The sequence below is a fragment of the Nostoc sp. ChiQUE01b genome (assembly GCF_034531255.1).
GTDB lineage: Bacteria > Cyanobacteriota > Cyanobacteriia > Cyanobacteriales > Nostocaceae > Nostoc.
The window spans coordinates 1-57,671 of sequence record NZ_JAVRBM010000031.1; the positions used below are offsets into that span (position 1 = coordinate 1).

Annotated in this window: 51 protein-coding genes (1 of these 51 running past the window's edge); 22 read left to right on the plus strand and 29 right to left on the minus strand. The window is 41.6% G+C overall.

Annotated elements, in window-relative coordinates:
* Positions 1 to 395: 395 nt before the first annotated feature.
* Both RMY63_RS20205 and RMY63_RS20210 read right to left on the minus strand, forming a co-directional pair.
* Positions 396 to 1,511, minus strand: coding sequence for an ABC transporter permease (locus RMY63_RS20205; RefSeq protein ID WP_322730417.1), 1,116 nt, complete (start codon positions 1,509 to 1,511; stop codon positions 396 to 398).
* Between the two features lie 144 nt (positions 1,512 to 1,655).
* Positions 1,656 to 2,537: an Npun_R2479 family HD domain-containing metalloprotein gene (locus RMY63_RS20210; RefSeq protein WP_322730418.1), complete on the minus strand. Its 882-nt coding sequence runs from the start codon at positions 2,535 to 2,537 to the stop codon at positions 1,656 to 1,658.
* 564 nt (positions 2,538 to 3,101) lie between these two features.
* Between RMY63_RS20210 and RMY63_RS20215 the strand changes: the two genes are divergently transcribed.
* Together RMY63_RS20215 and RMY63_RS20220 are read left to right on the plus strand one after the other, a co-directional pair.
* A complete protein-coding gene (locus tag RMY63_RS20215) occupies positions 3,102 to 4,559 on the plus strand; it encodes an efflux RND transporter periplasmic adaptor subunit (protein ID WP_322730419.1) in 1,458 nt (485 codons plus the stop codon).
* 132 nt (positions 4,560 to 4,691) lie between these two features.
* A complete protein-coding gene (locus RMY63_RS20220; RefSeq protein WP_322730420.1) occupies positions 4,692 to 7,838 on the plus strand; it encodes an efflux RND transporter permease subunit in 3,147 nt (1,048 codons plus the stop codon).
* Between the two features lie 203 nt (positions 7,839 to 8,041).
* On the opposite strand, the gene RMY63_RS20225 is transcribed toward RMY63_RS20220, so the two are convergent.
* From RMY63_RS20225 to RMY63_RS20235, 3 genes are all read right to left on the minus strand, one after another.
* The gene (locus RMY63_RS20225) at positions 8,042 to 9,538 is read right to left on the minus strand and encodes an aldehyde dehydrogenase family protein (protein WP_322730421.1); all 1,497 of its coding nucleotides are present in this window, start codon (positions 9,536 to 9,538) and stop codon (positions 8,042 to 8,044) included.
* 109 nt (positions 9,539 to 9,647) lie between these two features.
* Positions 9,648 to 10,370 carry a cyclase family protein gene (locus RMY63_RS20230; RefSeq protein ID WP_322730422.1) on the minus strand — a complete coding sequence of 241 codons (723 nt, stop codon included), beginning with the start codon at positions 10,368 to 10,370 and terminating at the stop codon, positions 9,648 to 9,650.
* 375 nt (positions 10,371 to 10,745) lie between these two features.
* Positions 10,746 to 13,583 carry a PAS domain-containing protein gene (locus RMY63_RS20235; protein ID WP_322730423.1) on the minus strand — a complete coding sequence of 946 codons (2,838 nt, stop codon included), beginning with the start codon at positions 13,581 to 13,583 and terminating at the stop codon, positions 10,746 to 10,748.
* A gap of 935 nt (positions 13,584 to 14,518) precedes the next feature.
* Between RMY63_RS20235 and RMY63_RS20240 the strand changes: the two genes are divergently transcribed.
* The 5 genes from RMY63_RS20240 to RMY63_RS20260 all read left to right on the plus strand — a co-directional run bounded on the left by RMY63_RS20240 (position 14,519) and on the right by RMY63_RS20260 (position 22,748).
* Positions 14,519 to 17,059, plus strand: coding sequence for a proteasome protein (locus tag RMY63_RS20240; RefSeq protein ID WP_322730424.1), 2,541 nt, complete (start codon positions 14,519 to 14,521; stop codon positions 17,057 to 17,059).
* Between the two features lie 52 nt (positions 17,060 to 17,111).
* Positions 17,112 to 17,924, plus strand: a complete 813-nt coding sequence (locus tag RMY63_RS20245) for an Rpn family recombination-promoting nuclease/putative transposase (protein ID WP_322730425.1) — start codon at positions 17,112 to 17,114, stop codon at positions 17,922 to 17,924.
* Between the two features lie 56 nt (positions 17,925 to 17,980).
* Positions 17,981 to 18,274 (plus strand): hypothetical protein, encoded by a 294-nt coding sequence (locus tag RMY63_RS20250; protein WP_322730426.1) that lies wholly within the window; start codon positions 17,981 to 17,983, stop codon positions 18,272 to 18,274.
* A 219-nt stretch (positions 18,275 to 18,493) separates the two neighbouring features.
* Positions 18,494 to 21,484, plus strand: coding sequence for a molecular chaperone (locus tag RMY63_RS20255; RefSeq protein WP_322730427.1), 2,991 nt, complete (start codon positions 18,494 to 18,496; stop codon positions 21,482 to 21,484).
* Between the two features lie 172 nt (positions 21,485 to 21,656).
* On the plus strand, positions 21,657 to 22,748 hold the full coding sequence (locus RMY63_RS20260) for a hypothetical protein (protein WP_322730428.1): 1,092 nt from the start codon (positions 21,657 to 21,659) through the stop codon (positions 22,746 to 22,748).
* Positions 22,749 to 22,851: 103 nt separating this feature from the next.
* Here the strand turns inward: RMY63_RS20260 and RMY63_RS20265 are convergent, their stop codons facing one another.
* Positions 22,852 to 23,346, minus strand: a complete 495-nt coding sequence (locus RMY63_RS20265) for a hypothetical protein (RefSeq protein WP_322730429.1) — start codon at positions 23,344 to 23,346, stop codon at positions 22,852 to 22,854.
* Positions 23,347 to 23,439: 93 nt separating this feature from the next.
* On the opposite strand from RMY63_RS20265, the gene RMY63_RS20270 reads away from it, so the two are divergent.
* Both RMY63_RS20270 and RMY63_RS20275 read left to right on the plus strand, forming a co-directional pair.
* Positions 23,440 to 23,571 carry a hypothetical protein gene (locus tag RMY63_RS20270; protein WP_322730430.1) on the plus strand — a complete coding sequence of 44 codons (132 nt, stop codon included), beginning with the start codon at positions 23,440 to 23,442 and terminating at the stop codon, positions 23,569 to 23,571.
* Positions 23,572 to 23,999: 428 nt separating this feature from the next.
* Positions 24,000 to 24,845, plus strand: a complete 846-nt coding sequence (locus tag RMY63_RS20275) for a DNA adenine methylase (protein ID WP_322730431.1) — start codon at positions 24,000 to 24,002, stop codon at positions 24,843 to 24,845.
* Here RMY63_RS20275 and RMY63_RS20280 read toward each other — a convergent pair.
* The 5 genes from RMY63_RS20280 to RMY63_RS20300 form a co-directional block, all read right to left on the minus strand.
* A complete protein-coding gene (locus RMY63_RS20280) occupies positions 24,806 to 25,057 on the minus strand; it encodes a hypothetical protein (protein WP_322730432.1) in 252 nt (83 codons plus the stop codon). The genes RMY63_RS20275 and RMY63_RS20280 overlap by 40 nt on opposite strands.
* A 162-nt stretch (positions 25,058 to 25,219) precedes the next feature.
* Positions 25,220 to 25,828: an ATP-dependent Clp endopeptidase proteolytic subunit ClpP gene (clpP, locus tag RMY63_RS20285; RefSeq protein WP_322730433.1), complete on the minus strand. Its 609-nt coding sequence runs from the start codon at positions 25,826 to 25,828 to the stop codon at positions 25,220 to 25,222.
* An 87-nt stretch (positions 25,829 to 25,915) separates the two neighbouring features.
* Positions 25,916 to 26,254, minus strand: coding sequence for a cupin domain-containing protein (locus RMY63_RS20290; protein ID WP_322730434.1), 339 nt, complete (start codon positions 26,252 to 26,254; stop codon positions 25,916 to 25,918).
* Between the two features lie 124 nt (positions 26,255 to 26,378).
* On the minus strand, positions 26,379 to 26,951 hold the full coding sequence (locus tag RMY63_RS20295; protein ID WP_322730435.1) for an SRPBCC domain-containing protein: 573 nt from the start codon (positions 26,949 to 26,951) through the stop codon (positions 26,379 to 26,381).
* Entirely contained in the window at positions 26,951 to 27,271 is a 321-nt protein-coding gene (locus RMY63_RS20300; RefSeq protein WP_229492935.1) for an ArsR/SmtB family transcription factor, read from the minus strand. Before RMY63_RS20300 ends, RMY63_RS20295 begins: the two co-directional genes overlap by 1 nt.
* A gap of 173 nt (positions 27,272 to 27,444) precedes the next feature.
* On the opposite strand from RMY63_RS20300, the gene trpD reads away from it, so the two are divergent.
* The gene (gene trpD / locus RMY63_RS20305) at positions 27,445 to 28,536 is read left to right on the plus strand and encodes an anthranilate phosphoribosyltransferase (RefSeq protein WP_322730436.1); all 1,092 of its coding nucleotides are present in this window, start codon (positions 27,445 to 27,447) and stop codon (positions 28,534 to 28,536) included.
* Here trpD and RMY63_RS20310 read toward each other — a convergent pair.
* On the minus strand, positions 28,466 to 29,509 hold the full coding sequence (locus tag RMY63_RS20310; RefSeq protein ID WP_322730437.1) for a retropepsin-like aspartic protease: 1,044 nt from the start codon (positions 29,507 to 29,509) through the stop codon (positions 28,466 to 28,468). The genes trpD and RMY63_RS20310 overlap by 71 nt on opposite strands.
* A 328-nt stretch (positions 29,510 to 29,837) precedes the next feature.
* Here RMY63_RS20310 and carA point away from each other — a divergent pair, with 328 nt between their 5' ends.
* The 5 genes from carA (at position 29,838) to RMY63_RS20335 (ending at position 34,487) form a co-directional block, all read left to right on the plus strand.
* Positions 29,838 to 31,001, plus strand: a complete 1,164-nt coding sequence (gene carA, locus RMY63_RS20315) for a glutamine-hydrolyzing carbamoyl-phosphate synthase small subunit (RefSeq protein ID WP_322730438.1) — start codon at positions 29,838 to 29,840, stop codon at positions 30,999 to 31,001.
* 202 nt (positions 31,002 to 31,203) lie between these two features.
* Positions 31,204 to 31,569 carry an STAS domain-containing protein gene (locus RMY63_RS20320; protein ID WP_084227153.1) on the plus strand — a complete coding sequence of 122 codons (366 nt, stop codon included), beginning with the start codon at positions 31,204 to 31,206 and terminating at the stop codon, positions 31,567 to 31,569.
* A gap of 791 nt (positions 31,570 to 32,360) precedes the next feature.
* Positions 32,361 to 32,840 carry a Mini-ribonuclease 3 gene (locus tag RMY63_RS20325; RefSeq protein WP_322730439.1) on the plus strand — a complete coding sequence of 160 codons (480 nt, stop codon included), beginning with the start codon at positions 32,361 to 32,363 and terminating at the stop codon, positions 32,838 to 32,840.
* Positions 32,841 to 32,931: 91 nt separating this feature from the next.
* Positions 32,932 to 34,098 (plus strand): 23S rRNA (guanosine(2251)-2'-O)-methyltransferase RlmB, encoded by a 1,167-nt coding sequence (gene rlmB / locus RMY63_RS20330; RefSeq protein ID WP_322730440.1) that lies wholly within the window; start codon positions 32,932 to 32,934, stop codon positions 34,096 to 34,098.
* Between the two features lie 86 nt (positions 34,099 to 34,184).
* Positions 34,185 to 34,487 (plus strand): DUF1816 domain-containing protein, encoded by a 303-nt coding sequence (locus RMY63_RS20335; RefSeq protein ID WP_322730441.1) that lies wholly within the window; start codon positions 34,185 to 34,187, stop codon positions 34,485 to 34,487.
* A gap of 267 nt (positions 34,488 to 34,754) precedes the next feature.
* On the opposite strand, the gene RMY63_RS20340 is transcribed toward RMY63_RS20335, so the two are convergent.
* From RMY63_RS20340 to RMY63_RS20350, 3 genes are all read right to left on the minus strand, one after another.
* The gene (locus RMY63_RS20340; protein ID WP_322730442.1) at positions 34,755 to 35,603 is read right to left on the minus strand and encodes an alpha/beta hydrolase; all 849 of its coding nucleotides are present in this window, start codon (positions 35,601 to 35,603) and stop codon (positions 34,755 to 34,757) included.
* On the minus strand, positions 35,603 to 35,794 hold the full coding sequence (locus RMY63_RS20345; protein WP_322730443.1) for a hypothetical protein: 192 nt from the start codon (positions 35,792 to 35,794) through the stop codon (positions 35,603 to 35,605). Before RMY63_RS20345 ends, RMY63_RS20340 begins: the two co-directional genes overlap by 1 nt.
* A 79-nt stretch (positions 35,795 to 35,873) precedes the next feature.
* The gene (locus RMY63_RS20350; protein WP_322730444.1) at positions 35,874 to 37,106 is read right to left on the minus strand and encodes a methionine gamma-lyase family protein; all 1,233 of its coding nucleotides are present in this window, start codon (positions 37,104 to 37,106) and stop codon (positions 35,874 to 35,876) included.
* An 87-nt stretch (positions 37,107 to 37,193) separates the two neighbouring features.
* On the opposite strand from RMY63_RS20350, the gene RMY63_RS20355 reads away from it, so the two are divergent.
* Together RMY63_RS20355 and RMY63_RS20360 are read left to right on the plus strand one after the other, a co-directional pair.
* The gene (locus RMY63_RS20355) at positions 37,194 to 38,015 is read left to right on the plus strand and encodes an acyl-CoA desaturase (RefSeq protein WP_322730445.1); all 822 of its coding nucleotides are present in this window, start codon (positions 37,194 to 37,196) and stop codon (positions 38,013 to 38,015) included.
* Positions 38,016 to 38,336: 321 nt separating this feature from the next.
* Positions 38,337 to 39,389, plus strand: a complete 1,053-nt coding sequence (locus RMY63_RS20360; protein WP_322730446.1) for a fatty acid desaturase — start codon at positions 38,337 to 38,339, stop codon at positions 39,387 to 39,389.
* Between the two features lie 97 nt (positions 39,390 to 39,486).
* On the opposite strand, the gene RMY63_RS20365 is transcribed toward RMY63_RS20360, so the two are convergent.
* A complete protein-coding gene (locus RMY63_RS20365) occupies positions 39,487 to 39,618 on the minus strand; it encodes a hypothetical protein (protein ID WP_322730447.1) in 132 nt (43 codons plus the stop codon).
* On the opposite strand from RMY63_RS20365, the gene RMY63_RS20370 reads away from it, so the two are divergent.
* Complete coding sequence (locus RMY63_RS20370; RefSeq protein ID WP_322730448.1) at positions 39,609 to 40,709, plus strand: fatty acid desaturase; 1,101 nt, start codon at positions 39,609 to 39,611, stop codon at positions 40,707 to 40,709. The genes RMY63_RS20365 and RMY63_RS20370 overlap by 10 nt on opposite strands.
* A 106-nt stretch (positions 40,710 to 40,815) precedes the next feature.
* Here the strand turns inward: RMY63_RS20370 and RMY63_RS20375 are convergent, their stop codons facing one another.
* Both RMY63_RS20375 and RMY63_RS20380 read right to left on the minus strand, forming a co-directional pair.
* Positions 40,816 to 41,343 carry an ArsC/Spx/MgsR family protein gene (locus RMY63_RS20375; RefSeq protein ID WP_322730449.1) on the minus strand — a complete coding sequence of 176 codons (528 nt, stop codon included), beginning with the start codon at positions 41,341 to 41,343 and terminating at the stop codon, positions 40,816 to 40,818.
* A 96-nt stretch (positions 41,344 to 41,439) separates the two neighbouring features.
* Positions 41,440 to 42,051: a cupin gene (locus RMY63_RS20380; protein ID WP_322730450.1), complete on the minus strand. Its 612-nt coding sequence runs from the start codon at positions 42,049 to 42,051 to the stop codon at positions 41,440 to 41,442.
* A gap of 156 nt (positions 42,052 to 42,207) precedes the next feature.
* Between RMY63_RS20380 and RMY63_RS20385 the strand changes: the two genes are divergently transcribed.
* A complete protein-coding gene (locus RMY63_RS20385) occupies positions 42,208 to 42,408 on the plus strand; it encodes a hypothetical protein (RefSeq protein WP_322730451.1) in 201 nt (66 codons plus the stop codon).
* A 32-nt stretch (positions 42,409 to 42,440) separates the two neighbouring features.
* Here RMY63_RS20385 and RMY63_RS20390 read toward each other — a convergent pair whose 3' ends face one another.
* The 5 genes from RMY63_RS20390 to fdxB form a co-directional block, all read right to left on the minus strand.
* Positions 42,441 to 42,926, minus strand: a complete 486-nt coding sequence (locus RMY63_RS20390) for a hypothetical protein (protein ID WP_322730452.1) — start codon at positions 42,924 to 42,926, stop codon at positions 42,441 to 42,443.
* 100 nt (positions 42,927 to 43,026) lie between these two features.
* Entirely contained in the window at positions 43,027 to 43,626 is a 600-nt protein-coding gene (locus tag RMY63_RS20395) for a heme-copper oxidase subunit III (protein WP_322730491.1), read from the minus strand.
* A 533-nt stretch (positions 43,627 to 44,159) separates the two neighbouring features.
* Complete coding sequence (gene ctaD / locus RMY63_RS20400; protein WP_322730492.1) at positions 44,160 to 45,848, minus strand: cytochrome c oxidase subunit I; 1,689 nt, start codon at positions 45,846 to 45,848, stop codon at positions 44,160 to 44,162.
* A 129-nt stretch (positions 45,849 to 45,977) separates the two neighbouring features.
* Positions 45,978 to 46,967, minus strand: coding sequence for a cytochrome c oxidase subunit II (locus RMY63_RS20405; RefSeq protein ID WP_322730453.1), 990 nt, complete (start codon positions 46,965 to 46,967; stop codon positions 45,978 to 45,980).
* 531 nt (positions 46,968 to 47,498) lie between these two features.
* Positions 47,499 to 47,792, minus strand: coding sequence for a ferredoxin III, nif-specific (gene fdxB, locus RMY63_RS20410; RefSeq protein ID WP_322730454.1), 294 nt, complete (start codon positions 47,790 to 47,792; stop codon positions 47,499 to 47,501).
* Between the two features lie 1,072 nt (positions 47,793 to 48,864).
* Here fdxB and RMY63_RS20415 point away from each other — a divergent pair.
* Entirely contained in the window at positions 48,865 to 50,460 is a 1,596-nt protein-coding gene (locus RMY63_RS20415; RefSeq protein ID WP_322730493.1) for a helix-turn-helix domain-containing protein, read from the plus strand.
* Between the two features lie 216 nt (positions 50,461 to 50,676).
* Here the strand turns inward: RMY63_RS20415 and RMY63_RS20420 are convergent, their stop codons facing one another.
* Positions 50,677 to 51,654 (minus strand): sucrase ferredoxin, encoded by a 978-nt coding sequence (locus RMY63_RS20420; protein WP_322730455.1) that lies wholly within the window; start codon positions 51,652 to 51,654, stop codon positions 50,677 to 50,679.
* A gap of 1,092 nt (positions 51,655 to 52,746) precedes the next feature.
* Between RMY63_RS20420 and RMY63_RS20425 the strand changes: the two genes are divergently transcribed.
* A complete protein-coding gene (locus RMY63_RS20425) occupies positions 52,747 to 53,499 on the plus strand; it encodes a Mut7-C RNAse domain-containing protein (RefSeq protein WP_322730456.1) in 753 nt (250 codons plus the stop codon).
* Positions 53,500 to 53,517: 18 nt separating this feature from the next.
* On the opposite strand, the gene RMY63_RS20430 is transcribed toward RMY63_RS20425, so the two are convergent.
* Positions 53,518 to 53,739 (minus strand): hypothetical protein, encoded by a 222-nt coding sequence (locus RMY63_RS20430; RefSeq protein ID WP_322730457.1) that lies wholly within the window; start codon positions 53,737 to 53,739, stop codon positions 53,518 to 53,520.
* A 98-nt stretch (positions 53,740 to 53,837) separates the two neighbouring features.
* Here RMY63_RS20430 and RMY63_RS20435 point away from each other — a divergent pair, with 98 nt between their 5' ends.
* Positions 53,838 to 54,806 (plus strand): ROK family protein, encoded by a 969-nt coding sequence (locus tag RMY63_RS20435; RefSeq protein ID WP_322730458.1) that lies wholly within the window; start codon positions 53,838 to 53,840, stop codon positions 54,804 to 54,806.
* 112 nt (positions 54,807 to 54,918) lie between these two features.
* Here RMY63_RS20435 and RMY63_RS20440 read toward each other — a convergent pair whose 3' ends face one another.
* The 4 genes from RMY63_RS20440 to proB all read right to left on the minus strand — a co-directional run.
* The gene (locus RMY63_RS20440) at positions 54,919 to 55,638 is read right to left on the minus strand and encodes a hypothetical protein (protein ID WP_322730459.1); all 720 of its coding nucleotides are present in this window, start codon (positions 55,636 to 55,638) and stop codon (positions 54,919 to 54,921) included.
* Between the two features lie 18 nt (positions 55,639 to 55,656).
* Complete coding sequence (locus tag RMY63_RS20445) at positions 55,657 to 56,091, minus strand: hypothetical protein (protein WP_322730460.1); 435 nt, start codon at positions 56,089 to 56,091, stop codon at positions 55,657 to 55,659.
* Between the two features lie 170 nt (positions 56,092 to 56,261).
* On the minus strand, positions 56,262 to 56,849 hold the full coding sequence (locus RMY63_RS20450; RefSeq protein ID WP_322730461.1) for a Uma2 family endonuclease: 588 nt from the start codon (positions 56,847 to 56,849) through the stop codon (positions 56,262 to 56,264).
* A 52-nt stretch (positions 56,850 to 56,901) separates the two neighbouring features.
* Positions 56,902 to 57,671, minus strand: the 3' portion of a protein-coding gene (gene proB / locus RMY63_RS20455) for a glutamate 5-kinase (RefSeq protein ID WP_322730462.1). 340 nt of this gene lie beyond the right edge of the window; the window shows 770 of its 1,110 coding nt (coding positions 341–1,110); its start codon lies off the right edge, out of view; the stop codon is at positions 56,902 to 56,904.

Consider the following 57,671-nt stretch of genomic DNA (forward strand, 5'->3'; position numbering starts at 1 on the left):
GTGGAATGTTGAAAGTGTCAATCACATCCTCTCGGTTCGTTGTGCTTATCTCAATGGTTTATTAGCTATTTGAGTATTTCTGCCAAAAGTGGATGCTCCCGGCAAAGTCCGCCTTCGCGGACTAATTTTAGCGATCGCATTTGCTATTTCGGCGATCGCATTTACTATTTCGGGGTTCGCATTTGCTATTTCGGGGTTCGCATTTGCTATTTCGGAGTAAGCATTTGTTATTTCGGAGTAAGCATTTGTTATTTCGGAGTAAGCATTTGTTATTTCGGAGTTCGCATTTGCTATTTCAGAGTTCGCATTTGTTACTTCGACGACAGCATTTGTTATTTCAGCGATCGCATTTGTTATATGTTATATCGGCGACACCATTTACTATTATTGAGGGCTTATCTTCTTAAACTACGAGGATCAAGTGCATCTCTTAACCCATCACCAAGTAAGTTGAATGCCAATACTGTGAGGATAATCAGTACAGCCGGCGGCCAGATTAACCAAGGTTGCAGTACCAAAATTGAAGCATTGCTAGCCAGAGATAACATATTCCCCCAAGAGGGGTCTGGTTGTTGAATTCCCAAGCCGATGAGACTTAGTATTGCCTCTGCGCCAATAAAGCTTGGAATTGCAAGGGTAGCAGAGATAACTACATAACTAGCCGTTTGTGGCAAAACGTGACGGATAATTATATAAATTGGGTTCCCGCCCATCGCACGCGCTGCTTGGACAAATTCTCGCTCTTTAATTGATAGTACCTGTCCCCGAATCACCCGTGCTAAACCAGCCCAGCTAATAACTGAAGTAATCACCACAATTAGCAAAAACCGCTGGGTACTACTTAAACCCGCTGGTAAGACTGCGCCCAAAGTCACCAAAAGATAAATACTAGGGAAAGTCATTAGCACTTCTGCCAAGCGCATAATGATGCTATCAGTTACACCGCCGAAATAGCCGGAAATTCCCCCGATGAGCAAACCAAGGGGATAGGTAATAATAACGCCAAAAATCCCGATAAACATACTGATGCGACCGCCATGCAGCAAGCGACTAAATTGGTCGCGGCCTTGGTCATCAGTGCCGAAAATATTGACTTTTGCGCCACTTGTTGTGCCAAATAAATGCCAATTTAAGGGGATACCAGAAAAGATTGTGACTTCATCCCACGTCGGCGGTAGTGGCAAACTCATCTGCAATAATCGGTATTCTGGCCCAGAGACAAATAGACGCAAGGGTGAAGGCTTTTTCGAGTCTACAATGAGTTCGCGATCGCCTGTATCTAAATTGGTATCTCCCTGAGTCGTCGGATAAACATAAGGCCCGGTAAACTGCCCTGATTGAGAAACCCAGTGTATCTTAGTTGGTGGCAGCAGTGAACCATTAGGCTGTGAAGCATAGGGGTCATAAGGAGCTACGAAATCAGCTGCAATTACTCCTATATAGAAAATTAACAGCAAAATTGCCCCAAAGCGTGCCAAAGGATTTTTCTTAAGTCGTCGCCACCAATCCATAATAGTTAGGAGTTATGAGTTAGGAGTTATGAGTTATTAAGTTTTTATCTTAATTCATAACTCATGATTAATAATTTTCAACTCCCACCTCCCAACTTTTGTACAGACGCGATTAATCGCGTCTCTACTCCCAACTCCCAACTCCTAACTCTTAACTGCTAACTTCTCTAAATACCGCTGCTGTTCTTCCTGTTGTTTTTCATGTTCCACAACAAACACGTTTGAGTAGAGATTAGCGAGAATTTGTTTTCCCTGTTGTGTCAATGATAGGTAATGCAGTCCTTCTTGGATATAAGGATAGACGCCATTCCAGTAAAACTTAGCGTAGTTGTTACGCAAATCGGCAGGGGTTTGATAGCCCAAAACTTTATTTACACCAGTTTCTTCAAATTCGTAAAATAAAGAAGTAATTTTCTTCAGGTAACGCGGGTCGCTTAGTTGACCAATCAAATCAGCAGCACGCACTAATCCGGCAAAGCACTTCGTATCTTGATGATCCTCTGCCGCAGGTACGGGAAATCGAGTCAATTCAATATTGCTCTTAATTGCCTCAGCATCTATTAACTTGTGACCTCCAAAACGCTCATCAATAAACAGCTTGGCTCTATCAACATGATACGGTGTCAGACTGGCATCAGAAGCGCCAGCAGCCACAGAAATCATTTTGCCATTTTTACCTGTGGCATATAAGTTTGCTGTTTCTCGGTCTTGTCGGCAAACTCCCTTAACATAACCAATATCATGACTGACTAAAGAAATAATACAATGCAACCAGTCTTCACTAGAAACACCGCCTTCCCTGATGTGTTTGCCACGTAAAATTTCTTGTCCCACCAGGGTGACTAAGACTGTGTGTTCAACATTGTGATAAAGAGCATCACTATTGGCAATGTTTTCCAAAGCCATGTTACCTGCCCAGGCGATAATGTCCTGATAATCATTTTTAAAGCAGCCATAAGTGCGGCGGTAGCCGTCTCGAATTTCATTTACGAAGGCATCAATTAAAATTTCAGTGGCATTGAACATATCTGTTTACTCTGGTAAATACTAATTATTTATTGGTTTGATTTCAAAATTCCATAATCAAGGCCACCCTTGCTGGAATTTAAGGCAATGGAGTTTGCTCCTTTGTAACTCACGTGTAGCTGTAGACGCTAGCTTTATCCATGTCTGAATACACGGCTTCCTGACAACACAAAGGCTTTAGAGAAATGATTTATTACGTATAAAAAATAATTTCCTGGTGTACCAAGGTACATAAATACTTTCGATTCTAATTAGATAAATCTAGATGAACTATATCAGTTTTTCATATCTAAGTATTGGTTGACAGTGATCTAAATACAGATGGTGTGTGACATAGAGTACCTTTATAAGATGAGAGAATTTTTTTATCATAATCTACATAAAATTTATTATTATTTAATACTAGTAATTTCTCTGGTAGAGAATGTTGTATTATATACTATTAAAGAGCAAAGACATTTACGATGAAATGCGTCATAGTTGATATCAAAGTAAATAAACTTCAAGTTTTCTTAAGAAAATACCAAGATTTGGTATGCATAGACAGAAAGTAGAGGTGAAACTGTGAGCGATGAAAGTCTTTCAGAAGTTGAGGTGGAAGAAGCTATAACCTCTGAAGATAGGAGTTTTTTGAGCAAATCAAATCAAAAACAAACCAGGGGGTGGTTGAAGCCATTATTCTTGGGTACTGGTTTAGGAATTGCGATCGCCTTACTTGCAATGAGTGTATTAAATCGTTTTCCATCCCGTCAACAAAGCGCAGTAGCAGATAAAAAAGTTAACTCAGCGATGACAGTTACCATCGCCACAGTAGAAACCGCCCGTGTTGTCCGTACCCTCAAAACTACCGGGACTGTAGCCGCGAGTGATTTAATTCCAGTGTTACCGCAAACAAACGGTTTACAAATTAAAAGCATCCCGGAAAATGTCAAAGAAGGAGCTTTTGTCAAACAAGGTCAAGTGTTGGCAGTATTAGATGATTCCATACTGCAAAGCCAAATTAGCCAAGCAAAAGCAGATGTGGAATCGAAACAAGCAGATGTGGCATCCAAACAAGCAGATGTGGCATCCAAACAAGCCGATTTGGCATCAAATAGAGCAATAGTCCAGCAAAAACAAGCCGATTTAGCTCAAGCTAAGGCGAGGTTAGAGGAAGCAGCCAAAAATTATCAACGCTATCAACAACTTGCTGACTCTGGGACGATTAGCAAACAAGAACTTGATACTCGTTCTTACGCTGTAAAAACTGCCATAGAAGTTGTGAACCTGTCCCAAGAAAATATACGTAGTGCCCAGGCTAATATCGGCAGTGCTCAAGCCAATATTAATAACGCCCAAGCGATCGTCAACAAAGCCAAAGCCGATGTCAAGAGCAGTGCTGCCAAAGTACAACAACTGCAAACTCAGTTGGGACAAACTGTGGTACGTGCGCCGGTTTCGGGAGTAATCGCCGAGAAGCTGGCTAGAGTCGGTGATGTCACTGGTGTACCGCCGCAAACTCAGGTGGGAACGGTGATTGGTGGCACACAAAAGCTATTTTCGATTATCCGAGATGAAAAGTTAGAACTTCAGGCAAAAGTGCCCGAAACTCAACTAACTCAGGTGAAAATTGGCGCATCGGTGCAAGTTACTTCTGATGCCGATCGGCGGGTGCGATCGCAGGGACGAGTCAGGGATATACAACTCCAGCTCAACGATCAAAGACGGGAAGCGACAGTGAAAATTGACTTGCCACCAACAACTTTACTAAAACCAGGAATGTTTGCTAGTGCTGCAATTACTACTGACTCAGGGATGAGAATGGTAGTGCCACAAAAAGCAGTGCAGTCCCAAGCTGACGCAAGTGTAATTGTATTCCTCTTATCGGGTGAAAATACAGTCAGTAGCCAGAAAGTCGAGTTAGGAGATCCTGGTAATAACGATACAGTGGAAATCAAGAGGGGGTTACAGTTAGGCGATCGCGTTGTACTTGATGGTGCAGGCTATCTCAAAGATGGTGATCTGGTTCGAGTTGCAAATTGAAGGGAATGGGGAGTGGGGGAGATGAGGGAGATGAGGGAGATGAGGGAGATGGGGGAGATGGGGACAATAATAACTCCTAACTCTTGACTAATGACTAATGACCAATGACCAATGACAAATGACCAATGACAAATGACCTTTAATATCTCAGCCTGGTCGATTAAAAAACCTGTTCCGACGATAGTTTTATTTTTAATTTTGACAGTAGTGGGTTGGTTCTCCTTCATATCCTTGGGGATTGATACTAACCCAAATATTGATGTGCCAACAGTTTCGATCAAAGTCACCCAACCAGGTGCAGGCCCAACAGAACTAGAATCCCAAGTGACGAAAAAAATTGAAGATGCCGTCGCGGGGTTGGGCAATATCGATTACATGATTTCCACCGTTAGCGATGGGAATTCTAAGACGACAATCAATTTTGTTTTGGGTACAGATAGCGATCGCGCCACCAATGATGTCCGCAATGCGATCGCTCAAATTCGCCAAGATTTACCCCAAGATATTAACGATCCAATTGTGGAACGCCTAGAATTTTCCGGCGGCCCGGTGATTACCTATGCAGTTAAATCAGATCGGCGTTCTGTAGAAGAGTTAAGCAATCTCGTAGACCAAACTATTAGCCGTGCCTTGTTGGGAGTTCGTGGTGTAGCACAAATTCAGCGTGTAGGTGGCGTTGACCGAGAAATTCGGATTAATCTTAATCCAGACCGCTTACAAGCTTTAGCGATCACCGCCACTCAGGTAAACGACCAAATCCGCGCTTTGAACATTAACTTACCTGGCGGACGTGCCGAAGTTGGTGGTAGCGAACAAAGTATCCGTACTTTAGGAAGTGCCACCAGTGTCGATATTTTGAAAACTTACGAAATCGTCTTGCCACAAGGAGGTTCCGTACCTTTATCTAGCCTGGGAACTGTAGAAGATAAATTTGGTGACGTGCGCCAAGCCGCCCGCTTGAATAATCAACCTGTGGTAGCTTTTCAAGTCTTGCGTAGTACTGGCAGCGTTCTGGTGACTGTGGAAGAAGGAGTGAAAGCAGCAGTCAAACAACTAGAAAAAACCCTTCCCCCAGATGTCAAGCTGGATTTAATTTTTACTAGAGCCGATATTGTCCGCCAATCTTACCAAAGCACCATTGATGAATTGATTCAAGCTTCGGTGCTAGCGGTCATCGTTATTTTAGTGTTTTTGCGGGACTGGCGGGCAACATTAATTACGGCTGTTGCCTTACCCTTGTCAATAATTCCCACCTTCGCAGTGCAGCAAGCTCTTGGTTACACCCTCAACAACATGACTTTGTTGGCATTAGCCCTAGCAGTGGGCAATTTGGTCGATGATGCCGTTGTCGAAATTGAAAACATGGAACGCCACATGGCTATGGGCAAGTCAGCTTGGGAAGCTGCTTTTGACTCTGCCGACGAAGTAGGATTAGCGGTAATCGCAAGTTCAGCGACGATTATTGCAGTATTTCTGCCTGTTGCCTTTATGGGTGGGATTCCAGGGCAATTTTTTCAACCATTTGGCGTTACCGTTGCCGTTTCCACAATTTTCTCAACTCTTGTAGCACGGATGGTTACGCCGATGATGGGGGCGTATCTTTTGAGGCAAGAGGGGAGTAGGGAGTGGGGAGTGGGGAGTGGGGGAAGAGGGAGAGCAATAAAATTGTTTAATTTTAAATTTACACTTCCAGGTAGCGGGAAGGGAAGTAGAAAACTTGGAGATGAAAAGCGTCCGGGTTTTCAACCTTATAGATCGCTTTTACAGTGGGCGTTACGCCATAGATTGACAACAATGGCGATCGCTTTAGCTTTCTTTGTTGCCAGTTTGATGCTGGTTCCTTTAATTCCCAAGGGTTTCGTTGATGAAGGCGACTTTGGGATTTCTAACGTATCTATAGAATTACCTCCTGGTTCGACTTTAGAAGACGTTAACAAGGTAGTCACACAAGCGACTGACATCATCCGACAAAACCCAGTAGTTGAACGTGTACTAGCAACCGAAGAAATCAATTCTGCAACCCTTACGATTAATCTCAAATCCAGAGAGGAACGGAATATTTCCCAAAAACAGTTTGAGGAACAAGTACGCCCTGACTTTGAGCAAATACCAGGAGCAAGAATTAGTTTCCAAAGTCAGTCACCAGCTGGCGGTAACAAAGGTTTATCAATTGTCCTCAGAAGTGAAAACCCCCAAGCATTGAATCAAGCTGCTGATGCTTTAGAAAAGCAGATGCGATCCATAGCTGGATTGGTAGAAGTAGCTTCTACTGCAAGTTTGGTAAAACCAGAGATTTTGGTAATTCCTAAACCACAGCGGGCAGCAGATTTGGGGGTGACAGTGCAAGCGATCGCTCGGACTGCTTCCCTTGCAACCATCGGCGATAATGAGGCCAACTTAGCGAAATTTAATTTAAGCGATCGCCAAATCCCGATTCGTGTGCAAATCGATCCGCAAGCGCGGGCTGATATCAACACAATCACAAATCTCCAAGTCCCCAGTCAAAATGGTAGATTGATTCCCCTCATAGCAGTAGCAGATATCCGCTTTGGTAGCGGCCCTGCTACCATCAACCGTTACGATCGCGCCCGTCAAGTTGCTGTAGAAGCCAACTTACAAGGGATTTCTTTAGGAGAGGCAGTCCAGATAATCAACAAACTACCTGTAATGCAAAACTTACCACCCGGAGTAGTACAGCAACCATCAGGAAGCGCCAAAATTATGCAAGACATTTTCGGTCGCTTCGGCGCTGCATTGGGGCTGGCATTAATGTGTATCTATGCAATTCTGGTGCTGCTGTATAACAACTTCCTCCATCCATTATCGATTATGGCAGCCTTACCCTTTTGTTTAGGCGGGGCATTGGTAGCGTTGATGGTTGCTCAAAAACCCTTGGGAATATATGCCCTGATTGGGATTGTGTTGCTGTTGGGGATTGTCACCAAAAACTCGATTCTGTTAGTTGACTATACAATCATCAACATGCAAGAAGGCAAAACCCAACGTCAGGCACTCATTGAATCAGGCATATCACGTCTGCGCCCAATTTTAATGACCTCTTTTGCAACGATCGCCGGTATTTTGCCCTTAGCATTGGGAATTGGCGCGGGTTCTGAAATTCGCCAACCGATGGGAATTGCTATTATGGGCGGTTTTACAACTTCCACTCTGTTGACACTGGTAGTAGTGCCAGTGATATTTAGCTACATTGACAACTTCCAAACTTGGATTATGGATACATTGCGCTATGGCTTTGGTAAGAAACCATCGCGCCCATAATGCCCAATTAATTTTGGATTTTATAATGCTAGGACTTACGCACTGAAGCCTGAAACCTAGATCCCCCCTAGCCCCCCTTAAAAAGCAGGGCTGTTTCATTCCCTAAAAGGCTCTGATTTACAAGCGTTTCAGCAGCAAAGCGGATTGAAATTTAAGGAGGGTTAGGGAGAATCAAACCTTAACCCAAGCATATTTACATAAAACTAACTACGATTATCTATCTGAGCGCGTTGCAAACTTCCAGAGAAGTCAACATAGACACTTTTCCATTCTGTGAAAACATCCAAAGCAGTAGTTCCAGCTTCGCGGTGTCCGTTACCGGTTTGTTTCACACCACCAAAGGGCAAGTGTACCTCTGCTCCAATAGTCGGGCCGTTAATATAAGTGATACCTGCTTCGATGTCGCGCATAGCAGTAAAAGCCCGATTGATATCGCGGGTGTAAACTGAAGAAGAAAGACCATAATTGCTATCGTTGAGAATTGCGATCGCTTCCTCAAAGCAGCTAACCTCAATTAATGCCACCACTGGCCCAAATATCTCTTCACGGGCAACTCGCATATCAGGAGTTACATTATCCAAAATAGTTGGTTGAAAAAAGTAACCGTTTTTTAATGAGCCTTCACTAGCAATTTCCCCACCAATTAAAACCTTTGCTCCTTCCTCACGAGCGATATCCAAATACTTGCTCACTTGTTGGAGTTGCTTTTCATTGACTATCGGGCCAATATCTGTATAAGAGTCAGTGCCAGCACCCAAGCGTAACTTACTGGTACGCTCATAAAGCATAGCGGTAAATTTTTCTTTGATATCACGATGCAAAATCAGCCGACTAGTAGCCGTACACCGTTGCCCAGTTGTCCCAAATGCTCCCCACACTGCACCATCGAGAGCAAGTTCTAAATCGGCATCTTCCATCACCACTTGAGCATTTTTCCCACCCATTTCCAAACAGACACGTTTGTGAGTGCGTCCGCAAGTAGCGCCGACAAAAGCACCCGTTTCTGAAGAACCAGTAAACGATACTAAATCAACATCAGGATGCTCAACTAAAGCTTTCCCCGCCTCTTCTCCCACACCATGCACCAAGTTAATTACTCCTGGTGGTAAACCTGCTTGTTGAAAAATTTCAATCAATTTAGTTGCACAGGCGGAAGTATCTTCAGCAGGTTTGAGAATAACTGTATTGCCACACACCAAGGCTGGCATAGCTTTCCAGCAAGGAATTGCCACCGGGAAATTCCAGGGAGTAATTAAGGCACAAACTCCGATGGGCATCCGCACAGTCATGGCGAATTTATTGGACATTTCCGAGGGTGTGGTTTGCCCAAATAGTCGCCTTCCTTCGCCAGCACTGTAAAAGGCGCAGTCAATACCTTCTTGGACATCTCCCCTAGCTTCCGTCAAGGGTTTACCCATTTCCCGACTGATTAACTGGGCAAGTTCTTCTTTATACTGGAGTAATATTTCCCCAACGCGAAAGATGTATTCTGCCCTCGCAGGGGCCGGGACTTTGCGCCAACTGCGGTAGGCTTTACGGGCGGCAGCTACTGCTGTATCTACATCCTGAACTTGGGAACGGGGAAATGTGGCAACGACTTCGGTTTTGTCAGCAGGGTTGCGACTTTCTAGGGTTTCTTCCTCTCCAGCCCTCAACCATTGACCGTCAATGTAATTGCGGCAAGATAGCGGAGTTGTCATTTTGAAAATCTCCGATGATCCACTGAAACTTGTGTATTAAGTTTGCTTGCTTTCTAGGTTATCCTCAAGTTTAGGAAATTGACGCGATAACCAAATATCGATATAAAAATTAAGGCACTAACGCCAATACCCCCACAGGAGAACCAGAACCACCACGTAATCTCAGAACTGCGATCGCTAGAGTAGTACCTTTAGGTGGCAATTGATCCAAATTTGTCAGATTTTCTAACACAATGCGCGGTTGTTCTAAAACTAAGCGGTTAATCGTAAAACTGTTATCCTGTCCGGGGTCTACACCATGAGTATCAATTCCTACCCCAGCTATTTGCCGTTCATCCAATAAAAATTGAGTCGCATCGCTACCAAATCCTGGAAAGTGGGGAATCCCTTGAGCATCATGATTGAGGAATGCGCTTTTATCCAACCACTTTTTCTGCCAACCAGTATTCAGTATAACTACGCAGCCACCAGAAATTTTACCGTATTCTGCTTCCCAAGCCAAAACATCAGCAACACTCAGGGCATAATCAGGATTAACTGCTGTAGCTTGGCAAACATTTATAACCACCGCAGGTACAACCAAAGACTGGGCTGCGTATTGGTCAATTCCCACAGCAGAACTATGAAAACTGTTAGGGGCGTTGATATGAGTAGCACTATGTTCCCCCAAAGAGAAACGCCGCAGGTAATAGCCATCATTATTTAGTTCAGCCACAGTTTCAAATTCTACTGTGGGATCTCCAGACCATTGGGGAATATCTATGTCAATTACATGACTTAGGTGGATAACGCGTGTGTAGGTGATACTATTTTGACTTTGGGGTTGTATCATCCCAGCCTTTTATTTTATTTGTACTCAGGGATTTTTTTTGTCAGGTGCGTAGGTGCAGTTGATTGTGTACCTTATCTAGGTTGGCTACGCCTACGCAAAGATAGTACTACCATTACAACTTTTTTCAAACTTAATTTCTTATACTTGAAGAAATAATCCCCCCAATTCCTGTAAATTTTAGGTTATTGAGGGGGTTCAAATGTTGCAGCAAAAAGTGAGTTGATCTTAGTTAACAACTATTAGGTTAACTTTTGATTAAGCTGAGATTAAAATTACACATCTCCAGAAATTAAATATGCGTTATCCAGAACCCTTCTAGAGACGTAGCAGTGCTACGTTTCTACGTTTTTTTACTCTATCTCTATTGTGTGATATCTACGTTGAGGGTTCTTGCTTTAGTGGAATTATCACAACAAACTCGGCACCTTCTCCGGGTGCTGAAATACACTGGATCTTTCCACCGTGTTTTTGGACTACAATTTGGTAGCTAATTGATAATCCCATACCTGTACCTTTACCCACAGGTTTTGTAGTGAAGAAGGGGTCAAATAGGCGTTTGCGTACTTCCTCGCTCATGCCGGGACCATTGTCAGCAATTCTAATAATTACATAATCTTCTTGAATGAGGCTGCGAATGTGAATTTGTGGAAAAGTCATTTGTCGTTGGTCATCTGTCTTTTGTTCAGTGTTGTTTACTAATGACATCGGCGCTTCTCTACGCGAACGCCTTCTTGCAGGGTATGACTCTTCCAAAACATCGATCGCATTTGTCAACAGATTCATGAACACCTGATTCATGTGTCCAGCGTGACACATTACTGCTGGTAGGTTGCCGTAGTCTCGGATTACTTGGATTTCGGGATGTCCTGATTTGGCTTTCAGGCGATTTTGCAACAGCAGCAAGGTGCTATCAATACCTTCATGAATATCTACTGGCTTTGTGCCGTCCTCATCAAGGCGAGAGAAATTGCGTAAAGATAGGACAATCTGCCGGATACGTTCGGCTCCCATGTCCATAGAATCCAGGATTTTGGGCAAATCTTGCTTGAGAAAGTCTAAATCAATGGCGTAGATTTGTTGGTCAATCTCTGGTTTTGGTGGGCAATCGTTCTGTTGATAAAGGTCTACCAAGTGCAGCAAATCCTTGGTATATTCACGGGCGTGGCTAATATTGCCGTAAATAAAATTGACGGGATTATTGATTTCGTGGGCAATACCTGCAACCAATTGTCCCAAACTGGACATTTTTTCAGCTTGAATCAGTTGTGCTTGGGTTTGTTGAAGTTCTAGCAGCGCTGCTCCTAGTTGCTGGGCTTTGTCTTGGGCTGTTTGGGCAGCGATACGACTTTGGGTGTAAAGTTTAGCTTGGTCAATAGCGATCGCTAGTTGAACTGTAACTGCTTGTAATAATTCTACTTCGCTGTCCAGCCAAGGGCGAAGGCCACTACAAGAACTACAGCTAAATGTGCCAATTTCCCCAGACTGGGTGTGTACGGGGAGTGACATAAAAGCAGTGAAACCGAAATCTTGCAAAAATTGTTGTGCAGTGCAATCGCTCACAGCCTCAACATCATTAATGCGGATGATTTCTCTGTTCAAAGTTTTGGCTGCGATTAGTTCTATTTCTGCATTAGTTGCTTCTTGCTGGTTAAGCAAACTGGGGAAAAAGGAACTTTTCGCCTCATATACTCTCTCCCAGTAAGGTAAATCAGTGTCTTGCCGATACCAAAAAAAGGCGCAGCGATCGATTTGGAATAAGTTGCGGATCTCCTGCACTGCGGTTTCCACAATGTAATTGAGATCCAAGGAAGCTCGAATCTGGTTAGAAAGACGATTGAGTAGGGCTTCCCGTTGGGCACTTTCTCTTAATGCAACTTCTGCTTGTTTGCGCTCAGTGGTGTCATGGCAAATACCAACAAAGTTTAAAACATTACCATTAGCATCTTTAATAACAGATGAGTTGCTTGTATGCCATCGCCAACTACCATTTTTGTGTTTTACCCGATATTCTATTGCGTCTTGTTTCTCGCTTGTTGTCAAAATTCTTTGAAAATAATTGGCACAAATATGCACATCGTCAGGATGTACAAAGGGAACAAAGGATTTGCCTTCAACTTCTGCAACCTCATGCCCAAAAATCTCAGTCCAGTTAGGAGAAACGTAAGAAAATATCCCTTCAAGTGTCAGGGCGAAAATAATGTTATTGGCGTTTTCGACAATGCTGCGAAACTTGTTATCGCCTTCTATGAATGCTGCTTGGATGTTGTCGCTGGTTTGGCGGACAAGAATTATGATTTGCTGGTCTGGTAATGGTAATAACCTAGCTTCAAAATTATTTTTACCTTCTGGTAGCGCTAAGGTATATTCAAAACTGACTTCATATTGAGTTTCAAGTACTTGATTTATTGCTTGATGGAAGCGATCGCTTACAGCAGTCGGTAAGCATTCTCGCAAACTCTTGCCCTGACACTCCCCTAGTGGAATATCCAGACTCTCCATCAATCCTTGCTTGTAATCCAGAATACTTCCATCAGCATCAAGACGAAAGTACAAATCAGGAAGCACTTGCAAAATTGCTGCAAATTCTGATGTTTTTTGGCGTAACTGTGCTTCAACTGCTTGGCGTTTAGTAATTTCAGCTTGCAGTTGCTCTAATGCTTTTGTTAATTCTGTTGCCCGTTTTTTTTCTGCAATTTTACGTAAGTCACTAGAAAAATTTGTAGATGGTGAACAGATATCTGTTAGGGAAGGTTCACTTATCCCTATCGGCACTTCTGTTAGATCGATACAATAACCTATGTAACCGACAAAGCTACCATCTGCCGCAAATCGTGGCGCGGCTGTATCTAAAATCCAGCGATATTCGCCGTCAGTTCCACGCAGGCGATATTGTCTCTGGAAAGAATCATGCATCGCAAATGCTTTCAGATAGATATCTTCACATCGCTGTCTATCTTCTGGATGGACGCTGCCAGTCCAAATATTGCCTATTTCCTCTTCTCGCGCAGATGCAGACGCGGCTGTTGTTAGATGTGTTCGAGTAAATTTCAGCCAATTAGAATTGAAGTAACAGTACAGTGCATTGCATCCAGACATCCAAATCATCAGAGGAGCAATATCCGCCTGCTGACAAAATACTTTTTCATCCTGTTGTATTTCTTCCTCTTCAACTATGATTTGTTTAACGTAGCTCTGCACCTTTTTAGAAAACACTTTTGCCTGCCTGCTCTGCCTAAATTATTAAGGTAATATGCTGAAAATACAATTTCTTAATACATGGATATAATCTTGTTTATGCCAACCTGTTAACGATTTTAATACGTTATTTATTTTTATATATGCAGCAATTCCTCTTTTGCTGTAAATAAATTGAAAAAAAGCTGAAGTTATCATTAAGATTAATTTCAGCATTTTGTGTGAAATTTAAACTATCTATATATCAGGGAGCTTGTTTAATTTTGTTTATTTTTGAAGTCAATGAGAAATTCATCTTCGCTATGTAATTGCATTGCTCAAAAACCTGATTTAGCTTTACGGAAACTATATGATTCTCTGCAAGGCATTTACATCTTTATCATAAATTCACAATAATCAAGAATTTCATCCAAAATAAATATTGATTTTTTATCAAGAAGAATTCAGCATGAATTAAAATCTGGCTGATGGATCTATCTTGCTTAAAATAATGGAGTATAAAAGAGTTTGAGAGCCACATCTGTATTCAGCAGCTTTTATCGAGTTAGGAGTATAAAAACCAACCCTATTTATTTGTAATTTTGGATAATGATGAATGTATAGTTTTTTATTTTTCCCAACAAACCCAATTTTTCAAAATTGTCTTGACTAGTCAAAATGCCTTATATAGCAATCCTATTTGAGTGATGATAAATCTAGGTGATGACGAGCTGTCTCTCTACGAAACACTACATGTAGCTTGCTTCCTCGTAGGGTACGCGCAGCATCTTGTAGAAAAGTACGCCAATAAAAAGAGAACAAATCTCACGAATGATTTAGGATTGCTATAGCAAAATCGCAAATTAAATGAGAGAAATGCTAAATGTGATATCAACTGGTTGCAACAATTGCTGGTAATTGCATTTTATATGTTATAAAGCTCACAGAAATTAATGTTAGGCGGAAACTACTTTATGGAACCAGATAAACTGGGCCGTTTTAAGGAGTACGGCGAATTCATCCTCCGAAAGATAGATTCTGTGCCCCAGTACCCTTCTAAACAAGAAGATTGGGTTCCAGCTAGTCTTGATGACTGTCTTCTTCGTTTGCGATCGGCTGCCCAGAAAACTGTAGACCTGGCAACTTCGCCTGTCAAAATTGGGGTGATGGGAGAATTTAGTAGTGGAAAAACCTTACTTTTAGGCAGTCTAATTGGATATGCAGATGGTTTGCCAGTCAGTGAAAACCCTACTACAGGTAATGTTACTGCCATACACATTATCCCACAAGATGACTTTGCCACTACACAATTAAGTAACTTTACGGTAGAGTATCTTTCTCATGAAGGAGTACATGAGTGTCTACGTTTCATGCTAGGGGAAGCCAATAAACGAACAACAGCAGCAGGGCTTCCTCCAATACCAGTATCGAAACTCAACTCTGGCACAGATATTATTAGCTGGTGTGAAGAAGCATGGAATAGCAGTAACAATTTAGATCTGCGTTATTTACTTCGGGAGTTGGTACTATTCCTACGGGCTTATCAAGCTTATGGGGAAGTTATGTGTGGTGGACACTACCAAATTGATGCTACCACCGCTCGTGAGGGGCTACAGCTGGTCGAGCAGCCAATGGCAATCCAAACTCTGAAATTTGAGGATCTACCCCCAGCGCACATCCGATTACCGAGTCCACCCCAGAGGCTACCAACAAAGTTATTGCAAAACAGTTTCCCACTCATCCGCCGCGTAGATATCGATGTGAAAATCTCACGGGAAATTTGGGATTTTGCAGATGCAGCTAAATTTATTCTCATCGACTTTCCGGGATTAGGGGCTGCTAATTCGGGGGCTAGGGATACCTTTTTGTCACTGCGGGAATTGGCAGAAGTACAGACAATTTTGGTATTGCTAAATGGTAAATCTCCTGGGAGCGATCGCGCCAATAAAATCTTCACGATGATGCAACAGCAGCGACCGGGACAAGACCTGAAAGACTTAATTCTCGTTGGTGTGGGTCGCTTCGATCAACTACCTCTAGATAGCGAGGGTGGCGAAAGAGAACTTGACCAACTGATTGAAGATAGGGATTTACAAGAGGAAACCGTTTTCCAAAAACTCAAAGTTCTGCAAACTACCATTGACGGTGCAGAAGCGTTTACAACCCAAAAAGACCGCATCGTTTTACTATCGCCACTGTTGGGATTAGCTGAATTGGCAAAACGTTCTACTACAGTGAAAGCAGGCTCATCAGAGTTTTTGGCTAACTTAGACTATCCTGATTATCTAGATCGGTCTAAACGGCTACAAGATAAATGGGAGCGCTTAAGTAAACATCTCTTAGAATCTGACACCCGTAGCTATTTGGGCAGACAGTTGGGTTACTTTAGTCAAGATGGGGGACTTAATAAGCTGCGGGAATTGATTCAAACCCACGTAGCGACTCATGGTCTGAAGCAACTCTATGAAGATACTAAAAGAGCTGCTGATGTGGTGAGTCAGCAACAAGATCATTTAAAGGACATCATAGATGAAATTCACGAGCAAGGTATCCCTACAGGCGATAGTCCTGCTTTTATCGAATTGCGTTTTTTGGTCGAAAGCTTAGATAAAATCTACAGAAATTTTCAAAAAGATATCGGCAAAGAACCACTTAAAGATCGGCGCGGTGTTGTTGTCAGCGATGTAGTTAAAGACGAACTCACCTTTAGAATCCTCAATTGGAACCAGTGGACTTTACTCTTCAACAAAGCCAATAATGGAGCGATCGCTCTGGCAGAATCTAAAGGTGCAGCTGGAAAATTATTTGATCGGGGAAATCGTCTAAATAGTTCCCTTCCAACTAAAAGCGATGATTTTTATCCAGTCTTTGAGAAAACCGTTAAAGAAGTAGAAGATTTTGCCCGCGATCGCATTCATCAAGCCGTGGTAGATTTATTAAATCAATTATCGAATTATATCGCCCCAGAACGCGAACAATTGCAGGCATTTTTTCACCCAGAAATGGAACAAGAAATCGAAGATAAATTTGGTTTTGAAGATGCCGATCTCTTTTATAAATTATTACTAGGATGCGAGCCTAATGAGTGGAAAGAAGCAATCATCTCTGAAATCAGTAGTAAAGACAAAACCGTTGCACCCGAAATTATCTTTCCTTTAGCACGTCAAGACGATAAACACAATGTTGGTCAAATCTTTGACTGGGCACCAGAGAAAAGCCAAGGCTTACCCAGATCGAGCAATCACCAACTTTTAGTACTACGACTGCGAGATGAAATTACTGCTAGTGCCAGCCTCCATCTTGTGCAGTATGTTAGCGAAGTTAATCAGCAAATTAATTCCGAATTTGAAGGTATTTTGGATCAAATTATTCCTAGTTTACAAAACCTTTCAAAAAAAGAAACTTTGCTGAGATATCTAGCGGCTGGGGAATTGCCATCTGAAATCCAAATTCCTACTTGGTTGCAGATTATTTCAGAACTTGCTGCTGTTTCTTACTTAGATGATTTGAGATAAGCTAACTCAGAAACTGACTGATTGCGATCGCTACAGTTATGAGGATATATTTGTGAGACGTGATGCGATTTTTTATGCAATTTTTAAGCGTGTCCCAGGATTGTTTTTCGAGTTAGTAGAACAGCCACCAGCCGAAGCTAGTAGCTATCGCTTTGAATCAGTTGAAGTTAAAGAACCAACATTTCGGATTGATGGGGTATTTTTACCTCCAGCTGATGCAACATCTCAGATGATATTTTTTGCTGAGTTACAATTCCAAAAGGATGAGTTACTGTACCATCGCTTTTTCTCAGAGTCGATGCTGTATATGTATCGCAACCCGTCGCTTTATAATGACTGGTACGGAGTAATTATTTTACAGTCTCGCAGCTTGGAACCGGAAAAAACCACTATTCACAGATCGCTACTGAACAGTTCCCAAGTACAACGGATTTATTTAGATGAGTTAGGTAGTCCTGATGAGCAAAGAATAGGTATCAGTTTGATACAGTTAACTATTGCCTCAGATACTCAAATGGTGCAAGAAGCGAAACGTTTAATTGAGCGGGTGCAACAAGAACAGATAACTGTTTTAGCTAAGGAGGAGATAATAGATGTAATCACAACAATTGCTGTTTATAAATTTGCCAACTTAAGTCGTGAAGAGGTAGAAGCAATGTTAGGAGTTAAGTTAGAAGAAACTAGGGTTTATCAAGAAGCCAAACAAGAGGGACGAGAAGAAGGATTAGAAGAAGGAATACAACTAGGACGAGAACAAGCAAAACTTGAAGTTGTACCTCAGTTCTTAGCTCTTGGTATGTCGATGGAAGACGTTGCCAAATTACTTAATTTAACCATCGAACAAGTAAGACTCGCAGCTGAGTAATCACAACAATTACTGGTTATAAATTTGTAAACTTAAGCCGTGAAGAGGTAGAGGCAATGTTTGAAATTAAGTTACAAGAAACTAGGATTTATCGAGAAGCTAAAGAAGAAGGACTAAAACAAGCACTAGAAGAAATACGAGAACTAGGAATACAGCAAGGACTACAACTAGGACGAGAACTAGGACTACAACTAGGAATACAACAAGGACGAGAACTAGCAAAACTTGAACTTATACCTCGGTGTTTAGCTTATGGTATTTCGATAGAAGAGGTTGCGAGGTTACTTCATTTAACTATCGAAGAAATCGAACAAGTAAGACTTGCAACTGAGCAAGAATCTTCAACATAAACTTAGTAACGGCTGCAATTTTCATAGCGATCGCCTAGTTCGGGCTACGCCTACATCCTTTCATATAAAAGCGTAGGCGTAGATATCCCACTAAATAAAAAAGCCGGTGCTAAAGAGAATCAGTGGTACAAGACCAAAGATTCTCTAAATTTGTAATTTTATGGTAAAACATTACAGTTTTTAGCTAGCGATAAAAAAACAACAGAAAGTGATACTCTAATGAACCCTTTCCAACTCAACAAATATAGCGATCAAGAACCAAGCGAAAAACAACAAAGCGAAAAACAACAAAAAAGATTTCCGGGATGGTTTGCTTTAGATTTTGGTACATCGAACTCTACAGTTACACTTTTCGATCCAATTGAAGTACCGATCGCAGAAATTCTACCCAAAGAACAAGAAATGCGGTTGCGTGATCGCTTATCGCAATGGCTAAATTCTCCCGCCTCAGTGGCTTTACCGGATGTCAGTGCTGATGATTGGGAAAAGTTTATCTCAGAAATTAGCAGAAACCTAGAGATAGAACCCAGCCAATTGAGTGAAGTCTTTGAAAGTGACAATAAAGAGCGATTTTTGGAAGCAATTCGCCAAATTGAACTTTCTTTAGGAAATAGCGAGAGATTCCGCCGTGCTGTCAGCAAAAAACTTTACCAAATCTATCATGAGGTGTTCCGCGTCCCTACCCTAGAGTCGCAAAATCTGATCCCAGTTGTGCTGGATATTGATCGCCGCGATACGGAAATTCCCAGCGAGTCGGAAATTTCGTACTTAGGGAACTTAAAACTACGGATGGGAAGGGAAGCTAGAGATAACCGAAAAAAAGCGATCGCTCAAGGTACAAGCAGTTCTTTAAAGGAAATTATCAGCAGGTTTCACCATTCACCCAAACGCTATTTTGGTCAGGAGCGATCGTTTTCAGTTATTTTAGATGGTGAAGAAGAAACAATTACCGCTAACCAGTTAATCCAATCTGCTTGGGCGCATTTAATCGAGTTAACTGAAGACTACCGCCAACACGCACGACGCAGATTTTCTGAAGGAGATTTTTTAACAGCAGTTGTCACCTACCCAACAGTCGCCCCACCAGTTGTTCGTAAGGAAGTTAGGGAATTAGTTGAGCAGTTAGGAATCGATGATGTACAAACTGCTTATGATGAAGCCGTTTCTGTGGCAATATTCTTTTTATGGCGAGAATTTGGTGGTAATCTCAACATTGGGATTGAGTCATTCAAAACCCGTTGTCGCCAAGTAGGAAACAAATGGTCACAAAATGTCCTCGTCTTGGATATTGGTGGCGGAACTACAGACTTAGCTTTAATTGAACTGACTTTAGAAGATAAAACCCCAGCTTTTGCTGATTATGAAGACCGGGGTTTAGGAGGACGTTACTATAAACTTACTCCTAAACTATTAGGTTCATCTGGTCATTTACAGTTAGGTGGTGAGTTAATTACACTGCGAATTTTTAGATTATTAAAAGTTGCGATCGCAGATTTTTTGTTGACATCAGTAACAATAGGTGATATCGAAAACGAAAAGTTAGAAGATTTAATTAACTCTGAATTAAACGAGCGTTTCTTAGAACAAGGCAAATTTAAAACTGGCAGTCTTTTAAAATGTCTAGACAGAGAGAATCCAGAAGGTGATATTGCTTACAAAGATGCCCTAGATACTGCCGAGAAAGTATTGCCCACCCGTTGGCAACAAGCACCCCAACGTTTACAATCTTTTTATATTCTTTGGGATTATGCAGAAGCCGCTAAACTTAAACTTGGACAAAAGCCATCAGTAGAGAATTCTCTATTAACCTTCACACTTTCTGAGCAGCAAATTTCTGAATTGCTCACCCAAAGCACCGTTAAATTACAAGTTAAAGATCCAAATAATATCTGCATCACCCTAGACAACCAGCAATTTGAACGAGCCGCCGCTTCGGGAATTAAAGAAGCGATCGGAATTGCCCAAGGATTAATGGAAAGTCGTTTGCGTCCCGATGATCTCACCAAAGATTCTTGGAATTCCCAAAAAGTTGATTGGTTAATTTTGTCTGGTAAAACTTGTAATTTAGACATAGTGCAGCGCCAAATTTACCAAGAATTTAGCAAGTCTCCATATTTTGTCTGGAATCCAGAACGGATTACCTTTGTACTGGAATTTACCAAGCTAGCCACTTCCGCCGGTGCTTGCTATGCCGAAAAGCTACGAAGATTGAGATTCGATCCAGAAGAGTCCAAAAGCTTGCTGCGTAAGGGAGCCAACCAGCTAGAAATTGATGTCAAAAACCTGTTTTATTATTTACCCTGCAACTTCAAACGCAAAACCCAAAGCAACGATTTACTAACTATATTCAAAGCTGGACAAGAACTCTATCAACTTGCACCTTGGGAAACTGTTGCTAAAGTTCGTACTCATTGGCAAGGCATACAATTGACTAATATTATCTACCGTCAGGATTACGAAGAAGGAGATTTACGACTTTGGGGAAGCTTTGACGGCAAAAACCTCATGAATCAATTGGAAATGCCAGAAGCAGAGTTTCTGAAAAAAATCAAAATCCAGTTTGAAATTGACCAAACCCTCGAATTTAACGTATTGCTTTGTCAAGGAAATCCTCATTATTTAATTGATATTTCTGGCATTGATTTAGAATCGGTAGTTTCAGAAACTTCAGCGCTATTTGCTGATGGTAAATTAAACTGGAATATTGCTGTTGAGGGCTTCAATAAAGACTTAAATGATGGTGATATTGCCGTCAATGTTATTGAGTCAGCAACTGTCGATCAACCAGATGCCTATCATCTTGTATTTGAAGTTGGAAATGATGGTAGCAAAACGTTTCACAAATTTCATTATTTGCGCGATGGGATGACGCAACCAGGAATTGGGTTAATTAGTAATCCCTTACCTCCATTCCCACAAACTGGCCAGCACACCTTCTATGTTTATCAAACAGATGCCCAAACCAACTGCAAAAAATGGATAAGAATTGGCGCACTCAGCAAACCAGATGTAACCACAGATTACCCTTGCCAATATCGTGTAACTATAGATGATCAAGGCATTTTGCGGATGCACGCTGGTGAAGTACCTTACTGGACATCACAAAATCAAGAATGCCTCAAACAAGAAGGATGTGTTTACCGTGCTGAATTAGAATTACAACCTAATGAAGTTGATAAAGAACGCGATCCCTTTTGCGGCATACATTAACTCTTGCATTAAACCTCTGCATTCCTCTGCGCTAACCTTCTCTACGAGACGCTTTGCGAATGCGTTCCTTTGCGTTGAAAAAATTAATATTTTTAAACGAAAAGGCGTGCAGAGGTTTGCCAAATTTAATTTGCTACGAATCACATACAGGTAATATTTGGAGGTGATATTCATGCAGCACTTGCGTCAATTATTAGAGATAGAAAACTCAGAGTTAGCCCAATTACTGCGGTTTAGTTTGTATGGACTAGAGGCTACATTGAATCAGGCTCGTACAGAATTACCACTAGATCCAGGATCTAAAATATGTGATGAGGTGCTGCAAGAACTTCATAACCTCTTACAACCTGCACTCGCACAGCAAAATACTGGTTGGGAAGATGCGCCAGATGAGTTAAAACTAAGTCACCTGCGGGAAGTTTTCGATTCTGACTCAGAACTTAATTATTATTTGGGTAATTCCCAACTGCAAAGTCAAACAGATTCAGATCTATGGAATGAGATTCAACGCAAACTGCTGCGAGTCCCAGAGGATTTAGCTGCATCTTGGCAACAGCGCACCTTAGATTTGGCTCAACAAGTTGGTGCGATCGCAGATAATTCTAACCTCTACCAACTTCCCTTTATCCGCGATGAAATTATCTACCCCGGTCTTAGTGGTACTGTTCAAACCCAAGGATTAAATTTGTATCAACAAGCACTTTCAAATTCTCAAATTCCCCAAGGTAATGTATCCGATTTACCAGCGGCATTCCTATTTTTATATATGAATTTTATCGAAATAGACCCAGATTTACATCATGCTTTAAAGAGCGTTTTTAGCTTCGATGTCATTTCCTTACACTCCAAACCAGAACAGCGCGATCAATATATTGATGCTTTAAGCGATCGCTTCCAACGCACCCAAAAAGCTGAGAAAAACACTGATCCCCTGTCAATTCTCCGTGCTTGGATTGACATGGATGAGGCTATACATTCTTTAGTATTCGTACCACCGGCTGAACGTTATTCTTGGTGGGGAAAGCTACAACATGAATCACGGCGCATTCTGAAGAAAGTCGCTGATGAAGCTATTAATGCAGGTAATGAAGTGCGAATTCGCCAATTATCGGGACTTTATGCAGATATCTGTGCTGTATCCAAAGATGACTTACAACTAGACTGTGGTGGTATTCCTGGCGAAGTCTTAACTTGTCTTCGGGTATATGCGCGAATTAATCAGGAAGAATCTCCAGGTCGTGTAATATTTCGCTCATCACGCTAATACCGCAAGGCGGAAGTCAAAAGTTAACACTGAGCGCAAAAACCGTTAGAGTGGACAAGGCTTCAGTCTTGCCTACTCTACTCGGCTATGCTTGCTCCAATCCTTAGTCTGATATTCGATTCCATGTAGGAGCGATTAACTGCCCGGCCAATCCTCCTTTTTGACCAATCGCAAAAACCTGGGTTGCTAGGAGTATTCTTCCTTTTTTCTCAGTCTCGGAGATTATAAAATTATATGTAACCGTGCCGGTAGAAAAAGGGATCGTAGCAACACCTGTACCATTTGTTGCCACCGAATAAGTTCCATTCGCCACCGGGGGAAGATCATTAATGTTTCTAGAACAATTAGGAATAGGATTGCCACACGGTAAGTTCGCTATCAAGTCCACAGTTAGTCCACCTTTTCCATCGAAGGTTATCGGCCCTAAGCTGGCAACATTAGCACTGTTGTTGACATAGGCGTAATTTCCCTGAATACTGGACTTTGTGAAAGTCTGATCGCTGGCCATAGCAGACTGAGCAGTGTAGATACCCAGTATCACCAGAATTACCGCCAGTACCTTGAAAATATTCCTCATTTGAGTAGATTTATTTTGCATTTTTCTTGCTTCGCTCTAACAACTAAAAATTGAGATTCCCCCGCTTGGGGCATGACACAAAAGCTTAAAGACTAGCTCAAGCGCAACTGCTACATGAAACGGTTAGCTCTTTTGGCTGCTGTCAGATGTCAGTTGCAACAAAGTGTTGTTCTGGCTGGGATAAATATTAGGATTTCCCACGAGTCAGATTTTGTAGCAGCCAGCCAAACTATATTATTAGACTAGTTTTATCGGTCTAATACTCCTAATTCGGATGATTAGACAGAAAAATCGCACCTTAACATTTCAAAATAGGCAATTACACTGGATTAGTGAAAACACTACCACCATTAAATGGATTAGACTGCAAAATTCCGTATTTCTTCCAATTGATATGACTGACTGGATATTACACATCAAGTAATCAGGTGTAAAGGTATGTTGAACTGTCCGCTCACTCAATAATGAAGTAGAAAATCATGATTATGAGCATTGAGTGCTACTAGTAAGTTCAGTAGAAATGAAAATCGATAAATATGTAGTGTAGGTGTATCAACAATGTCAGTTCATAAGATTAAAAAGATAGATTCAGACTATTTTACAGATAGTTGAATTGTCTTTCTTTCTAAATCTTTGAATAATTAAATATATTTTAAGCCATAAAAATTACTTTTATGCTCAAAAGTCCTCTCCGATATCCTGGTGGTAAGTCAAAAGCAATAAATCAAATAGTTGAATATTTACCAGAAAGCTTTTCGGAATTTCGAGAACCTTTTGTGGGTGGTGGTTCTGTATTCATTTATTTACGACAAAAGTTTCCTAATCTCAAAATTTGGATTAACGATTTAAACTGCGAACTCTTCTTATTTTGGAAAGTTGCTCAATCCAATCTAGCTCAGTTAGTTAAAGAAATTCGCCATGTTAAAGTAAAGTATACAGATGGCAAATTATTGTTTGTAGAATTGACCAGTGTAGATGTCAATAAATTATCTGATTTAGAAAGAGCCGTTCGTTTTTTCGTTCTTAATAGAATTACTTTTAGTGGAACTGTAAAATCAGGTGGTTTTTCCCAAGAAGCTTTTCATAAGCGCTTTACTGATTCTTCAATAGAACGATTAGAAAAGTTGGAAGATATTCTATCAAACAATGTTCAAATTACTAATTTGGATTACAGCCATTTATTAAAAACATCAGGAGAAGATATATTTCTATTTTTAGATCCACCATATTTTAGTGCTACAAAATCAAAGCTATATGGTAAAGATGGTAACTTACACACTTCTTTTGAACATCAGAGATTTGCTGAAATTTTACAACAATGTCATCATCACTGGCTAATTACCTACGACAACTCAACGCAAATTATAGAAAACTTTCAATGGGCTAATATTTTAGAGTGGGAATTACAGTACGGTATGAATAACTATAAACAAAATGGTGCAGCTAAAGGAAAAGAGCTATTCATTACTAACTATAAAGTTCAACGGAATTTAGACAAAATCGCATCTTCTATTGCATAGTCCAGCAACCACGGTACTGCAAACTGCTGCGGTTCTTCAGGTGAATGAGTTCGCTGCCAATCTATGGTTTGCCGCAATGCTTCATTTAAGGGCACAATTTCTTTGTATCCCAATTCTTGACGGATACGAGTTGAGTCTACAAACCAATCTTGATCTGTATTGAGAGACAACTTCCACTCTGATGGGAACTGGCTTTTCGGTACGGTAATCACTTTACCCTGCCATCCTGCTATTTTCCCGACTCTGGTGATGCGTTGAGCTTCGGTAAGTGCTTCTACATCAGCGACATGATAAATGCGATTAGTTGCACGTTCGTTTGTTGCTGCTAGTGCGATCGCATACGCTACATTTTCTACATATAGGTTGTTTGCAGATTAAATAGAGGTAGATGTTTTCAAGATAATATTGTCAATTAAACTGTAAGCTTTTGCTTCTTCGGCACTCATGAAAAAGTCCCGTTCAGAGTCCAGTTCAATCTGCCGTGACGATTTACCAGTATTGGCAGCGAGTATTTTGTTCATTAATTGGCGAAAATACAAAATTTCTTTAGCTGCAATTTCAATATCAGATGCTTTTCCCTGAACCCCTCCTAATGGTTGATGAATCATAATTCGAGCATTTGGTAGAGCATATCTTTTGCCCTTAGTTCCAGCAGCAAGTAAGAACGATCCCATTGAGGCAGCAATACCGATGCAGACAGTACATACTTCTGAACGAATTTGATTCATGGCATCGTAAATAGCCATTCCTGCTGTCACAGAACCTCCAGGACTGTTAATATACAATGTGATATCTTGCTCTGGATCTTCAGCATCAAGAAATAGCATTTGGGCAACGATGAGATTAGCTGTCTCGTCTGTAACTTCATTTCGCAAAAAGATAATTCGCTCTGCAAGTAAGCGTGAATAAATGTCTAATGCTCGCTCCCCTCTTTCTGATTGTTGAATAATCATTGGGATGCTGATTTGAGTTTGAGAATTCATATTTGACTCCAAGTAAGATAAAACATTCATTAAAAACATAGTTTTTAATAAAATAATTAGGCTATTTTTTTGAAAAAATTATGATTTTTATAAATCCTCAAATATTCCCATCTCACCAAGACGAATTGTAATAATTTCAACGGACGTAACTGCTTTGTGAGGCCCATTCTGGGTATGAGCAGGCGTAAACCAAAATGTTCCTGCTTTGCATTCACGTCCAGCAGTTTCGATAGTTCCATTCAGAACATAAACATATTCATCACAAGGATGATAGTGAACTGGAATCACTGTGCCAGCAATCATTTTTAGTCTATGAATTGAACCTTTTGGCACTGGTTCAGCTAATGGCAATAATTTTGTACCTGGAACAGGCTGAAACTCAAACCATGTTTCAGCTTCTGTGTCAACAAAAGTCTGTTTATTCATATTGAATTTTCCAAAAGCTCAATTTAATTTGGCTTGGCTAATGCTCGTCCAACCACAAATGATAATGTATGCCAAGCTTTTAATTTAAATGTAGATATTGACGTGCAATGTGTGAATTTCCACTTTAACTTGTGCAGAGTTTAGCTAAAATTTGCGGTACTTTTTCATGCAAACTGTAGTTCCATCCACCATTAATAAAATAACTAAAAACGATACTATCTAATGCCTCATATCTACCAACTGGTATTGATGAAAATACAGTGCTGCGATTATTTGGTATTACTGTCTGCATCCCTGCCTTGGACTCATGCATAAATTTGCCTTGCCACGGTTGAGAAAGTTCCATTAGTTCATTCAGCTTGATGGCTTTTTGAATCAAACCTTTATGTTCGAGTAGAAGTTTCGTACCCCCAACTACGGGTTGGATTGTCCAGGTAACAACTGAAGGCTGGCACATCATACTGTCTTGCCAAGTAAACGCCAGTCGTCTTGGCTCATCAAGTTCAATTACCTGACAGTCTATGTCTCCCTCCAACCCTGGTAGTGTCGAATGTACAAATCGGAATTTGTGTCCCAAACGCGGCTCAAAGTCGTTTTCCATTAGCCATACTGCCAATGCCTCACGGTTAGTAAGTACCTGCCAAACCCGTTGGGGAGGATAGGGATAGAACACTTCCATATTTAAGTTTCGGAGCATCAATTTTCCTCCAAATAATTGCCAAGGGCATCGAGTTTTTCTTGCCAAAACTGCTCGTAATGAGCAATCCATTCAGATATCTGTTTCAATGGCTCCGGGTTTAGCCGATAGAAACGCTGTCGCCCTGCTTTCCGCATTTGCACTAAGCCTGCTTCGCAAAGAATCTGTAAGTGCTGAGAAATAGCTGGCAAGCTCATGGCAAATGGCTGGGCCAGTTCTTTGACTGGTTGCTCACCACTACGTAACAGATCCAGTAGCGCCCTGCGTGTGGGATCTGCGATCGCCACAAAAACATCGGCACTGGCAGCAGGTCTACTCATTCCTATTAACCATATATTTAAGCAAATGCTTAACTATTTAGATAATACATAAGTAATTGCTTAAATGTCAACTCCTAAGAACAGCAAAAAATTAGGCTTTTAGTTTCCCAAGCTTGGCTGCTACTTTCTCATTTTTCGGTAGGATGGCTCCCATACCTACAAAAACCTTAGCGATGACAACTTCCCCAATCCCTGCTCAAGAATCCTCTGTTAGCTGGTATATTCTGTTGCAACAATTAATAGATGGACAATCATTGTCTCGTACTCAATCTGCTGAATTGATGCAAGGTTGGCTCAGTGAAGCGGTTCCCCCGGAGTTATCAGGGGCTATATTAACAGCGCTGAACTTTAGAGGCATTTCTGCTGAAGAGTTGACTGGTATGGCTGAAGTATTACAATCTCAATGTTCGCCACTCAGCACTCAGCACGGGCTAAACGCCCCGCTTCCGCTAACAGCACTCAGCACTGTAATAGATACCTGTGGCACTGGTGGAGATGGGTCATCAACCTTTAATATTTCTACAGCAGTTGCTTTTGTTGCCGCTGCATCTGGCATACCCGTTGCTAAACACGGCAATCGTTCAGCTTCAAGTCTCACAGGAAGTGCAGACGTATTAGAAGCCTTGGGTGTAAACTTAAGTGCATCCAGTGAAAAGGTGCAAGCTGCACTACAAGAGGTGGGGATCACTTTCTTGTTTGCCCCTGGTTGGCATCCAGCACTCAAGGCGGTTGCGTCATTACGGCGGACTTTGAAAGTGCGAACAATCTTTAATTTGCTCGGGCCGTTGGTAAATCCCTTGCGTCCAACTGGGCAGGTAGTGGGTTTATTTACTCCTAAGCTTTTGGCAACAGTTGCCGAAGCTTTACAGAATTTGGGTAAGGAAAAGGCGATTGTGCTGCACGGGCGAGAAAAACTTGATGAGGCGGGGTTGGGAGATTTAACTGACTTGGCGGTGTTATCGGCGGGAGAAGTACAGTTAACTACGATTAATCCCCTAGATTTGGATTTAACGCCTGCTTCCATAGGTATGCTTCGGGGTGGAGATGTCCAAGAGAATGTACTGATTCTCAAGGCTGTACTTCAAGGTAAGGGAACTCGGGCGCAACAAGATGCAGTTGCCTTAAATGCGTCGTTGGCACTGCAAGTAGCGGGTACGATCGCTTTCCTCGATCACGCCCAAGGGATTAAAATCGCTAGGGATATCCTACAAAGTGGGGCAGCTTGGACGAAGTTGGAGCAGTTAGTTGAGTTTCTGAGGAATTGATTTGCGATCGCAATTGCGGGCGAAACTCTACCACATTACGCTTAATGGTGACATCATAATTACCAAAAAAGTCATGTCCTAGAAGTCCAGTTTCTAGTTCCGCACCTGCGATCGCTACTGGTATTTTTTTTACTATTACCCCGCCAACGGCCATCGAATTAACATAGCCCACAGGAAATTCTACAGCTCTGGAACTTGCGGTGTTTGCCTTGGCTTTTCCTACTGTGACGATTCCCAAAGCATCGGCCATCTCTTGGGTGATGACAGTACCACTTGCTCCGGTATCGACAATCATCTCAAATTCTTGCTGACCATTGAAAGTGACTTCCACAATTGGCGTACCACCAATTCGCCTTTTTATCGGCGCTGTAAATACTGCTTCAGCGGGAATCACCACTGCTGATGACGGCAAACTTGGCTCTGGTGATAACGGTTTTGTTTCTCGTGGAGGTAAGGTGAACTTTGGTATGGTTTCTCTCTGGGGAACAACAACTACTATTTTATGAGGTACTCTAACTGCAACAGGGCGAGGATTAACTTGCTGTTGGGCATATTTGATTTGCTGCCGATATTCAGTAATTTTGGTTTGAGCGATCGCAAATTCTGGGCTTTGTGGCCGGACTCTTTGCATTAGCGCGATCGCCTCCTGGTACTGACTCGCCACTAATTTCCAATCATCTGGAGATTGAGCAGATTGGCTAATACTCCAAGCGCCAACAGCTTTGTCTCGTCCGATTTCAAAAAGACTTGGTTCACTTTCAAATGGATCTACTAGCGGCTGCGCTTCTGGGGTAGCTGCTGGTCTTACTGGTTCAACGCTAGGCTTGACTGGTGCTAGATCCCCAATTGGCGTAGGTTGCTCATCGCCACCAGTAGCGGTGTTCAGTTTGTCTTCACTACAGGCAACGCATAAAACCGCTAGAGCGCTTGATACAAAAATTAGGGTTGCACGGGATAAAAAAGACTGAAGCATAATTAATTTTAACTGCCCAAGCTTTGCCAAATCCACTCCCGTTACTTTAATTCCCTTTTAATTTTAATTAACTATCTTAAAACCTCCCAATTGCTCAACTTATGGGATAATTAACAATTGCAGTATTGGGGAATAGGGAATGGGGAGGAGTTTTCCCAATGCCCACTTGCCCTGAGCGAACGCGAACAGCGTCTCGTAGAGAAGCCGAAGGGATGCCCAATCTCCATTACCCCTTATCCCCAGAGGGGGCCCCACCTTCCCCACTCCCCATTACCCCTTATCCCCAGAGGGGGCCCCACCTTCCCCACTCCCCACTCCCCAATTTACTATGCCCCTGACTGACTCAATACCAGCTTTACTTGTCCTAGCAGATGGAACCACTTATCGCGGTTGGTCTTTTGGTGCGACGGGAACTGCGATCGGAGAAGTGGTGTTCAACACTGGCATCACGGGCTATCAAGAAGTCTTGACTGACCCTAGTTACCGCGGTCAGATTGTGATTTTTACCTATCCTGAATTGGGGAATACTGGTGTCAATCTTGAAGATGAAGAATCAGATGGGCCCCAAGTGCGGGGTGCGATCGCCCGCAATATTTGTCACCGTCCGAGTAACTGGCGATCGACACAATCTTTACCTGACTACCTTAAACAAAACCAAATACCAGGAATTTACGGCATCGATACTCGCGCCCTCACCCGCAAAATCCGGATGTTTGGAGCGATGAATGGTGGCATTTCTACAACCATTCTTGATGAAGCGGAATTGCTAGAGCAGGTACTAACGGCTCCCAACATGGCAGGATTGAATTTAGTTTGTGAAGTCACCACCGCAACGGCTTATGAATGGTCTGATCCCACAATTCCAGCTTGGGAATTCAACTCTGAGGCTGCGGAAAATCTTGGGGAAGCTTTTACTGTTGTTGCCCTTGACTTTGGCGTAAAACGTAATATTTTGCGTCGCTTAGTAAGTTATGGTTGCCGAGTAATTGTTGTACCCGCTGATACACCACCAGAGGAAATTCTCAAATACAATCCAGATGGTGTGTTTCTTTCTAATGGGCCTGGCGACCCTGCTACTGTCACCGAAGGGATTGCAACTGCCAAAGCACTCCTGTTAAGTGAAAAACCCATCTTTGGTATTTGTATGGGACACCAAATTTTAGGTCATGCACTAGGGGCAGAAACCTATAAACTCAAATTTGGTCATCGTGGTTTGAATCAGCCTGCTGGCTTACAACAACGGGTAGAAATTACCAGCCAAAACCATAGTTTTGCTATTGACCCAGATTCTTTACCTACAGCACTTGTAGAAATTAGCCACCTAAACTTAAACGATCGCACCGTTGCCGGAGTACGTCACAAATCTCTACCTGTGTTCTCCGTACAGTATCACCCAGAAGCTAGTCCTGGCCCACACGATGCTGATTACTTGTTTGAGCAATTTGTTCAAGCCATGCGAACAGCACGTCAATCTGTGGCAGAGGTGAGGTAAAAATAGGGAATGGGGACTGGGGACTGGGGAATGGGGAATGGGGAATGGGGAATAGGGAATAGGGAATAGGAAATAAGATTAAAAATACTATTTTCTTCCAATCCCCAGTCGCCAGTACCCAATGCCCTATTTCAACAGATTGTAGACAACTTGCCCAAAAACCATCTATACTTGAGCGTTCACTTTAACTCATGAGGAGGGAATTATTGCTGAGCCACTGAATCTAACCGTTAGCCTGAGGGGCACTCGTGAAGTCCGGGATAACTGTCAGCTATTCCGCCTCACAGGTTTGTTAGATGCTTTTTCTGAGCCGACATTTCGCAAGACACTTGGCAGCAAGATAGACGAGGGTCCTAAGCACATTATTTTGGATCTCTCACAAATTGACTTTGTTGATAGCTCTGGCTTGGGTGCTCTGGTGCAGCTAGCCAAGCAGGCTCAAACTGCTGATGGCACTTTGCAAATTGTCACGAATGCCCGCGTAACTCAAACGGTCAAGCTTGTTCGCCTAGAGAAGTTTCTCTCCCTGCAAAAATCAGTTGAAGACGCTCTAGAAAACGTCAAGTAGTCTTGATTGCTCGACCTGAGAGGTAAATTTAGCTATCCAGATTCAATATCGGATAGCTTAATTTTTAAAACTTCTGGCAGAAAACCTCTCTTCTTGTGGGCTACCGTGTATACACAAGTCGAGTTGGCAATCAAATCAACGAAAAACAACGGAAAATTATTTTTAAAATCCTTGATTTTCCGTTAGGACTCTATCAATAACCTGACACTATTGATAATCAGTTCCCTTAACTCAAAACCTTGCCTACCAAGGCTTATATCTTACCAGGCAATGATTTTAGGACTTGTGTATACACCGTAGCTCCTTGTGGGAGAGGCATCAAGCCAGTTAAGCTATTATGTTTAAACCTGAGTAATAACTAAAGATATAGACACCCAACTCTTGGGTATCTAATCGGTCGCTACAATATTTGATAAATAATCAAGTCTGAGATATTTGTAAGAAATACAAAGTCAGCAGATTTGTTTATAGATAGACTTGACTTAATACTGTATAGTTGAAAGTTGTGGTTTACTCAGCAAGGATGGCAATGCTACCAAGTAAAAGGGTGAATTTGATTTTAAAATTTTACCCTATCTTAGGTGCAGACCACAAGAAGTAGGCGAAATTTGGTTTTATAGATGTTGACATCAGGGTGATTTAAAATGCCAACTCTCAATCAAAAAGATGAAATTAGGAAGTAATTTTGATAGTATTGATTATGCTAAGTATACTATCACGCCATACTTCAGAAAAATCAGTCTTTGCGAAGAATGCCTGCCAAATGTAGCCCGTTAAGGAATGATTTATTTGTGAAGTCACAGGAGGAAGAGCTATTAAATGGACAAGATGAAACTCCCATACAGAGTTTGTCTTGGACTGAAGCACTCTTGGCAACCACAGGGCCATTCCAACAAATTTATCTCTCACAAGTGCAACAGATTTCTCCTAGTGCTTTAGCATATTTAGGGGATGCAATTTATGAGTTGTATGTTAGAATGTCCTATCTGCTGCCATTGCAGCGGTCAGGAATTTACCATCGTCTGGTAGTGGAGCAGGTAAGAGCGGAAACACAAGCGCTACATTTGCGATCGCTGATTCCTCATCTCAGGGATACCGAATTAGAAATTGTCCGACGGGGTAGAAACGCCGCAACAGGACGCCCTAAGCGACTTAATCCCGAAATTTATCAACAGGCAACTAGTCTAGAAACTTTAATAGGCTACTTATATATCACCGATTACCAACGTCTAACCGAACTGTTGCAAATACTTCATCTAGAAAAAGAGTGAAAACTCAATTTCGCAGTAGCCACAACACTAGATTAGGTTCAAAAAATTGAGGGAATCGGAAGATCAACCATACGCTATATCCATAACTCAAATGCAGAATAAACCCAGAAAAGTCAAGACTTCTAGCGAACCCAATCGGGGACAACCCGTAAAAATTAAAGGTAAGCGTGTTGTTACTAATCCGACTCGCAATCCCAGAAAAGTAGATAGTAACCCTATCTCTGTTGCGAATCCGACTCGCAATCCCAGAAAAGTAGATAGTAACCCTATCTCTGTTACGAATCCGACTCGCAATCCCAGAAAAGTAGATAGTAACCCTGTCTCTGTTGCGAATCCAACTCGCAATCCCAGAAAAGTAGATAGCAACCCTATCTCTGTTGCGAATCCGGCTCGCAATCCCCGGAAAATAGATAGCAACTCCCGACAACGAAATAGCAACTTCTCCCAGCCGTCTGTGTCAACACAATCGACAGAAGAAGATAGCGATCTCATCTACGGTCGTCATCCCGTGTTGAGTGCATTGCAAAATCAGCGCAATCTCAATCGTCTCTGGATTACTACCCGTCTGCGGTACGATCCCAGCTTTCACCATTTCCTCTTGCAAGCAAAGGAAAATGGCACAGTTATTGATGAGGTTGAACCCAAGCGTTTAGACCATCTCACTAATGGGGCTAATCACCAAGGTGTGGCAGCACAAATTGCTCCCTACGCTTACATCGAATTGCCCGATCTAATTGAGCAGTGCAAATCTGTAACCGATGCTGTAATTGTTGTAGCTGACGGAATTACCGATCCCCACAACTTGGGAGCAATTATTCGCACTGCCGAAGCAATAGGCGCTCAAGGATTGGTGATTCCTCAAAGAAGGGCATCTGGGATCACTTCTACTGTAATGAAAGTGGCAGCAGGCGCTTTAGAAAATTTTGCTGTAGCTAGAGTTGTCAACCTCAGCCGTTCCTTAGAAGAATTAAAGGAAGCTGGCTTTTGGATTTACGGCACTGCTGCAAGTGGCAGCGAACCTTTGCATACAGTCAATTTCACTGGCCCAATCGTTTTGGTAATCGGCTCAGAAGGTGAAGGTCTGAGTATGTTAACTCAACGCTCCTGTGATTTTTTAGTATCGATTCCTCTACAGGGTAAAACTCCCAGCCTGAATGCTTCTGTAGCAGCGGGTATGGCGCTTTATGAGATTTATCGCCAGCGATCGCTAAATACGCTGCACTTAGATAAATTGCAAAAAATCTCTTTGAAAAAATAACAGTAACAGAGTATAAAGAAATGTAAAAGATAATAAAGCAGCATATCGTTTAACACCTTGTAGACGTTTATAAATCGGCTAAAACCATGAAAACCATTTGGCATAACCTCAAGGAAGTGTTAATTAACACATTCGACTACATCGGCTTGGCTTGGTGGGTAGAGATTGTGACGCAGAATCCCCGTTGCACGTATTACTTCGGGCCATTTCTAAGTTCTTCTGAGGCAACATTAGCAAGCAAAGGATACATAGAAGATTTGGAGATCGAAGGAGCGCAGGGAATTATTGTGAATGTCAAGCGTTGCAAACCTAATAACTTAACAATTGCTGACGACTTGGGGGAAAGATTTGACCGCAAAGTACAGCCTGCCTTTGGCGGTCAAATTTAAGTTAGGCCAGAGAATGAAAAGGATACTCTGATGCAAAGACGTAAAGACATAGAAAATCCTTTTACCAGGGGTTATTGCGTCTTTTTCACTGATCGCGTCACCACATCTTTCCTCTCCTTTTCTTCTTCGTCAATAGTCAAAATTTTTTTACATATTAACAGTTTCGCGTAATTCCCCATCCCTCTAGAGGGTGGGGATGTAAGCGAGTCAAAAACGAAACGCCCTCTCATGGAAAGCACACAGTACAGGCGATAATGGTTATTTAGACTATTGACTACCAATTACCTGCGGATGAACTTCGAGCCAATGGTCAATATCATTTAGCACCTGCTGGGGAACTTCCCACGGAAAAAGATGGGCAGTGTTGGAATAGCACTGCCATTGAGAATTATTGAGGTGTTGGGCAGTTTGGAAGCTGGAATCAGATGTGATGTGGCGGTCTTGTTCACCAGCAAGTACTAAACTGGGACATTGTATTTGTTGTAAATCTAGAACCCGATTGTATCCTGATTGAATTGCACTATAGAGGGCGCGAGTAGCAGCACCAGAGGTTTGCAAATAAGCTGGTACTGCTTCCTTGGCGATGTAATTGTAAGTAATAGATGTATGTTGTTGGATTAGGTAGCGGAAAAGCGATCGCTTACCAAAAGTTTCAATATTCCATTGCCAACTCGGTTTTATATAGTTCAATAGGGCAGCAACGCCAGTATATAAATTATCTTGCCAAGTGATCAGAGGATGACTGCCACGGGGTTTTGCAGCTGTCGCCACTAATATCAGCCCAGTAACGCGCTCTGGCAAACCCAATGCCATCTCCATTGCCAGAATGCCTCCAAGTGACCATCCCAATATTAAGCACTTTTCAATCTGCAGACGGTCTAGAAGCGCTTCTAAATCAATCAAATGGTCATTCATGTCAAAATTGCCGTTGTAGCGACTTTTGCCGTATCCACGTAAATCAGGGGCAAAAGTTTTGTAGCGTTTTGATAAATGATTGGTAAAGACAGAAAGACTACGACCAGTACCAGGATGACCATGTAAGCCCAAAATTGGGAATCCTTCACCTTGGGTGTAAACATTGAGACGTGCAGCAGTTGTGGTGTGGCGATCGCTCATTACCAGCCGTTCTCCTGTCTACCGAACAAATGTTCTAAAATACGTTGATTTTCAATTCTCAACCATCTAATTTCCGACCTGATTTCTCTGAGTTCAGTAACAATCGCTTTAAAGTTACATACCTGCAACAAGGAATTTACGGTTGAGCGTAGTTGGGTAATCGCGCATCTATCCACTTCTATAGTTACCATATTCGCTTCAGCCCTTTGTGCTGTCTTTTCTAGGATTGCTTCAATCCGCTTTGGCCACTATATCCTAAAAGAATATGTGCTATGCATTACTGCCAACTGCATTGATCGCAGCTTCCAGGGCGATCGCTACATGAGTCCAATGAGTCCCACCCTGGCAATAAACCACATACGGCGATCGCATTGGCCCATCTGCTGATAATTCCAAAGTACTCCCTTCAATAAACGTCCCCCCAGCCATCACCACCTGGCTCTCATACCCCGGCATATCATCTGGAACAGGGTCTAAGTAGGAACCGATCGGAGAATGCTGTTGTATGGCTTTACAAAAAGCAATTAGCTTTTCGGCAGAACCGAGTTTAATTGCCTGAATTACATCTCCACGAGGAACTAGGGGAGCGGGATTTACTGGATAACCGAGTTGATCAAATACATAACCCGTAAGATAAGTCCCTTTCATCGCCTCTCCTACCATCTGCGGCGCCAGAAATAAGCCTTGGAACAGCAGGCGATTTTGGTCAAAAGTAGCGCCCCCATAACTACCAATACCGGGAGCAGTGAGGCGACAGGCGGATGCTTCCACTAAGTCGGCGCGACCGGCGACATAACCACCAGCGCTGACAATAGTGCCACCAGGATTTTTAATCAATGACCCTGCCATTAAATCAGCACCTACGGCTGTGGGTTCCCTGGTTTCAATAAATTCGCCGTAGCAGTTATCTACAAAGCAAACGGTGTTTGGGTTTTGCTGTTTGACTAAGTGGACGATTTTTTCAATATCAGCAATTGATAAACTAGGACGCCAAGAATAGCCACAAGAACGCTGAATTAACACTAAACGAGTGTTTTGGGTCACACTAGTAGTTAAAGCTTGCCAATCTATAGTATTTTCGGGGGTTAGCTCCAATTGGCGGTAATTTATGCCAAACTCGATCAGGGAACCTTGACCTTGACCCCGTAAACCAATGACTTCTTCAAGTGTATCGTAAGGAGAACCGACCACTGCTAACATTTCATCTCCAGGACGGAGAACACCAAACAAAGCACAGGCGATCGCATGAGTTCCCGAAACGAACTGCACTCGCACGGCCGCAGCTTCGGCATCCATAACTTCGGCAAAAACTTTATCTAAAGTTTCTCGTCCTAAATCATCGTGACCATAGCCACTTACACCAGCAAAGTGGTGTGCGCCTACACGGTGATTACGAAAAGCATCCAGCACTCGTTTTAGATTATGCTTGACCTGAGTGTCAATTCCAGAAAAAATTTCTAACAGTGCATGTTCTGCTTGCCGCAGCTGTTCTAAGCTGTTCATCAGTTCCTCGTTCAAAAAAAATTATAGATATGCGGATTTTGCGATCGCGCTGTTCTTAGGCTAGAAAATTAAAATTCAGGTTACTGCATGACAATTGCTACTTCAACCAAACCTCAAATTAACTGGGTTAACACTCTGTTTTTCATTGGACTGCACATCGGCGCTTTATTTGCCTTTGTTCCTGGTAACTTTAGCTGGACGGCAGTTGGTGTGGGTTTATTGCTGTACTGGATAACAGGTGGTTTAGGAGTTACTCTAGGATTTCACCGCCTTGTCACCCACCGCAGTTTTCAAACTCCCAAGTGGCTAGAGTATCTTCTGGTTTTCTTTGGGACACTCTCGTGTCAAGGAGGCCCAATTGAGTGGATCGGGACACATCGCATTCATCATTTACACTCGGATACTGATGCCGATCCCCATGATTCTAATAAAGGCTTCTGGTGGAGCCACATGGATTGGCTGATTCACTACTGTCCCGCTCACGCTGATGTTCCTCGTTTCACCAAAGACATTGCCGAAGACCCAGTTTATCAGTTTTTAGAAAAATATTTCATTTTGATCCAGGTTGCTCTAGGTGTACTGCTTTTGCTTCTGGGTGGCTGGCCCTTTGTGATTTGGGGGATTTTTGTTCGCATTGTCTGGGTTTATCACTGTACTTGGTTGGTGAACAGCGCTACTCATAAATTTGGCTATCAAAGTTATGATTCTGGCGATCAATCGACTAATTGCTGGTGGGTAGCCGTACTAGTTTTCGGTGAAGGCTGGCATAATAACCATCATGCTTTTCAATACTCAGCTCGTCATGGGCTGGAATGGTGGGAAATCGATTTAACTTGGATGACAGTTCAACTGCTGCAAGCAGTTGGTCTGGCGACTAATGTGAAGTTGGCCCCAACAAAAGTTAGTTAGGAGTTGGGAGTTGGGAGTTGGGAGTAACGCGATCTTGCCATCAATTTTTCTCAAACCATAATTTTGGAAACCACAAATCTTTATGGGACAAGGAGCGTTTATAATTCACATCTAGTGTTAGTTAAGAATCTGAACTCCTAACTCATCACTCTTAACTCCTCACTTTTTACTTATCACTCCTAACTTTTCAAAAAGCTATTTACTTACGGGTGCGCTTGTGTCGGTTAGGTTGCTATAATCCGAAGCGCTAATGTGAAGAATTTTTGCGGCAAGTTACTTTTTGGTGACTTGGTGGGGGAGTTTGTTGTTTTTTAGGTGTCCATGACTACATCAATAATTAATAGCCAGAAACTAAGTGACGAGCCTAGTAATTCCGACTTACGGCTCAAAGATATTGTCAAAACCCTGCCACGGGAATGTTTTCAGCAGAACCGTCGCAAAGCTTGGACGCAAGTCCTGCTGAGTGTCTTGGCAGTCGCCTTGGGCTATTACAGCCTGATTATCACTCCTTGGTTTCTCTTGCCTCTAGCTTGGATTTTTACAGGCACTGCTTTAACAGGTTTTTTTGTAATTGCCCATGATTGTGGTCACAGGTCTTTTGCCAAACGTCGTTGGGTAAATGATTTGGTAGGGCACTTCTTCATGATGCCGTTAATTTATCCTTTTCACAGTTGGCGGATTAAGCATAATTATCACCATACTCATACCAACAAGCTGGATGAGGACAATGCTTGGCATCCAATTAGACCAGAAGTGTTTGAAGATTGGGATAAAACCCGGCAGTCTGTTTTTGAGGGATTCATGCGTAAACGCTTCTGGTGGGTAGGTTCCATTGGACATTGGGCTGTGGTGCATTTTGATTGGCGGAACTTCAAAACTAAAGACCAATCGAGTATCAAGCTGTCTGTGGCTGTAGTAGTTGTGTTTGCTGCGATCGCTTTCCCACTTCTCATCGCCACAACTGGTATCTGGGGATTTGTCAAGTTCTGGCTAGTGCCCTGGATGATTTACCATTTTTGGATGAGTACTTTTACTATTGTTCACCACACTGCCGCAGATGTTCCTTTTGTGACAGTGAACAAGTGGAACGAGGCTATAGCACAGCTATCTGGAACTATTCATTGTGATTATCCGCGTTGGGTAGAAACCCTGTGCCACGATATCAATGTTCATGTCCCTCATCATATTTCCACTGCGATTCCTTCTTATAATTTGCGGTTAGCTTACAGCAGCATCAAAGAAAATTGGGAGCCTTATTTACATGATGAGTGTCAGTTTTCTTGGTCTTTAATGAAGCAGATTACAGACCAATGTCAACTGTATACAACTGATGTTGGCTATAAGACTTTCGACGAATATTATACAGAGCGATAAATAGCGCTGTGACTAGACTCACGCTCTTGAACCAACGAGAGCGTTTATCATGCTGTGTTTAAATAGAATCTGGCGACTTTTTACTAACTAAAAATTGTTAGGTAAATTGCCAAAATTTATCTTCTTTGGTGTTAGCGATCGCTAGTTTCGTGGGCATCCTAGAGGTGAGATTATCTTGTCTCAAATAAAGTTCCGGTTTATATCCAACAAAAGAATCCAGTGCAATCAAATCTCGTCACGTTCAATAATCCTACTGGCTGCAAAACGTCTGAGGATACGACTAAATTACCTTTCACTCTTCAAGATTTAAAAGCTGCAATCCCTGCTGAATGCTTTCAGCCCAATGTGACAAAATCACTTTTTTACTTTTTTCGTGACATCCTGATTATCGGTCTGCTTTATGCAGTAGCTAATTACTTGGATTCTTGGCTTTTCTTTCCGATTTTCTGGCTAATGCAAGGAACGATGTTTTGGGCTTTGTTTGTAGTCGGACATGACTGCGGACACCAATCTTTTTCTAAGCATAAATGGCTCAATGATTTGATTGGACATCTTTCTCACACACCAATACTTGTTCCTTATCATGGTTGGCGGATCAGCCATCGAACCCATCACAAAAATACTGGCAATATCGATAACGATGAAAGCTGGTATCCTGTGACAGAATCAGAATATAAAGAGATGCCTTTAGCACAAAAGATAGTCCGATATTATATTTTTCTATTGGCTTATCCTCTGTATCTGTTTAAGCGTTCTCCTAATAAAGAAGGCTCCCACTTTTTGCCCAGCAGTCCGCTTTTCAAACCATCGGAAAAATGGGATGTTATCACTAGTACTGTACTATTGATTAGCATGGTAGGTTTGCTTGGTTTCCTCACCTACCAATGGGGTTGGATGTGGTTGCTGAAATATTACGCTGTGCCCTACATTGTGTTCGTAATTTGGCTAGATTTGGTGACATTCTTGCACCACACAGAGGCAGAGCTTCCCTGGTATCGGGGAGAAGATTGGACTTTCTTAAAAGGCGCAATTTCTAGTATTGACCGTGATTATGGTTTGGTTAATCATATCCATCACGATATCGGTACTCATGTTGCTCACCATATATTCCTTAACATCCCTCACTACAATTTGCTAAAGGCAACTGAGGCAATAAAACCAGTGATGGGTGAGTATTTTCACAAATCGGAAGAACCAATTTGGAAGTCATTATGGAATTCATGTGTCAACTGCCATTTTGTACCTGATACTGGTAGTAAGGTTTACTATAGCAATCCTAAATCAGTTGTGAGAGATAAAATAGCTGAAAAGCTTGTGTGATTGCTATATACATCCAACAACAAGTTAGCTAAAGACTAGAGCCAATTTCAAAATCCCTCTCCCAAGCTTGGGAGAGGGATTTTAATTGATGCAAAAAATCTAATGACTACAAGCTGCCTTGCTTTTGATGTTTTTCACCATGATGGTTACAGCCACCCTGCTGATTATGGTGATGATGACTATGCTCTTTACTGTGGGAGCAGCTTTGCAAATCTTGCTTCATCAGGTTTTCGCTGATTTCTTGCAAAGACTCATCCACAGGTTTTAAGCCAATCCAAGCATCAATCTTTTCGACATCGAATCCTACCTCGCGGCGTAGGTTTTGCCCACCGGAGGCATCGCCTACTTCTAACAAAGGACGGCGAATTAACAGTGGCTCTTTCAGCATCAGCATCAAAGCGGTTTCTGCATCAATTTTTTCAGGAACTACCTCACCAGATTTTACCTTTGGAGAGGAACGATTAAACCATTCGGCTACGGGGCGATCGCCAAAAAATGAACGCAACCGCTCAACCGTCCAAGGTTCTGTTAGCAGATTGTATGGTATTACCTCATGACCGGCAGCTGTTAACAAAACTTTTTGCTTAGTACCACCTTTACAACCTGGTTTGCTATAGAAAATTACTCTTGCCATTTAACTACCTCCTAATTACTTAATTGTTTGTAGTTGGCGCTTTGAATGCTAAAGCAGCAATTACGAACCTATGAAATTAATCCTGACGATTCCTAATTAAAAATTCCTAGCCTGATGAGAAAATGAGTCAAACTCAAATCTCTCATTCGGATCAGTTTCGCCGTAAACATTAAAAGTCACAGTTGGTTCATCACCCACTGCTTCTACACAGTGAATTGCATCGGGAGTAAAGCTAATAATATCCCCTGGAAATAGAGTTAGCTCTCCCGTCGGTTCAATTTTGTCCTGAAATTCTGGGCTATTAGTGCGTTGCCAAAAAGTATTTTTTTCCTGACCTTTTAACACAGCGACTATTCCCCATGTCCCATGATTATGAATGTTTGATCGGGTTCCTGGCGCAAATGTTACTGTTTGCACTGTCAACGGAAAACCCAATTCATCATATAGGAGTAAAACAGAGCTTCCCGTTTTGGGTGAAGGCTCTAAATTTTGACTCTGCACCCAGTAGGAATTTACAATCAAGCGCCTTACGAGCATCTGAATTTCTGGCAGACAACTGACTTGATCATCCCCAGTATTGAGAACATCTTCCACCTCAGTTAAAAACCGATAAAGGCGGTAATTTTCTCTCAATAAATCCCAGGCTCTTACAGATTTACAAGCTTGATGCTGACCGTCCCCCGTTAGTAACCAATCCCTACCTTTCATAACTTTTAAATTGATAACGGAGAAGATTGGATGACAATGATCGGAGAGACATTAGGAACATTATTATTTCCAGGAAGTTTAGTAGGTATGGTGATCGGAGGAATGATAGAGTTGCTATCAGTAGCTGCTCCTAATAAGGAGTAAGAGGAATATGATGTGGTAGATAACCAATTATTCATGATTGTTCACCAAAAGGGCATTTTGCATTGGGAATTGGGCATGGGGCATTGGGCATGGGGCATTGGGCATGGGGCATGGGGCATGGGGCATTGGGCATGGGTTATTCTCCTTGTCCCCTCATCTCCCTCATCTCCCCACTCCCCACTCCCCACTCCCCACTCCCTACAGACGCGATGAATCGCGTCTCTACTGTTTTACACATTGACTAATTAATCATCTTCTTCTGCTGGACGTGTCAAAATATCCAGGAGAATTCCGGCACCAAAATCATGCTTTTCGTCTATCTCTTTGACTTTGCTGCTGATTTCTTTTGCTTCCTCAATTTCTCCTAACTTTGCTAGTACTAATCCAGAAGCAGCATAAGCATTTAAGTACAATCGAATTTGTGGGTCTTCTTTGCGATTGACTAGTATAGACTTAAGTTGCTCCCAGTCATCAGGGAATTTTTCCATTTCTTTAATTTTATCTAATAATTTGATTGTTGTTTGTAGTGCAAGAGAATAATTATTTTTATAATAAAAAAATCTATATGCTGCTACCAAGACATCTGTATTTTCACCAGTTTGTGCTAAAGCTTGTTGAATATATTTTTCTGATTTTGATGTGTTTTCCCAGTTTTGTGCAGCTAAAACTAATAAATTTTTGATCTCCTCTGGAACCTGAAACCATGAGAATTTGTTTGTATTAGCTTGCATAATAAAGTCCTGGAGAGTTAAGAGTTAGGAGTTAGGAGTTAGGAGTTAGAAGTTATAAATTATTAACTATTCACTTCTCACTCCTCACTCCTAACTTTTGTTAAAACAAAGTGAGAATGTACACCAAGGTGAATAAAACAATCCAAATAATATCTACGAAGTGCCAGTAAATTTCTGTCATTTCGATGAAAGTATGATTGGTTGCAGAATATTCACCGGTAAGACGCGATCGCCACAATACACGTAATATCAATAACAGTCCCACAAAAACGTGCAAACCGTGGAACCCAGTCATGATATAAAAGCAGTTGGCGAAGACGTTGGTAGTCAGTCCGTATCCTAATGTTGAGTATTCATAAACCTGACCACCCAAGAAAATTGCCCCCATAAGTGCAGTAATTGCGTACCACAGTTGCATTCCCTTGACGTTATTCTTTTTAATTGCCGTATCACCGAAGTGAATCACGAAACTACTAGACACCAGAATAATGGTGTTAATTGTCGGTACAAGTAGTTCTACTTCACTTCCTTCTGGAGGCCAAACGGCTGTACTGCTTCGGAAAAACAAATAAGTGGCAAAAAATCCCCCAAACATTAGGGATTCAGAAGCGAGGAACGTCAACAATCCCCAAACTCTTAAATCTGGATGTTCTTCGTGTCCTGCACTGTGATCTTCGCTCGTGGTTGTAGCTATAGTCATAGATTTTTTGACAATATTATCTGCTGCGTCTGTTGTGGAAGCTTGAATGAAGAATGAAGTCTGAAGCGGCAAAATTTTCATTCTTCATCCAAAATCCTTGTTTAACTTAACTCTTCACTTGTTCAACAATTCTCAAAATTCCGAGTTCCGGGTTCCAAGCTTGGAGTTTCGAGTTCTGAAGCTCAAGTTCCGAGTTCCGAAGCTTAAGTTTCGAGTTCCGAAGCTCAAGTTTCGAGTTCCGAAGCTCAAGTTCCGAGTTCCGAAGCTCAAGTTCCGAGTTCTAATATCATGTCCGCTAGATTACTTATTAAACCTGAAGAACCCCACCCCGCCAAAGCTACGCTTTGTCTCCCCTCCCCGCCTGCGGGGAGGGGCTGGGGGTGGGGTGCAATGACTGTGGAAATCATAACTAATTATACGGACATGATATAAGCTTGAAGTTCCGAGTTCTGAAGCTCAAGTTTCAAGTTCTCAAATCAAATGACTAGAAATTGCAGTCAGCTTAACAGCGATCGCATTACTCACTTTACTACCTAAGCACTAGCTGACGGCGTTGCAGATTGCTCTATTTCAAGAGGGTTATCATGACCGTAGTCATAAGGGCCATGAGTAACAACTGGCAATACTTCCCAGTTTTCAATCGCGGGTGGTGAGTTAGTTGTCCATTCTAAGGTCAAAGCTTGCCAAGGATTATCACCTGCCAACGGCCCTTTGAGCCAACTGTAGATCATGTTGATGGTGAAAGGAATCACCGATATCCCCAAAACAAATGAACCATAGGTACAAATTTGATTGAGGTCGATAAATTGGGGGTCATACATTGCCACTCGTCGCGGCATTCCTTGTAAACCCAACTCGTGCATGGGTAAAAAGGTCAGATTAGTGCCGATGAAAGTGAGAGCAAAGTGAATGCGTCCCAAGTTTTCATTTAGCATTCGTCCGGTCATTTTGGGGAACCAGTGATAAATGCCGGCGTAAATGCCAAACACGGAACCGCCAAACAGAACGTAGTGGAAATGTCCTACAACATAATATGTGTCGTGGACGTGAACATCAAAGGGGGCTGTTCCCATCGTCACACCACTTAAGCCGCCCATGACAAACATGGATAACAAGCCAACGGCGAAAAGCATCGCACTGGTGAAGCGGATTTTACCACCCCAAAGGGTAGCAACCCAGGCAAAAATCTTCACGCCAGTGGGAACTGCAACTATGAGAGTGGAGATGGTGAAGAACATCCGCATCCAACCAGGTGTGCCACTGGTAAACATGTGGTGTACCCAGACGAACAGACCGACAACGCAGATTGCCAAACTGGAATAAGCGATCGCTTTATAACCAAAGATTGGCTTGCGAGAGTGAACTGGAATTACCTCGGACATGATGCCGAAGATGGGCAGAATCATTAAATATACTGCCGGGTGAGAATAAAACCAGAACAAGTGTTGATAAATTACAACGTTACCGCCTGCATCTGGTTTAAAGAAGGAGGTGCCAAAGTTGAGGTCAAACAATAGCAGGATTAAACCGGCTGCTAATACAGGTGTGGAGACGAGTGCTAGGACGGAGGTGGCTAAAATTGCCCAGCAAAACAAAGGCAGTTGATCCCATTTCATGCTAGGAACCTTCATCATCACAATGGTGATCACAAAGTTCAGCGAACCCAAAATTGAGGAAGTTCCTACTAAGACGATCGCTAATATCCACATAGTTTGAGCGATTGGTGCTGTCACCAAGCTCAAGGGTGGATAAGCTGTCCAACCAGATTGCGAACCGCCAAAGATGAAACTACCTAATATGAGCGCACCTGCTGGGGGATTTAACCAAAAGGCGATCGCATTCAGTTTCGGGAAAGCCATATCCCTAGCACCAACCATCAACGGCACCAAATAGTTACCAAACCCCCCAATGGCGCTAGGGACAATCCACAGGAAGATCATGATCGTCCCGTGATTAGTCATGAAAGCGTTATACAAATTGGGGTCAAGGAAGTCTGCATCTGGTGTTGCTAATTCGACACGGAGAGCAACAGCCATCAATCCGCCGATGAGATAGAACACAAACGCTGTCACTAGGTATTGGATACCAATAACCTTGTGATCAACATTAAATGTAAAATAGTCCTGCCATTTCCACGCCTTCGGATGGGAGGTATGGCTAGCCACCATTTCCGGTTTATTTTCTTCTGGTGGAGTATTCCGTGGAAATTCTACCTGTGTCATATATTTTTGTCCTTTGTCCTTTGTCATTTATCATTTGTCTTTTGTCTTTTTGTCCGTTGTCATTTGTCCGTTGTCATTTGTCAGTTACCAATAACTAATGACCAATGACCAATGACCAATGACCAATGACTAATGACCAATGACTACTGACTCTAGAGTTGCTGCACTAATTCCCATATCATGGGTGTGGGGCGCGAGAAACTCTGATGTTGATAAGTCGCCTGGATTAATTGCAACTACTTGATTTAGGTTTTGCTGTTGAGCAATCTGGTTTTCTGTCCGCCAGCTATTATATTCTTCTGGTGTGTGGACAATTACCTGTGTCCGCATTGAACCGTGATAACCGCCGCACAACTCAGCACAAACTACGGGATATGTACCTGGTTTGGTGGCAACAAATCGTAATTCAGTTGGGATACCAGGAAGTGCATCTTGTTTCAAGCGGAAGTTTGGCACCCAGAATGAGTGAATTACATCTTGTGCTGAAAGGTTGAGTTGCACATCAGCACCAACGGGTATGTGCAATTCCCCAGAGCTAATGCCACTATCAGGGTAATTAAATAACCAGGCGTACTGTATGCCTTTGACATCAACAACTAAGTCGGCTGGTTTGTTTAGAGTTTGAGGAGACGCGCCAATGCCAATTGTTGGGGCTATTGCTGGGGCTGTTGTTGCTTGGGAAGTATCGCTTAATGTAGCTGCAAGAGCAGTTCCCGACTTATGAGCAACATGAGCTGCTGAATGAGGATGACCCGCAGGCTCAAAGCCGCCCATTCGATTAAAAACATCTACACTGTAAATGCCCAAGCCGAGGACAATCACTGTGGGAATTGCTGTCCAAAAGATTTCTAAGGGAACGTTGCCTTCCACTCGCACGCCATCGCCATCGTCACCCCGACGGTGACGAAACTGAATCAAAAAAAGCACAATGGTTCCTTGTACCACCAAGAAGAGAGCGATCGCAATGGTAAACATGACGTTGAAAAAACCGTCTACCAAAGGCGCTTGTAACGATGCCTGTACGGGCATGAGAGTGTGGTTTTGACCAATCAAAATGCTGATTGCTGTAACTACTATCCCAGCAACCAGAGTCCATAGTGAAACAGGAACTTGTTGCATACATGCTACCTGCTTTGTAAACCGTCTTTTGAGGTGTGATTTTCTGGTATTAGGTTTTAGGGGAAAGGTTACAGATTACAGGTAATAGTAATTCATCTATTCCCTGTAACCTGTACCCTATTCCCTTGTTCTTTCCCCATTCCCTATTTCCCATTTCCTTTTCACTTATTAACTTTCTAACGTGCAGCCATCAAAAATGGGGGAAACTTCCAGATTTTTTCCATATCTTTCCCCCAAAAAATGACAAATTATATTTCAACTCATACCACAAAGTTAGCCCCCTGCTTCGATCAAAGCTAGTTGTTTCAAAAGGGCACTGTTAGACCTAATATTGATTAGGCTATATTAGCAGCAAGTTTAAATTTGTTAATAGCTAACATTTTGCAATTTCCTAATTTGTTTACTGTGAACTTTTTATTAGTTACAGTAAATATTTAGGATTCCCCTCTAGTTACCTTGCCTAGCGCATTTGCGCTTTATTTAAACAGTGCCTCCTTCAACGAACAACAATTTTGACTAACCCCAAAAACCTTAATTATTTAATGCAACGTGGGTGTAGCAGTTCTTCGGACAAATCCGTGAACAAGCTTCACAACCAATACAGTTTTCTGGAGAAGTAACCGCCATTACTTTCCGTTCAATTTCTTCATCATCTTCATCTTCCACAAATTCACCTTCTTCATTGAGTGCCTTTAAACCAAGCACATTGTATCCGCAGACTTTAATGCATCTGCCACAGCCGATACATTTGTCCTTATTGATTTCTTGAGCGAATTTTGGTGTCCAAGCTTTACCACCAAATGTCAAACCTGTTAGTTGTGCCATGAATAAATCCTCGGCAATTTTGCCTGTCAATCTGTTTGTGCATTAATCATCATATTATCCTAATATTTTATTGTTTTGTATTCAAAACTTACTTTTATCACATCAGTTTTCGATGACTTTGAACACAATACTCAATTGTTTTTAATTCCAATTTATAGATAAAAATTATTGCCAATAATTCTTATGAATATTTAGTATTCCTTGTTCCCATGTTCTACATGGAAATGCATTTATTGAGTCAGAAACTCAATATCTGACTAAAGGCAGCAGCCCACGATCAGCCTTTTCCATACAGAGGATGAGTAGAAAGTTGAGGATTTGAAACCTATATAGGTGAGTAAAGCCTCATGTATATGTAATTTATAACTGCCGATTTAACTATTATTTACAGCAAATGCAACTATACCTATAAGAGTAATGATATTTTTTTTCAAATATTTGTAGACTTAAACCAATAAATTTATATAAATAGTATATGTATATACAAAATAAATGTTCATCAGTTACATTTTGATATATGCAATATGTATTTTAGAAAGCAACAATTTTCAATTTAGTTTGATTTAAATATTTAGATAAATGATGACAAAAGGAATATTCTCATTTCATCTGAATACACCAAATTAATTTATAAAGGAACTGTAAAGTTTATGGCAGAATATGATCGTGCCTTAAATATTAAAATTATTAACAAATTAGAGGAAGCTCTATTGTAGGAGGCTCAAAGATTTACTAAAAATACTTTATGTAAGGTTTTATGGTCAAAGCTCAAATGTTCATTAAGTATATAATTAAATAAATGTTAAGATTTTTTTCTAAGCTCAATACGAACAAATTAATTATTTCCTTCATGAAATGTATAGTTAATAAGAAGTTTTATTTAGCTATTTTTTAAATATTAAATAGCTCACAATTGGATACGAATTTCACAAGTGGATGTGGGAATTTAACGTGGGGAGAAAAGACTATTCTCACTAAAAAGATAATGTGGTAGCGAGTCATGAATAAACAGGACTCATCCAGGGGAGACCTGAGCCAGACATCTCAACGATTAGAGTGGGAAAAGAGCCAAATGCCTTATACAATTCCTAACAACAGTTGCGTTGGATGTGACAACTGCCGCCCCCAATGTCCTACGGGTGCAATCAGAATAGAGGACAATGAATACTGGGTTGATCCTGGTCTTTGTAATAATTGTGAGGGCTATTATTCAGAACCGCAATGTGTAATAGCTTGTCCAACTAATTCTCCGATTCCTTGGCAGGCGAAAAAGGGAAGATGCAAAGTTGAACCAAGAGATGCTAGCAGCTTAGACTTGTTTTCTAATGGCAAGAATAATCCATTTGCTTCAGCGATCGCAATTTGGGAAGCTTGTAATGTACTAGCGCAGCGCACATCCCTACATTGGGAAACCGATGAAGAAGGCTACATCAGTTACAGCCGACAAGTCAATCAAGGGCGAGGTGTGATCGCTTTTCATATCCAAGATCCCTTCAAAGTGAACGACAAGGCCACAGAGTTAGGAGCAATTGAGGGGCTTGATATCAGAGCCGCTTGCATACATCTAATTTTTGCAGCTTATGCTACAGCTTTAGAGCAACCTTGGGAGCAAGAATTTGCGATCGATGAGCGACAAATTGAGAAATATTTGGGGATGGAAAAACGCAAAGACTTGAGCAAAGCTGCCAAGCTAGCCTTAATGAAAAATATCGTTCAGCAAGCTTGCTCCTTGATTATCTCCATTGACTGGCCCCAACAAGGTCGAATTAACGGATTCTCTCTTGTCGGCAGCCGCTTATGGCACTTAGTAGATATTCAACACCACTTCCAGGAAGACAATCTCGGATGCAAATATCTGATTGGGCTAACTTTTAAAGTCAAAGCAGGCTTATGGGCACAATATTTCTTAAACAAACAAGCATGTAAAGAGCGAACCGCATTCTATCAATACGGCAGTCTTCCCAAAACACTGCTAACCACAGTCATGAGTATTTGGCAGCAACATGAAGGCGCAGTCCGACTAATGCTGTGGTTGCTGTTTAAAACCAAAATGGGCAAAGAACAACGCATTACCATTCCTACCTTGCTGCGTATTGCCTACGGTGAAGAAAAAGTCGCCCTTGCATCCAGACAACGGGAAGAACGCAAACGTCTGTTGCGAACCTTTGAAAGCGATTTAGAAATTCTGAATCACTATGGAATGAAACCGCTTTTCGATCCAGTTACTTACCCACCAGAAATTCAACCTTTGTGGGCGAAATTAATCGATCTTCCCGAAGATCCAGATGAAGCATTAGAATTTTGGACTAATGACGGTGGTGCTGAAACTCGCCTCACAGACACAGGCCCCCGTGGTAAATGGAATCTGCTAATGAATGCACGGATTTTGGCTTTTGAACTCCCGCCAGAATGGGAACAGCAAATCTCAGAATCGGAAAAAAAGAAAACAAGAACTGCTAAAGCCAAAAAGAAACCCAAAGCGACAAACGATTTGCTAGGCGAACAGATTTTGCAAGCGCGAAAAAATTTGAATCTTTCCCAAAGGGAATTAGCAAAACTCACAGGTAAAAGCCAAAGCTGGATTCGAGATATCGAGAATGGTCGTTTAAAAGCCAAATTAGAAGACCAAGTACTATTACGAAAAGTCTTAAATATGGCATCATCTTGATTCAAAATTTAGAATTTAAACACAGAGAGACGCAGAGATTTTATTACGAATTTCTACATCGTTATACTAAATCCAGCATTTACTTAATTCGTAGCAAACTAAATTTAATAATACTCTGCGTTCCTCTGCGCTTCCCTTTGCGTGATGGCAGTCGCTACAACGGGGGGAACCCCCGCAACGCGCTGCCTCCCCTCTGCGTTTAAAAACTCTCCACTTCTATGTACTATAACTCATTACCTTACTAGAGGTAATCCAAAAACTACCGACAGCATATTTAGTAACTACCAACTCTCGTGTAGCATTGCATGAACTCTTCAGTTGTTGAGTCTTGGTTTCATCTTTCACAAGTTTAGCCTGGTAAGTGTAGAGAGAACCACAAGGTTGTTCAAAACTAAGTTCAGTTAAGATAGTACTATTGTCTAAACTTTGCTCTAAAATTTTGCCTGTAACTTTGTAATTAAACCAATCCCATCCTTTACAGAAAATTAACTCTCTTTCCAAAACCTGAAGTGCAGCAGGCAGAATTCCCCAGCCTCGATAGACTTTATGTAAGCATTGAATATCGCCAGTACGAGTCAGAATCGATCTAAATGAATCTTGATCGAGACGACCGTAATATCTTCCTTCGGGCAAATCTATAACTGTTGGTGCAAAGCGATGTCCACCAAAGTGTGATGATTTCCAAATTCGCACATTATCTAAGCACAAATCAGCATTACTCGCTGTTACATGGAAGTAAAAAGGAGCGCCATATCTCGCACAACACTTATCATGGCTACCGTGGGTACAAACTAAAATATCTCTCGTTGTACTAGTTTCTACCTCAAAATTAGAATCGATACCCCATATCCATTTTTGGACAACTCCTGCTACTTGCTCAATATTTGCTAGCTTAAACTCTTGTTTATGGTATCCATTACTTAAGCCCTCTTCTTTTTGATAAATCAAAAGCGTAGTGTGATTTACCTTATGTGATACATCATTAGCAATTAAGAGAAATCTAATCGGCAGTTTAGCACGTTTCACTTCTTCTACCAAAATCCTCAAATTCTGAGGTACCCATTTGGAGTTAAAGGCTTCTGATGTCCAAGGTAAAGGACACTCAACTAAAATATAAGTTTGATAATTAGTGGCACTACCAATAACATCTTCTCCTATTTGCAGTGAATCGTTAGAACAAAAAAAAGTATTCATCTCGCTGTACTCATTAGCATATTTTCTGGACAAAAGGTATTCCTAAATACAATTGTGTTCTTAGCTACAATATCCTTGACTAAAGGAGATAAAAAAGAACAATATTCATTTCTCAGTTCAAACTAGGTAGCCACTTTATAACATCATTATTGATTGAGGTCTTTCCGGTTAATAAATTCTCCACAATAAAGATAAATAGTGTCAAGAGATATTTTTCCGTATCAGTGACGTTAATTTTGTATCTAGTTTTATTGTTATTTGGTATTTAATAAATTTTAATTTGCGGAGATTTAGTTTTTGTAAACTTGGTTTCTTTAGCAAAATCAAATATATTAAACCTGGTACATAAACGCAAAGCAACTTGGAGAGTTACCGACGATTAACTTGCTGACAATATCGATGTAGCTGATACTACAATCAAAAATATCCCTAGCAGCAACCTAGTTGTTTAAAGTTTTGCTGAAATTATCTACATAGCTAGTTATATATCCTGTTTTTATACATTCTGTGCTGGTTTTGTGAGAAACATATTCCTAAAGGTAGATGCGGAAACATTTAATAAACAGCGATCGCTTTAGTAAGCCAATACTGTTTTAAGACTTCTTTCACGCTATCTACTTTCAATTTATCTATTGAACTATCCATATTGCAAATAATTCTCAATAGCTTGAGAAAATAAAAAAGTCAAATTAGGGGTAAATGCTTTACTTCCCCATACTCCATCTGCGATAAGTTAATAATTAAAACTAGTGACTAATTATTAGCAGCGTCACTGAGATTAACATTAACAAATTTGGTATTTAGCGTTTTACCTAATCTAACTTCTCGAAGATAGTGTCAGGGTTTGATGATAGGCATCTGCTTTGACTGTAACTGAAGTCAATAAGAAATGCAAGTATTTAACAATCTTTATGACTTCTTTACAGTTTGTTGCCTCTAGGATATTGCTTAAATCAAGGTAAACAGGCATTTTATCGTAGAGATATCTTACTATAACAAGCATTGATAGCTTCAATATAATAGATAAAGTTTTGCAATTGTGACGAATTGTTACTAGTAAAGGCGCACTTACTAATCCAAATATCTGTAGCTATGGCGATCGCATATTTCTACTTCCATGCAGAATTGAATCATTTTTTACCACGGCATCACAAACAAGTGAGAATTCCTCATGTTTTTGAAGATAAAGCCTCAATTAAGGACATGATTGAATCATTGGGTGTCCCTCATCCAGAGGTGGATTTTATAAATGTTAATGGTGAATATGTAAATTTTTCTTACATAGTTTCTGATGGAGACACGATCAATGTTTATCCAATTTCAGCTAGGAAGGTTATTATACCAACTGTTTCTGTTCTGCCAAAACCGCTCAGTATTATCCGCTTTGTTTTAGATATTCATTTGGGGAAGCTTGCGACATCTTTACGGCTTTTAGGTTTTGATACTTTATACCGCAATGACTACGAGGATGAAGAATTAGCCGAAATATCCTATACTCAAGCACGGATTCTCTTGACTCGTGATAAAGGTCTATTGATGCGTAGTTTGGTAACGTATGGGTATTATGTTAGAAACACTAACCCTGAACAACAAATCTTAGAAGTACTGCAACGCTTCGACTTGTTGAAATTAATCTTACCATTTAAACGGTGTTTACGTTGCAATGGATTATTAGAATCTGTAGATAAGCAATCTATTATTGAACAAGTGCCAGAAAAAGTGCGATCGCAGATTGATGAATTCCAGCGTTGTCAAGACTGCGATCGCATTTATTGGAAAGGGTCACATTATGAACGATTACAGCAGTTTATTGATGGAGTACTTAACTCACAAAAAGGTGAGTAGCTGAGTCATGCCAATTATTTAACCACCTGAAATATTGCCACTAATTATTTGACTACCCCCGATTCTGGGATCTTCATCTTCAGAATTCAAATCATCAGGAGTGGGATTTTGCTTACTCTGTCCACTAACTTCTTCTGGTTCAATGGGATCTGCCTCTTGAGCTTTATCGACATCAAGGGAAATAGGAGGTTCTTTGGCCTGAGAGAAATCAATGAGTGGATTAGGTTGATCGGAAGTCATAAGTTACTAAATTTTTATGTTGTTTTCTTTAGTGTTGAATTTATTTTGCTTGCAAACATCTTTCTTGAGAAATAAACCATGTGTAGGTATAAAAAACTATGACATTAATTTTAGCTCTCGATTTTGGCGGAACTAAACTGGCAGCAGCAACAGTAAATCTCGGTTTGAGAAAGTGGTTGCGTTATGAACGTCGTCTCTCGCCAGTAGGTGCAGATGCAAGCACTGATTTGGAAATTATGCGATCGCTAATTTACTCTCTGCTGAAAGACACAAAACCTGCTGCGATCGGTGTCAGCTTTGGTGGCCCAGTTGATGCTTCTACAGGGATAGTGCGACTTTCTCATCATGTGGCTGGATGGGAAAATATTCCTCTCAAAGGCTTGTTGGAGGAGGAGTTTGGCGTTCCTGTTGGCGTAGATAATGATGCTAATGTTGCTGCGTTGGGAGAACATCGTTTTGGTGCGGGACAGGGATACGATAGCCTGTTTTATATAACTGTCAGCACTGGTGTGGGTGGTGGTTGGATACTCAATGGCCAGCCTTGGCGGGGTGCTGGTGGGATGGCTGGGGAAATTGGGCACATCGTTGTCGATCCTGCTGGGCCAGTTTGTTTGTGTGGGAAGCGGGGATGTGTGGAACGTTTAGCTTCGGGGCCTTATATGGCGCAAAATGTTAGGGAAATTTTTGAGAACGAACCGCAGAGGCACAAAGGACTCAGAGATGGAGAGATTTTGAGAGGTTTGGTGGGGGATAATTTAACGTTGTTGACCGGACAGTTGGTAAGTGAGGCGGCTGCGGCTGGTGATGATTTGGCTAAGGAAGTTTTGCATAAGGCTGCTTGGGCGTTGGGTATGGGTATTGGCAATGTGGCGAATCTGATGAATCCGCAACGCTTTGTGTTGGGGGGCGGTGTGACGAAGGCGGGGGAGGATTTTTGGCGGGTGGTGCGTCAAGTGGCGCGGGAGACGGCTTTGCCGGAAGTTGATTTTGAAGTTGTTTCGGCAACGTTGGGGGATGATGCGCCTTTGTGGGGGGCGGTGGCTTTAGCAGAAATGGGGATGGCTTAAAAGGCGATCGCTTTTCTGTGTTTTTTAAGTTAGTTATTAGATTGTTTAACTAAAAGCTATCAGATTAAGCTCTTGTAAATAAGACACATAGTAAGCAATTTGGAGCAACGAATTACCTTTTTCGTTTCCGTCTGTAATATCCCCTGACCCAATGACCGTTTCTCGGATGAGCCTTGACATATTCATAATCGCTTTGATTTAAAATTTTCCCATACTCTTCTAGAGTAATCTTTCGCTGAGTTGCCTTTTTTAGAGGAGGTTGTGCTTCCCTTTTCGGCGGTGCGTATGAGGGAGTTGGTTGTGCTGGTTTTTGATAGGGTGGTTGAGTTGCCTTTTTTAGAGGAGGTTGTGCTTCCCTTTTCGGCGGTGCGTATGGGGGAGTTGATTGTACTGGTTTTTGATAGGGTGGTTGAGATGAGCTTTGAGAAGGTGTCTTTGTTTGTTGATTAACCCGTTGTTTGAATTTAGCGGCAGAAGTAGCTCTGATGTTGTTGACTTTATATCTTAGTTGATCAAAACCAGGAAACTGATTTCTAATGTCAGGGTTTCTGTGAGCGAATTTCGCAAGTAAATCTTGAGCCAAAGCTGAGGTCGCAATTACCTTTTGAAGTTTGTATGTATCCTCAATAGCATTTAAATCTGCTAGTTTTTCACAAGAAAATTCATAAAATAGACCGAAGCTACCGGCTAATCCTCCAAACACCACCATAGCCCAGTATAATTGAGCGAGTTGTCCCAGAGTTATATAACCGACCATACACAATATGGCTAGTGTCCAACTCCAGTCAACTATTTCTTTAATACGCTGAAAATGCTGGTGCAGTGATAACATTTAAGGATACTGAAAAAGTCAACTGTTAGACGTAGATTTCTTTTGAGGTACTGAGCATTTCAAGAAAATAGGTTTAGGTCTATCAGGGTTACTTTTCAAATTTAAGTCTTGCTTATAAGGCTCACAATAATTTTTATAGATGCGAACTTTAACGTAGTCTGTAGTTGGTATTTGAACTCTAAAAGCACCTAAATTATCAGTTGTATCTGTATCAGACCCACCTTCAGATTCCATTATTACTTTTGCGCCAACTATAGGAATTTGAGTCGCTTCATCAAAAACGCTAACTTTTACACTACTTGAGTTTAGTACTGTAGAAGGCTTATTTTCAGCGCTTTCTTTATCTGAGGTATTCAGCCCTGGAACGTGAGTTGCAGCCCCATAGCCGATAGTCAACAAGAGAAATCCAGTCAGGGTGTACCAAATAGGTTTCGGTATATTACTCAGATCCATATAGTTGGCAGATGCGGATGTGTATTGATTAGCAAAGTTAAATTCTAAACATACTTATACTACCGCACGGTAAGGATAGTTTATGGAGTCTTCATGAAACAAGCTCGTCTGTGAAAAACTGGTTAAGAATGTGGTGAAATTGAAAAATCACTAATCGTTTCACCTGACTATTACTGTTGAATATTTTGGCGAAACTCCCTAATTGCTTCCAAGGGAGACGATAACAAAAGACAACGATTGAGCAGGGATAAATCTAATTCTGGTAAAAACTCACTGTTAACAACCTTCTCATATTCTTGTTCTCGTAAGCAGTAAATTTCAATTGTGCCATCTTCCCAAAACCAAACTTCCGGGACTTGCATTAATTTATATTTCTGTAATTTGATGGGACTACCGCTAGTAATCACAACTTCAATGCACAAGTCTGGTACAGGTTTGTCCGTTCCAAAGCAATAAGATAAATCTGCTTGATATTCTACTATCTCAGGAATAATCTGGCTAAAACTTCCACTGGGGAAAAATTCAATACCCTGTTCCACATAATACTGCCCCAACAGTAAACCAATTAAACACTTAATCACCTCATGAGGTTTACCAATAGTCACAATTTCTAAAATCCCCTCACAATAAAACAACCGCACTCCTGGTACATTTTCAAAGCTAGCTTGAATTGCTTTGAACTGTTCCCAACTTAACCCACGCCGGAAGAAGCGTTGTTCTTCTGGTAAGTTAATAGCATTTTCTAACGTTTGAGTCATAATATTTTTTACTCTCTCAGTTAGTAGTCACAAAGTTTATCTCATTTCCATTTTAAGTCAAAACCAAATTATCCCGATGAATCACGGTTTCCGCACCGGCATATCCTAAAATTATGGAAATTTCTCGTGAATGACAGCCGCGAATTTTTTGCAGTTCATTGCTGTTGTAATTTACAAGTCCTCTGGCAATTTCGTTACCGTTAGTGTCACACAATTGCACAGCATCCTGTGTGTCAAACTGTCCTTCTACTAGCTTAATTCCAGCAGCTAATAACGATTTTCCTGCTAGAGAAATTGCCGCGATCGCACCTTCATCTAAATACAATTTACCCGCAGGTACAAGTCCGTAAGCTATCCAACGTTTACGCGCTGAAGTTGGTTCGGGTTGCGGCTCAAAATGCGTCCCAATCAGTTCTCCTTGAATAATTTTTTCGATATTCCGGGGAAATCGCCCTTGAGTAATTACAGTCCGCACTCCTGCTGCGATCGCAATCCTTGCAGCCGAAATTTTTGTCACCATTCCACCAGTACCCCACTGAGAACCTTGGGAACCTGTTTGTATTTGTAATTGAGTTAATTCCTTAATGCTATTCACTAAAGCGATCGGCCGCGCATCTGGCACAGAACGCGGATCGGCTGAGTATAACCTATCGACATCGGTAAGCAAAAATAGCCAATCTGCTTCTACTAGGCTAGCAACCAATGCCGAAAGGGTGTCATTATCACCAAATTTTAGTTCGTCTATTACTACGGTATCATTTTCATTTACTATGGGGATCACTCCCAATCCCAGTAATTCCTGAAAAGTGTTGTAGGCATTGA

Coding starts and splice junctions, on each gene's coding strand:
- RMY63_RS20205 (WP_322730417.1), bottom strand. CDS start 1,511: ATGGATTGGTGGCGACGACTTAAGAAAAATCCTTTGGCACGCTTTGGG.
- RMY63_RS20210 (WP_322730418.1), bottom strand. CDS start 2,537: ATGTTCAATGCCACTGAAATTTTAATTGATGCCTTCGTAAATGAAATT.
- RMY63_RS20220 (WP_322730420.1), top strand. CDS start 4,692: ATGACCTTTAATATCTCAGCCTGGTCGATTAAAAAACCTGTTCCGACG.
- RMY63_RS20225 (WP_322730421.1), bottom strand. CDS start 9,538: ATGACAACTCCGCTATCTTGCCGCAATTACATTGACGGTCAATGGTTG.
- RMY63_RS20230 (WP_322730422.1), bottom strand. CDS start 10,370: ATGATACAACCCCAAAGTCAAAATAGTATCACCTACACACGCGTTATC.
- RMY63_RS20240 (WP_322730424.1), top strand. CDS start 14,519: ATGGAACCAGATAAACTGGGCCGTTTTAAGGAGTACGGCGAATTCATC.
- RMY63_RS20250 (WP_322730426.1), top strand. CDS start 17,981: ATGTTTGAAATTAAGTTACAAGAAACTAGGATTTATCGAGAAGCTAAA.
- RMY63_RS20255 (WP_322730427.1), top strand. CDS start 18,494: ATGAACCCTTTCCAACTCAACAAATATAGCGATCAAGAACCAAGCGAA.
- RMY63_RS20260 (WP_322730428.1), top strand. CDS start 21,657: ATGCAGCACTTGCGTCAATTATTAGAGATAGAAAACTCAGAGTTAGCC.
- RMY63_RS20265 (WP_322730429.1), bottom strand. CDS start 23,346: ATGCAAAATAAATCTACTCAAATGAGGAATATTTTCAAGGTACTGGCG.
- RMY63_RS20270 (WP_322730430.1), top strand. CDS start 23,440: ATGAAACGGTTAGCTCTTTTGGCTGCTGTCAGATGTCAGTTGCAACAA.
- RMY63_RS20275 (WP_322730431.1), top strand. CDS start 24,000: ATGCTCAAAAGTCCTCTCCGATATCCTGGTGGTAAGTCAAAAGCAATA.
- clpP (WP_322730433.1), bottom strand. CDS start 25,828: ATGAATTCTCAAACTCAAATCAGCATCCCAATGATTATTCAACAATCA.
- RMY63_RS20290 (WP_322730434.1), bottom strand. CDS start 26,254: ATGAATAAACAGACTTTTGTTGACACAGAAGCTGAAACATGGTTTGAG.
- RMY63_RS20295 (WP_322730435.1), bottom strand. CDS start 26,951: ATGCTCCGAAACTTAAATATGGAAGTGTTCTATCCCTATCCTCCCCAA.
- RMY63_RS20300 (WP_229492935.1), bottom strand. CDS start 27,271: ATGAGTAGACCTGCTGCCAGTGCCGATGTTTTTGTGGCGATCGCAGAT.
- trpD (WP_322730436.1), top strand. CDS start 27,445: ATGACAACTTCCCCAATCCCTGCTCAAGAATCCTCTGTTAGCTGGTAT.
- RMY63_RS20310 (WP_322730437.1), bottom strand. CDS start 29,509: ATGCTTCAGTCTTTTTTATCCCGTGCAACCCTAATTTTTGTATCAAGC.
- carA (WP_322730438.1), top strand. CDS start 29,838: ATGCCCCTGACTGACTCAATACCAGCTTTACTTGTCCTAGCAGATGGA.
- rlmB (WP_322730440.1), top strand. CDS start 32,932: ATGCAGAATAAACCCAGAAAAGTCAAGACTTCTAGCGAACCCAATCGG.
- RMY63_RS20335 (WP_322730441.1), top strand. CDS start 34,185: ATGAAAACCATTTGGCATAACCTCAAGGAAGTGTTAATTAACACATTC.
- RMY63_RS20340 (WP_322730442.1), bottom strand. CDS start 35,603: ATGAGCGATCGCCACACCACAACTGCTGCACGTCTCAATGTTTACACC.
- RMY63_RS20345 (WP_322730443.1), bottom strand. CDS start 35,794: ATGGTAACTATAGAAGTGGATAGATGCGCGATTACCCAACTACGCTCA.
- RMY63_RS20350 (WP_322730444.1), bottom strand. CDS start 37,106: ATGAACAGCTTAGAACAGCTGCGGCAAGCAGAACATGCACTGTTAGAA.
- RMY63_RS20355 (WP_322730445.1), top strand. CDS start 37,194: ATGACAATTGCTACTTCAACCAAACCTCAAATTAACTGGGTTAACACT.
- RMY63_RS20360 (WP_322730446.1), top strand. CDS start 38,337: ATGACTACATCAATAATTAATAGCCAGAAACTAAGTGACGAGCCTAGT.
- RMY63_RS20375 (WP_322730449.1), bottom strand. CDS start 41,343: ATGGCAAGAGTAATTTTCTATAGCAAACCAGGTTGTAAAGGTGGTACT.
- RMY63_RS20380 (WP_322730450.1), bottom strand. CDS start 42,051: ATGAAAGGTAGGGATTGGTTACTAACGGGGGACGGTCAGCATCAAGCT.
- RMY63_RS20390 (WP_322730452.1), bottom strand. CDS start 42,926: ATGCAAGCTAATACAAACAAATTCTCATGGTTTCAGGTTCCAGAGGAG.
- RMY63_RS20395 (WP_322730491.1), bottom strand. CDS start 43,626: ATGACTATAGCTACAACCACGAGCGAAGATCACAGTGCAGGACACGAA.
- ctaD (WP_322730492.1), bottom strand. CDS start 45,848: ATGACACAGGTAGAATTTCCACGGAATACTCCACCAGAAGAAAATAAA.
- RMY63_RS20405 (WP_322730453.1), bottom strand. CDS start 46,967: ATGCAACAAGTTCCTGTTTCACTATGGACTCTGGTTGCTGGGATAGTA.
- fdxB (WP_322730454.1), bottom strand. CDS start 47,792: ATGGCACAACTAACAGGTTTGACATTTGGTGGTAAAGCTTGGACACCA.
- RMY63_RS20415 (WP_322730493.1), top strand. CDS start 48,865: ATGCCTTATACAATTCCTAACAACAGTTGCGTTGGATGTGACAACTGC.
- RMY63_RS20420 (WP_322730455.1), bottom strand. CDS start 51,654: ATGAATACTTTTTTTTGTTCTAACGATTCACTGCAAATAGGAGAAGAT.
- RMY63_RS20425 (WP_322730456.1), top strand. CDS start 52,747: ATGGCGATCGCATATTTCTACTTCCATGCAGAATTGAATCATTTTTTA.
- RMY63_RS20430 (WP_322730457.1), bottom strand. CDS start 53,739: ATGACTTCCGATCAACCTAATCCACTCATTGATTTCTCTCAGGCCAAA.
- RMY63_RS20435 (WP_322730458.1), top strand. CDS start 53,838: ATGACATTAATTTTAGCTCTCGATTTTGGCGGAACTAAACTGGCAGCA.
- RMY63_RS20440 (WP_322730459.1), bottom strand. CDS start 55,638: ATGTTATCACTGCACCAGCATTTTCAGCGTATTAAAGAAATAGTTGAC.
- RMY63_RS20445 (WP_322730460.1), bottom strand. CDS start 56,091: ATGGATCTGAGTAATATACCGAAACCTATTTGGTACACCCTGACTGGA.
- RMY63_RS20450 (WP_322730461.1), bottom strand. CDS start 56,849: ATGACTCAAACGTTAGAAAATGCTATTAACTTACCAGAAGAACAACGC.